At 60.2% G+C, this 57,671-nt stretch carries 48 protein-coding genes (2 of these 48 running past the window's edge); 16 read left to right on the top strand and 32 right to left on the bottom strand.

The genetic code is table 11. The annotated features are described in order from the left end of the window. From KJA79_RS03235 to KJA79_RS03160, 16 genes are all read right to left on the bottom strand, one after another. Window positions 1-1,341 carry the beginning of a PAS domain S-box protein gene (locus tag KJA79_RS03235; protein WP_213040562.1) on the bottom strand. The gene continues 1,524 nt to the left of window position 1, outside the view, so 1,341 of the gene's 2,865 nt are visible here — the first part of the coding sequence; the start codon lies at window positions 1,339-1,341; its stop codon lies beyond the left edge, outside the window. Between the two features lie 22 nt (window positions 1,342-1,363). Beyond that, the gene (locus tag KJA79_RS03230; RefSeq protein ID WP_213040561.1) at window positions 1,364-6,196 is read right to left on the bottom strand and encodes a PAS domain S-box protein; all 4,833 of its coding nucleotides are present in this window, start codon (window positions 6,194-6,196) and stop codon (window positions 1,364-1,366) included. Window positions 6,197-6,300: 104 nt separating this feature from the next. After that, window positions 6,301-6,957, bottom strand: coding sequence for a LuxR C-terminal-related transcriptional regulator (locus KJA79_RS03225; protein WP_213040560.1), 657 nt, complete (start codon window positions 6,955-6,957; stop codon window positions 6,301-6,303). Between the two features lie 244 nt (window positions 6,958-7,201). Further along, a complete protein-coding gene (locus KJA79_RS03220; protein WP_213040559.1) occupies window positions 7,202-8,527 on the bottom strand; it encodes a beta-ketoacyl-[acyl-carrier-protein] synthase family protein in 1,326 nt (441 codons plus the stop codon). Between the two features lie 41 nt (window positions 8,528-8,568). Then, the gene (locus KJA79_RS03215; RefSeq protein WP_213040558.1) at window positions 8,569-9,840 is read right to left on the bottom strand and encodes a hypothetical protein; all 1,272 of its coding nucleotides are present in this window, start codon (window positions 9,838-9,840) and stop codon (window positions 8,569-8,571) included. A 217-nt stretch (window positions 9,841-10,057) separates the two neighbouring features. Continuing rightward, window positions 10,058-10,855, bottom strand: coding sequence for a LuxR C-terminal-related transcriptional regulator (locus KJA79_RS03210; protein WP_213040557.1), 798 nt, complete (start codon window positions 10,853-10,855; stop codon window positions 10,058-10,060). 250 nt (window positions 10,856-11,105) lie between these two features. Further along, window positions 11,106-12,086, bottom strand: a complete 981-nt coding sequence (locus KJA79_RS03205; protein ID WP_213040556.1) for a hypothetical protein — start codon at window positions 12,084-12,086, stop codon at window positions 11,106-11,108. A 130-nt stretch (window positions 12,087-12,216) separates the two neighbouring features. Next, the gene (locus tag KJA79_RS03200) at window positions 12,217-12,987 is read right to left on the bottom strand and encodes a hypothetical protein (RefSeq protein ID WP_213040555.1); all 771 of its coding nucleotides are present in this window, start codon (window positions 12,985-12,987) and stop codon (window positions 12,217-12,219) included. A 20-nt stretch (window positions 12,988-13,007) separates the two neighbouring features. Further along, window positions 13,008-13,529, bottom strand: a complete 522-nt coding sequence (locus KJA79_RS03195) for a hypothetical protein (RefSeq protein WP_213040554.1) — start codon at window positions 13,527-13,529, stop codon at window positions 13,008-13,010. An 11-nt stretch (window positions 13,530-13,540) separates the two neighbouring features. Then, window positions 13,541-14,251, bottom strand: a complete 711-nt coding sequence (locus tag KJA79_RS03190; RefSeq protein ID WP_213040553.1) for a hypothetical protein — start codon at window positions 14,249-14,251, stop codon at window positions 13,541-13,543. 35 nt (window positions 14,252-14,286) lie between these two features. Continuing rightward, a complete protein-coding gene (locus KJA79_RS03185) occupies window positions 14,287-14,919 on the bottom strand; it encodes a hypothetical protein (protein ID WP_213040552.1) in 633 nt (210 codons plus the stop codon). Window positions 14,920-15,150: 231 nt separating this feature from the next. After that, window positions 15,151-16,965, bottom strand: a complete 1,815-nt coding sequence (uvrC, locus tag KJA79_RS03180) for an excinuclease ABC subunit UvrC (RefSeq protein WP_213040551.1) — start codon at window positions 16,963-16,965, stop codon at window positions 15,151-15,153. Window positions 16,966-17,089: 124 nt separating this feature from the next. Beyond that, on the bottom strand, window positions 17,090-17,959 hold the full coding sequence (gene dapF / locus KJA79_RS03175) for a diaminopimelate epimerase (RefSeq protein ID WP_213040550.1): 870 nt from the start codon (window positions 17,957-17,959) through the stop codon (window positions 17,090-17,092). A 186-nt stretch (window positions 17,960-18,145) separates the two neighbouring features. Next, entirely contained in the window at window positions 18,146-18,544 is a 399-nt protein-coding gene (locus KJA79_RS03170) for a VOC family protein (protein ID WP_213040549.1), read from the bottom strand. 91 nt (window positions 18,545-18,635) lie between these two features. Further along, complete coding sequence (locus KJA79_RS03165; RefSeq protein ID WP_213040548.1) at window positions 18,636-19,127, bottom strand: GNAT family N-acetyltransferase; 492 nt, start codon at window positions 19,125-19,127, stop codon at window positions 18,636-18,638. Further along, on the bottom strand, window positions 19,094-19,816 hold the full coding sequence (locus KJA79_RS03160) for a polysaccharide deacetylase family protein (RefSeq protein ID WP_213040547.1): 723 nt from the start codon (window positions 19,814-19,816) through the stop codon (window positions 19,094-19,096). The genes KJA79_RS03165 and KJA79_RS03160 overlap by 34 nt, the downstream gene beginning before the upstream one ends. 73 nt (window positions 19,817-19,889) lie before the next feature. Here KJA79_RS03160 and KJA79_RS03155 point away from each other — a divergent pair, with 73 nt between their 5' ends. Beyond that, window positions 19,890-21,062, top strand: a complete 1,173-nt coding sequence (locus KJA79_RS03155) for a site-2 protease family protein (protein ID WP_213040546.1) — start codon at window positions 19,890-19,892, stop codon at window positions 21,060-21,062. A 90-nt stretch (window positions 21,063-21,152) separates the two neighbouring features. Here the strand turns inward: KJA79_RS03155 and KJA79_RS03150 are convergent, their stop codons facing one another. The 15 genes from KJA79_RS03150 to KJA79_RS03080 all read right to left on the bottom strand — a co-directional run bounded on the left by KJA79_RS03150 (window position 21,153) and on the right by KJA79_RS03080 (window position 38,786). After that, on the bottom strand, window positions 21,153-22,004 hold the full coding sequence (locus KJA79_RS03150) for a YihY/virulence factor BrkB family protein (protein ID WP_213040545.1): 852 nt from the start codon (window positions 22,002-22,004) through the stop codon (window positions 21,153-21,155). Between the two features lie 135 nt (window positions 22,005-22,139). Next, window positions 22,140-23,615, bottom strand: a complete 1,476-nt coding sequence (locus KJA79_RS03145) for an NADH-quinone oxidoreductase subunit N (RefSeq protein WP_213040544.1) — start codon at window positions 23,613-23,615, stop codon at window positions 22,140-22,142. After that, the gene (locus KJA79_RS03140; protein WP_213040543.1) at window positions 23,612-25,186 is read right to left on the bottom strand and encodes an NADH-quinone oxidoreductase subunit M; all 1,575 of its coding nucleotides are present in this window, start codon (window positions 25,184-25,186) and stop codon (window positions 23,612-23,614) included. The genes KJA79_RS03145 and KJA79_RS03140 overlap by 4 nt, the downstream gene beginning before the upstream one ends. A gap of 100 nt (window positions 25,187-25,286) precedes the next feature. Beyond that, complete coding sequence (gene nuoL / locus KJA79_RS03135; RefSeq protein WP_213040542.1) at window positions 25,287-27,185, bottom strand: NADH-quinone oxidoreductase subunit L; 1,899 nt, start codon at window positions 27,183-27,185, stop codon at window positions 25,287-25,289. A gap of 11 nt (window positions 27,186-27,196) precedes the next feature. After that, window positions 27,197-27,502: an NADH-quinone oxidoreductase subunit NuoK gene (gene nuoK / locus KJA79_RS03130; protein ID WP_213040541.1), complete on the bottom strand. Its 306-nt coding sequence runs from the start codon at window positions 27,500-27,502 to the stop codon at window positions 27,197-27,199. Between the two features lie 84 nt (window positions 27,503-27,586). Then, on the bottom strand, window positions 27,587-28,099 hold the full coding sequence (locus KJA79_RS03125) for an NADH-quinone oxidoreductase subunit J (protein WP_213040540.1): 513 nt from the start codon (window positions 28,097-28,099) through the stop codon (window positions 27,587-27,589). A gap of 131 nt (window positions 28,100-28,230) precedes the next feature. Next, complete coding sequence (nuoI, locus tag KJA79_RS03120) at window positions 28,231-28,803, bottom strand: NADH-quinone oxidoreductase subunit NuoI (protein ID WP_213040539.1); 573 nt, start codon at window positions 28,801-28,803, stop codon at window positions 28,231-28,233. A 9-nt stretch (window positions 28,804-28,812) separates the two neighbouring features. Further along, complete coding sequence (nuoH, locus tag KJA79_RS03115) at window positions 28,813-29,880, bottom strand: NADH-quinone oxidoreductase subunit NuoH (protein WP_213040538.1); 1,068 nt, start codon at window positions 29,878-29,880, stop codon at window positions 28,813-28,815. A 24-nt stretch (window positions 29,881-29,904) separates the two neighbouring features. After that, window positions 29,905-32,574, bottom strand: coding sequence for an NADH-quinone oxidoreductase subunit NuoG (nuoG, locus tag KJA79_RS03110; protein WP_213040537.1), 2,670 nt, complete (start codon window positions 32,572-32,574; stop codon window positions 29,905-29,907). Window positions 32,575-32,680: 106 nt separating this feature from the next. Then, window positions 32,681-33,988, bottom strand: coding sequence for an NADH-quinone oxidoreductase subunit NuoF (gene nuoF, locus KJA79_RS03105; RefSeq protein ID WP_213040536.1), 1,308 nt, complete (start codon window positions 33,986-33,988; stop codon window positions 32,681-32,683). 81 nt (window positions 33,989-34,069) lie between these two features. After that, entirely contained in the window at window positions 34,070-34,600 is a 531-nt protein-coding gene (gene nuoE / locus KJA79_RS03100) for an NADH-quinone oxidoreductase subunit NuoE (protein WP_213040535.1), read from the bottom strand. A gap of 122 nt (window positions 34,601-34,722) precedes the next feature. Beyond that, window positions 34,723-36,474, bottom strand: coding sequence for an NADH dehydrogenase (quinone) subunit D (gene nuoD, locus KJA79_RS03095; protein WP_213040534.1), 1,752 nt, complete (start codon window positions 36,472-36,474; stop codon window positions 34,723-34,725). 87 nt (window positions 36,475-36,561) lie between these two features. Continuing rightward, the gene (locus KJA79_RS03090; protein WP_213040533.1) at window positions 36,562-37,041 is read right to left on the bottom strand and encodes an NADH-quinone oxidoreductase subunit B; all 480 of its coding nucleotides are present in this window, start codon (window positions 37,039-37,041) and stop codon (window positions 36,562-36,564) included. Window positions 37,042-37,177: 136 nt separating this feature from the next. Next, entirely contained in the window at window positions 37,178-37,549 is a 372-nt protein-coding gene (locus KJA79_RS03085; RefSeq protein ID WP_213040532.1) for an NADH-quinone oxidoreductase subunit A, read from the bottom strand. Further along, window positions 37,542-38,786, bottom strand: coding sequence for a class I SAM-dependent methyltransferase (locus KJA79_RS03080; RefSeq protein ID WP_213040531.1), 1,245 nt, complete (start codon window positions 38,784-38,786; stop codon window positions 37,542-37,544). Before KJA79_RS03080 ends, KJA79_RS03085 begins: the two co-directional genes overlap by 8 nt. A 670-nt stretch (window positions 38,787-39,456) precedes the next feature. Here KJA79_RS03080 and KJA79_RS03075 point away from each other — a divergent pair. Beyond that, complete coding sequence (locus tag KJA79_RS03075) at window positions 39,457-41,619, top strand: zinc metalloprotease (RefSeq protein ID WP_213040530.1); 2,163 nt, start codon at window positions 39,457-39,459, stop codon at window positions 41,617-41,619. A gap of 97 nt (window positions 41,620-41,716) precedes the next feature. Continuing rightward, window positions 41,717-42,022 carry a hypothetical protein gene (locus KJA79_RS03070; RefSeq protein ID WP_213040529.1) on the top strand — a complete coding sequence of 102 codons (306 nt, stop codon included), beginning with the start codon at window positions 41,717-41,719 and terminating at the stop codon, window positions 42,020-42,022. A gap of 274 nt (window positions 42,023-42,296) precedes the next feature. Here KJA79_RS03070 and secA read toward each other — a convergent pair whose 3' ends face one another. Further along, window positions 42,297-45,002, bottom strand: a complete 2,706-nt coding sequence (gene secA, locus KJA79_RS03065; protein ID WP_213040528.1) for a preprotein translocase subunit SecA — start codon at window positions 45,000-45,002, stop codon at window positions 42,297-42,299. Between secA and KJA79_RS03060 the strand changes: the two genes are divergently transcribed. The 13 genes from KJA79_RS03060 to KJA79_RS03000 form a co-directional block, all read left to right on the top strand. After that, window positions 44,980-46,344: a tetratricopeptide repeat protein gene (locus KJA79_RS03060; RefSeq protein ID WP_343224227.1), complete on the top strand. Its 1,365-nt coding sequence runs from the start codon at window positions 44,980-44,982 to the stop codon at window positions 46,342-46,344. The two genes, secA and KJA79_RS03060, sit on opposite strands and share 23 nt — an antisense overlap. Window positions 46,345-46,981: 637 nt before the next feature. After that, complete coding sequence (locus tag KJA79_RS03055) at window positions 46,982-47,443, top strand: hypothetical protein (RefSeq protein WP_246507384.1); 462 nt, start codon at window positions 46,982-46,984, stop codon at window positions 47,441-47,443. 35 nt (window positions 47,444-47,478) lie between these two features. Further along, a complete protein-coding gene (locus KJA79_RS03050; protein WP_213040526.1) occupies window positions 47,479-48,642 on the top strand; it encodes an energy transducer TonB in 1,164 nt (387 codons plus the stop codon). Window positions 48,643-48,701: 59 nt separating this feature from the next. Next, window positions 48,702-49,244: a peroxiredoxin family protein gene (locus KJA79_RS03045; protein WP_213040525.1), complete on the top strand. Its 543-nt coding sequence runs from the start codon at window positions 48,702-48,704 to the stop codon at window positions 49,242-49,244. 2 nt (window positions 49,245-49,246) lie between these two features. Next, window positions 49,247-49,558, top strand: coding sequence for a hypothetical protein (locus KJA79_RS03040; protein ID WP_213040524.1), 312 nt, complete (start codon window positions 49,247-49,249; stop codon window positions 49,556-49,558). Between the two features lie 110 nt (window positions 49,559-49,668). After that, a complete protein-coding gene (locus KJA79_RS03035; protein ID WP_213040523.1) occupies window positions 49,669-50,706 on the top strand; it encodes a transporter family protein in 1,038 nt (345 codons plus the stop codon). Between the two features lie 51 nt (window positions 50,707-50,757). Beyond that, window positions 50,758-52,068: a sialidase family protein gene (locus tag KJA79_RS03030; protein ID WP_213040522.1), complete on the top strand. Its 1,311-nt coding sequence runs from the start codon at window positions 50,758-50,760 to the stop codon at window positions 52,066-52,068. A gap of 19 nt (window positions 52,069-52,087) precedes the next feature. Beyond that, window positions 52,088-52,618, top strand: a complete 531-nt coding sequence (locus KJA79_RS03025) for a TlpA family protein disulfide reductase (protein ID WP_213040521.1) — start codon at window positions 52,088-52,090, stop codon at window positions 52,616-52,618. After that, the gene (locus KJA79_RS03020) at window positions 52,615-52,938 is read left to right on the top strand and encodes a hypothetical protein (protein ID WP_213040520.1); all 324 of its coding nucleotides are present in this window, start codon (window positions 52,615-52,617) and stop codon (window positions 52,936-52,938) included. The genes KJA79_RS03025 and KJA79_RS03020 overlap by 4 nt, the downstream gene beginning before the upstream one ends. A 109-nt stretch (window positions 52,939-53,047) precedes the next feature. Continuing rightward, entirely contained in the window at window positions 53,048-55,414 is a 2,367-nt protein-coding gene (locus tag KJA79_RS03015) for a TonB-dependent receptor family protein (RefSeq protein WP_213040519.1), read from the top strand. Window positions 55,415-55,478: 64 nt separating this feature from the next. Next, window positions 55,479-55,673 carry a helix-turn-helix domain-containing protein gene (locus KJA79_RS03010; protein ID WP_213040518.1) on the top strand — a complete coding sequence of 65 codons (195 nt, stop codon included), beginning with the start codon at window positions 55,479-55,481 and terminating at the stop codon, window positions 55,671-55,673. Continuing rightward, complete coding sequence (locus tag KJA79_RS03005) at window positions 55,670-57,130, top strand: amidohydrolase family protein (protein ID WP_213040517.1); 1,461 nt, start codon at window positions 55,670-55,672, stop codon at window positions 57,128-57,130. The genes KJA79_RS03010 and KJA79_RS03005 overlap by 4 nt, the downstream gene beginning before the upstream one ends. Before the next feature lie 74 nt (window positions 57,131-57,204). Next, on the top strand, window positions 57,205-57,671 hold the beginning of the coding sequence (locus KJA79_RS03000; RefSeq protein ID WP_213040516.1) for a TonB-dependent receptor family protein. It continues 1,792 nt past the right edge of the window; the window shows 467 of its 2,259 coding nt (coding positions 1-467); the start codon lies at window positions 57,205-57,207; its stop codon lies beyond the right edge, outside the window.

Below are 57,671 nucleotides of genomic sequence, written 5' to 3'. Positions count from 1 at the left end.
GTCGAGCAAGAGAGTCGTCATGCCGATCACCCCGTTCATCGGGGTACGGATTTCGTGGCTCATGGTCGCCAGGAAGTCGGTCTTGGCTTGGCCGGCGCGTACGGCCTGGTCACGGGCTTCGGACAATTCCCAGTTCTTCCACTCCAGATCCTGTGTCGCTTTGGAGAGCGCATGTTCGGAACGTTTGCGCGTGGAGATATCGACGATGGAGGCCAGCGCAAGTTTCCCGGCGGGCGTATCGATCGGATTGAGGCCGAGTTCGACGGGAAACTCATGTCCGTTTTTATGCAGCCCGAACAACTCTCGTCCTGCTCCCATGACCCGTGAGGTCGGGGCGGCAAAATAGCCGGAGCGCAGGGTGGGATGGGCGGCGCGAAACCGCTCGGGGATCAAGATCTCGACCGGCTTCCCCAGCATTTCCTCACGCGTGTAACCAAACATCTGTTCGACCTGTTTGTTGACCAACGTGATCTTGCCCTGGGGGTTGATCATCAACATCCCGTTCGGTGCCGATTCCACGACTTGCTGGAACTGCGCCTCGGCCTGTTTGCGGGACGAGATATCGCGGACAATCCCGGTGAATTTCTGGGCGCCATCGACGAGCATCTCACTCACGGCCAGTTCGATGGGGAACGAGACGCCATCGCTACGAAGGCCGAGGACCTCGCGGCCGATGCCGATCACTTTCTTCTGGCCTGACGACAAGTAATTGTGCAGGTACTGGTCGTGTTCCGTGTGGTAGGGGTCGGGCATGAGCAGTTTGACGTTCTGGCCGAGCAGTTGCTCGGGGCGGTAGCCGAACATGCGGGTAACCGCCGGATTGACGGATTCGATGATGCCCCGGTTGTTGATCACGACGATGCCGTCCACGGCCGTCTCAACGATCGCACGCAATCTCGCTTCGCTGCGGTGCATGGCGGCTTCGGCCTGTTTTAAATCCGAGACGTTGATATGCATGACCACGGCACCGTAGCTCCGGTGTCCCTGCATCGGAGTCACGATCAGGCGGAACCAGCGGCGGAGGAAGGGGCTCGAGCTTTCGTATTCATAAGAGAAGGCGCGGATGGTGCCGTCCAGGATATGCCGGATGCCTTGCGCGACATGCGCGGCGTCTTCACTTGATGTAGCCGCGTCACAGATGTGCAGATAATTCAGTCCCACGCCGTAGGAATCGTCGACGAAGCCGTTGGCCGCAGCAAACCGTTCCCAGGCTTCATTGACCGCGAGAATCGTGCCTTTCGCATCCAGCACGGCGATGTTGGCCGGCAACACATGCAGGATGTTCGGGTCCAGCGCGAGATCCGGCGGTCGTGGCCTGGGACGAAGTGGGTGGACGGACATGGTGGATCTTCCTTCTCTATCTCTATCCCGTGGTGCCGGTCCTGGTCGCGCGATTTCCGAGCCAGGTTTCCAATACCGTTTGGAGTTCTTTGGAACGGATCGGTTTCGCCACATAGTCGTCCATACCGGCAGCCAAACAACGTTCACGGTCTCCCTGCATGGCATTGGCGGTCATGGCGACAATGGGCGTGTGGGCGGACTTTCCTTCCATCTTGCGGATGAGGGCCGTGGCCTCGAACCCGTCCACTTCCGGCATTTGGCAGTCCATGAAAATCAGCGGGTACGGGGCGCGTTCGTGGGCGGCCACGGCTTCCTGGCCGTTGCTGGCCACGTCGACCCGGTAGCCGAGTTTCTCCAACATTTTGCACGCCACCTTTTGGTTCACGGGATTGTCTTCTGCGAGGAGGAGTCGAGGAACCGTTGCCGCCTGGGTTTCGGTGAGTGTATGCCGGGTGATCAAGGGGGATGCGGCGGATGCAGATGCGTCCGGAGGCGAAGCGGGTACGCCCCCGCATAGCAGGTGACAGAAACATTCGAGCAACTGTGACTGTCGGATCGGTTTGGTGAGGTAGGCGTCGATGCCGAGCGCCTGGGCTGTGCTGCCGTCGCCTCGCCGTCCGACCGTGGTGAGAATGACCAATCGCATGCCCGCGGTGCGGGGATCCTGTTTGAGGGTGGATGCTGTCTCGAACCCGTCCATATCAGTCAGGTGAAGCTCGATCAGCGCCAAGTCGAAGGGTTTCTGCATGGCGGCGGCGGTCTGCGCCAGTTCCACAGCTGCCTGGCCGGTCTCGGCGCCCAGGCACTCGAGGCCCTGTGCGGAAAGTTCTTGTTGCAGCGCCTTGCGGACGGTCTTGTTCGGGTCCACGAGCAAGATACGCCGCCCGCGAAGTCGGCTCCATGAGATGCCTGCAGGCGCGGCCGCCAGAGCGGTCTCAGGGAATCGTGCGGTGAACCAGAAGGTGCTGCCTTCCCCTGGACGGCTCTCGACACCGATGTGTCCTTTCATCTGGGTAACCAGGCGCTGGCAAATGGCGAGGCCCAGCCCCGTGCCTCCGAATCGACGGGTGGTAGAACTGTCGGCCTGCATGAAGGCCTGGAACAACTTGGCTTGTGCGTCCTTCGGGATGCCGATGCCTGTATCGGTGATCGCAAACCGCAGCAGATCCGGTCCGGCTTCTGGGGCACGAGTGACCTGGAGAAAGACTTCCCCGGTGGACGTAAACTTGATGGCATTGCTGACGAGATTGACCAGGATCTGGCGGAGCCGGCCGGGATCTCCCAGGACGCCGACCGGGACCGAGGCATCGACTAGGGTGATCAGTTCCAGCCCCTTGCTCTGCGCCGGTTCTGCGAGCAACTCGACAGTGTCCTCGACGGCCAGTCGGAGATCAAAGGTCAATTCTTCAAAATGGAGCTTGCCGGCTTCGATCTTCGAGAAGTCGAGAATGTCGTTCACGATCGTCAGCAGGGCATCGCTGGATCGGCGCACCGTATCGGCAAAGTCGTGCTGCTCCGGCGTGAGGGCCGTATCCAGGAGCAGTCCGGTCATACCGATGATCGCGTTCATCGGGGTGCGGATTTCGTGGCTCATCGTGGCGAGGAAGTCGGCTTTGATCTGAGCCGTTTGCAGGGCCGTATCGCGCGCCTGGGCCAGTTCTACGTTCTTCCGTTCCAGCTCCAGCGCGGCCTGCGTGAGCGCGGCTTCGGCTCGTTTTCGTTCCGTGATGTCTTTCCCGATGGCAAGAAAGCCAGTCAACTGACCGCTATCGTTGCGGAGGCCGGTGATGGTGACGAGAACGGTCAGCTGTGCCCCGTCTTTCCTGGTGTACGTCCATTCGCGTTCGTCGAATCCGCCTTGGCGAGCCCGTTCGGTCAACACCTCGAAGGCGTGGGAGGGGTTTGCGGCGTCGCGATGCAGTTCGCCGGCCAGTCGGTCGAGTTCTTCCTGCAGGTGAAGTGCGGTGAGTGTCTGTTGACCAATCATCTCGGTCTCGGCATAGCCCAGCATCCCCACCGCTCCCGTATTGAAGGTCGTGATGACGCCGGCATGATCGGTGGCGATGATGGAGACGTTGGTGGCGCTGGCCAAAATGGCTTCCAGCTGCATGTTCGTGGCCAGGAGCGTCCGCTCCAACTGTTTTCGTGCACGAATGTCGGTCAGGATGACTTGAATGGCCGACTTCCCTTCGAAGCGGATGGCGGCAGCGGACACTTCCACCTCGATGCGTCTACCGTCGAGTGCGACGAACTGTTCTTCGGTCGGGGGGGCCGTGCCGTTCGTGGCACGTATGTGGGTCATTCTCCGTCGTGCGATGGCGTGGGAGTCAGGGTGGATGAAGTCCATCACCGGCTTCCCGAGGAGTTGTGACGAGCCGATCGCGCCGAACAGTTTCACGCAGGCTTGATTGGCAAAGGCAATCTTATCCTCGCAATTGACGTAGACGGCGTGAGGGGACAACTCCACCAGGGCGCGGTACCGCTGTTCGCTGGTACGCAGTTTGGACTCCAGTTCTTTTGCGACGGTGATGTCCTCCGCAATGCCGGCGATGCGATAGGTCTGTCCCTCGGCATTGTGAATGGAAAAACTGCGATCTCTGATCCAGCGGATCCGTCCGCTTGGCGTGACGATCCGATACTCTTCGTCATACGGCAGGTGCGCCTGGCAGGCGGCTGCGACGGATACCCGCTTGTGGTCCTCCGGGTGAATGTGATCGAGCCAGAATTGGGGATTTGAATAGAGCACTTCTCTGGGAGATTCCCAGATCGTCTCGAAAGCGGGACTGACGTAGAGAACCTGGTGTTTGTCCGGGGTGGTGAGCCAAAAAACCGCGTCGATCGATTCGGCCAATTGGCGAAATCGCTCCTCACTCTCCCGAACGGTTTCCTCCATGCGTTTCCGCTCGGAGATGTCGCGAATCATGCCGGTATATTTCCTCGAGGTGCCGAGGTGCATCTCGCTGACGGATACGTGGATGTCGATGTGGGAACCGTCCTTCCGCACAGCCAGTACATCGCGGCCCTTCCCGATGATCGCCCATTTCCCGGTGACCCAATAGTTCGAGAGGCATTCGTGGTGATGCTCGCGGTAGGGCGACGGCATGATCAGGGCAATGTTCTTTCCGATCAATTCATGCGCCTCGTAGCCCAGTAGTTTGAGCAATGCGGCGTTGACGGTTTCGATTTGCCCCCGTTCGTCGGTCACGACGATGCCTACGATCGTGCTCTCGAAGATCGACCGCATGCGGGTTTCGCTGTCCCGCCAGGCGGATTCGGCGCGTTTGTATTCGGTGATATCCTGCACGGTCCCGGCCATGCTGGCCGGTGACCCATCGGCCTGTCGGCGTACGATTCCGCGACAGTGGATGTACCGCAGTTCTCCGTTCGGTCGAATGATGCGGCATTCGATGTTGTAACGGGTGTCGTATTTGAGCGTCTTGGCGACGGCCTGTTCCACCCGCTCGCGATCGTCGGGGTGGAGCGCCGTCAGGAATGTGGCACGGGTCGGCTTGGTGTGTGCCGGATCAAGGCCGAATATGCGGTATTGCTCGTCCGACCATCGCTCCACGCCGGTGGCGATTTCCCAGTCCCAGGACCCCAGGTGCGCGAGGGCCTGGGCTTCATCCAGCGCGTCCTGTTTCGCCTGAAGGGCACGTTGTGCGCGGGCTTGCCCCGCTTCCAGCTCTTTTCGGTCGGAGATGTCGAGGTGCACGCCCGTGGCGCGCACTGGCGCCCCCTGGGCATCCCGTTCCACGACCTGGCCGCTGTCGAAGACCCAACACCAGGCGCCGGACTTTGATCGGAGACGGTGCTCGCTGGAATAGGCCGGAGTCTCTCCACGAAGATGGGCGGTGACGGCCGCCATGACTGCGGGCAGATCGTCGGGGTGCACGAGCCGTTCCCAGGTTCGCACGTGTGGTTCCAGCTCGTCGAGGTGATACCCGAGCATTGAGGCCCAGCGTTCGTTGAACGTGACGCCTCCGCTGGGCACGTGCCAATCCCAGGTGCCGATCTGGGAGCCTTGTACGATCAGTTCGAGGCGGTCCGCTTGTGCCTTCACGCTCTGTTCGTGCACGGCAAGCAATCGTTCAAGGTCGGCGGCCTCCGATTGCATCGAGACGACGGTCTGTTCGGGGCCCGCAATCGGTTTTGTATAGGGAGCGAGCGCGATCTGCGCGCACAGGGCCAGCGGCTTGAACAGCTGCGCGGTCTCCTCGGAAATGAAGTCCTTGCTGAACAGAATGATGGAAAACAGGTCGCCGTTGGGCAAGGGGGCACCGAACCCGAGTACCGAGCGGATGCCGTACTTGCGGACGAATTCCTCCTGCTCTGGGACGTGCGGGCTATCGAGCGCCTCCGGCACGTGGAACACGTTGAAGCCATGCTCGCTGGGGTCCAGCAGGAGGTCTTGAGCAGAGGCGGTGATCTGGGGCAGCGTGAATCCCAGTTGCTGGAAGAGCTGTTTGAACATCGGGAGGCGTTCGAGCGCGTCGGGCCCGTTCAGCGGGAGGACACGGAAGCCGCTGGACAAGGCGGGATCGTTCCATCCCTGGTGGATGCCTGCGCTGGCAAGCAGGGTCAGGCAGGTGAGGGAAGGGCTCGGTTGTTGCGGCTGGAGTTTGCGGTCGGCCAGCGATTGCAAGTCCGGCGTGAGGAGGCCGTACGGTGTCGTCTTAAACAGGCGAATCAGGACGCAGGCCGGGTCTCCGGTCTGGGCCATGGTGAAGGAGGTATAGAGGTGGCGAACCAGACGGTCGGCGACCTCCCGGAGGTCGACCGCGCCGGCGCCGAGTCGACGGAGCGCCGCTGCACAGGCGGTCATGTCCCGGAGATGGAAAGATCGCAGATGATACATGCTCGAACGAATTCCGCAAAGGCGACGGAGTGTGTCGGTACTCTGTCGGACTCCGTACGGGGGAACTTGAGCATGCGGTCACCGCGTCGGCGGCGAAGCGTTCCCTACGGGATTGTCTTGAGGTAAAACGCGGCGGCTTGAGACCTCCTGGTGAGATGCAGTTTGGAATACACATTGGCCAGATAGTTCTTGACGGTCTTGTCGCTGAGTCCCAATTCAGCTGCGATTTCCTTATTCGTCTTGCCCTGCGCGATGAGGGGAAGGAGGCGTCGCTCCTGTGGCGATAACAGGTGCCGGCCTCGTTCGGGTTCCCGATCCGCCACTTTACGGAGATAGGCAAAGGTGTGGCGGGTGACGCCCGGATCAAGGTAGGCCTGCCCCTTGGTGATGCTGCGCAACGCATGCATGAGGGTTTCTGCGCCGGCGTCCTGCAGAACGTACCCATGGGCTCCGGTGGAAACGGCAGAGAGGAGGATGGTGTCGTTGAGGGTGTCGGCCAGGAACAACAGCCGCGTGGCCGGCAGATGAGACAGAATTTCCTTCGCGGTCTCGATGCCTGTGCCGTCCTGCACGCGGAGATCCACGATGACGATGTCCGGTTTGTGTTGAATCACCAGCGGGAGCGCCTCGGTTCTCGAAGGGGCTTCTCCGACGATGCGAAAATCGGGGACGGAGTTCAGGAGGGTCCGCATACCGACTCTGACAAGTTCCTGCGGGTTGATGATAAACACCCGGGTCGGGGTGTGCTCTAGTTCGTTCATGATCGATTCTCTCATTAAAGTGGATGGATGCCTTGTGAGTGTATGTTATGTCTGTCCCGATGCGTCGGGTCACCTTCGATAATGGTGACCCGACGCACGATGGTCGGTGTCCACCCTGCTCGCGCCGATCGGTGCACGTCACTGAACGGTCCAGACGCGGCCCCGCCCGAGAGGGGCGGTGTCGCATCGGTCGACGGGTTGGTCATGCCCATAACCCTGTGAGGACGGTCACACATCATGTCAGCTACGACACTCCTACGAGCTGGGACCTGCTGTATCCCGGGGTGGCCCTTGTCGAATGGGTGTCACCCATGCCGACATTCACGCGGGACAGCGCCAGGACGATATTCTTGCCCCCGAATCCGAAACTGTTGATCAACGCACGATTCACGTGCACCGCGCGCCCGGTTCCTGAGACATAGTCCAGATCGCAGCTTGGATCCGGGGTGGTCAGATTCAGGGTAGGAGGGATGAATTGGTGCTCCATCGCTTTCGCGGTCCCGATGAGTTGGAACGCTCCGCTGGCGGCAAAGGCATGGCCCAGCGCTGCTTTGAACGAACTGACCGGCACCCGATAGGCATGATCGCCCAAAACCTGTTTCACCGTCTGGGTCTCGATCGCGTCTAATTCCATGGTGCCGAGCCCGCAGGCGTTCACATAGTCCACCTCCTCAGGAAACCAGTGGGCTGTCGAGAGCGCCAGCCTGGCGGCCCGTTGTTGTTCATGCCCGGTGCAGGCAGCTTTAACCATCGAATGGGCATCGCAGGTGAACCCCCAGCCTTCCAGTTCGGCGTACATCCTGGCGCCCCGGGCTCGGGCATGCTCATAGTCTTCCAAGATGAAACACCCGGCTCCTTCGCCCAGCACCATACCGCACCGGGTCTTGTCGAAGGGGCGGGGAAGGTCCCGGATTGTGCCGTGCTCATCCGGTGCCAGGGCCCGCCCGGCGTTCATGGCGGCATAGACGCTCGGGTGTAGGGGGGCTTCCGTCCCACCCGCCACGACCAGCGAAGACTGTCCCGACTTGATCCATTCATAGGCGCGGCCGATGGCATTCGCCGTTGAGGAGCATCCGATGGAGTAGGTCTCGCATGGCCCGTGCAGCCCCAGCACGATGGCCACTTCCGAGGAAATCGCATTCGGGAAGGTCATGCCCATGGTAAAGGGATTGACCCGCTCGTAGGCATTCAGTCTTGCCGCGTCGTGGAATTCAAACGCTTCCTTCATGCCGCCGATGGAGGTGCCGATGCTGATGCCGATGGAGCCGCGATCTTCCTGTTCGAAGTCGATCCCGGAATCGCGTGCCGCCATCATGGCGGAGGCGACGGCGAACTGGGTCGCGCGTCCCATGCGACGGGCCTGTTTCCGATGTAAAAAGTCCTCGGGATCGAAATCCCGCACCTCAGCCGCGAGACAGGCCTGAAAGGGAGAGGTGTCGAAGGACGTGATTGGCTTGACCGCGCTTTCTCCCCGGCTCAAGAGATGCCAAAAGAGGTCGACGGTGCTACCCAACGGGGAAATCACTCCCATGCCGGTGATGACGACTCGACGAGAGGTCTGTGGTGTCATGGTGCCCTCCTCTGCTCGTAAGAGCGTGAAAATGTATGTCGTCAATGCGAATGCCATGTCTGCATGTGTTCACGGTGCGCGTCCGGCAAGGCAGCGTCGGGATAGAACGTCGCATAAAAATCTTCATCCAGGTGATGGGTTTGGCACGCGACGACGGACTTACAGGCGTCGGCGTGCGCCGGGAACCGCCCGTAGGTGTCGAGGACATATTCGGTAAAGGCGATGGTCGCCTCGACGGCGCGTGTGGAATGCTCCGGAACCTGTTGTGCCGCCCCGGGTTTGACCCAGACCTGTTCGTGAGGTTTCCTGAATGTGCCGTCCGGCCCGAACTTGCTGGCAACCAGTTGAGCCACGGCCTCCTTCATTGAGGGGACGAAGGGAGGGGTCGGCCCTTCCCACAGCCCCGGAATGCCGACCGGATTGGCCCGCATCGGCTTGCCGGGCGGGACGACGAAATGGAACCCGAGACCCGGATAGATGTGCGGTTCCATGCCCAGGAGATGGCGACCGCTCCCCACGCTCTGAATGCCGCCTCCGAGCCCCAGTGCCTGCTGCATCAGCGAAATATGCTCGCAGATGATGCCTTGTTCCTGAATCGCGGTTTCGCAAATCGCGGCGTCGAGCTCGCGCAAGCTGAACATCCGGCGTGCCCGGATGTCGTCATGGAGGTGTCCACCCGCGCTCTTGCGAAAGGCCTCCAGCCCGCACCCGGCGTTGCCGTTGTCGGTATCGACGATGAAGTAGCCGGTCTCCTCGCTGAACATCATCAGGAGCAGATTCAAGTACAGCAGCGCGATGTTGGTCACGGGGAAGAAAAGGGTGGTGCCGGGCCGGTTCGTATACCACTGGTTGAACGGCAACATGAAGGGGACTTCACGGGGGATCTCCAGCCGGGAAGACTGAAGCTGTACGATGTCCAGGTCCCAGGGATGGTCAGGGCCTGCGGCATCGGCCACGAAAAAGACTCCCTCATCGTTGGTGTAAAACAACTGTGTCGTCTGTGCGGAGCAGGGACTGGGAACAGTGCGGCTCCGGAAATTCATCAGCGCGTTTCCTTGGCCCTCGCTCGATCCGGGCTGCCCGACGAAGTGCATATCGCCGAGATTCCGTCCCGATCGTCCGATCGCCGCATAAATGAGATACCGCTCTTCCTCCCGGCTTAGAGGAACCGGCTCATGGTGACTGGTGTATTGGAGGGGGCCGCCGGGCAGCGTCATGCCGCGGCCGAAGCGACGGGTCTTTCGCTGTTGCAGGAGGTCCAGCAGGGTGAATGTGGCGTCCATTGCTGCAGACTGTGTAGCGAGCTGCTTCATAGGGCCTCTCCTTCCGGTTATCCTAGGGCCGTGTGGCCCTATTCCGGTCATGTGAATAGCGGTGGTCTTGAACGCCACCAAGGGCGTCCTGTTATCTGGCTAGAATCTACGAGAGGTGTCGATTGGAGTCACCTACCCATCGGGGTAGGCGGGGTGGCAGCCTAGAGATATCTTGTAAGAATGGAGAAGGCGTTCGTCACGACGGGCGACGCACGACTTAACCCGCGCGGTTGGGATCGGAAGGTGGACGATCGTCACTGGGAGGTGAAGGAGACACGAGTCGATGTTGCTCACCGGTCTGCCAGTAGGCGATGGCGCTCCACCGGTTTTCGACTCCGATTTTCTGGAAAATATTCTTGAGGTGGAACTTCACGGTATTCAAACTGACTTTGAGAATGACCGAAATTTCCCAATTGGTCTTGCCTGCCGCGACCCAGCGGAGAATCTCCTCTTCCCGTTTGCTCAAGAGGGTGATCGGTTGCGTCGGTCGCTCGGGCTTCCATGTCGAAGTGCACCGCATGTAACTTAAGTGAAAATGCGGGGTGAGAATATCGAGCAGGAGGCGCAGTTTGTCGGTCTGTTTTGCATCGAAGTTGCTGAAGGCAAAGTAGGAGCAGGTGCCATGCTCTCCGCGCACACCGGCTGAGAGACAGGTCTTAATGCCGAAATCCAGTTTAAGCGATGTGACGTCTTTCGGCTCGGAAGAGGCCGGCTCGTCGGCGCTGGAGGTGACGGACTGGCCGGACGTGATCAACCGGTACACGGCGGGGTCTGCCGCCAATCCCTGACCCATATAGAGTTGGCAGAATTCTTTGGGATAGGTGGAATGTCCGAGCGCGGGATCAACGCCGCGGAGCAGGTCGACGCCTCCACATCCGGAAAACTCATATGGAACCACCTGCTGGAGGGCCGATACGAGTTTCCACACGCCTTCGCTTCGATTGACGGAGCGAGCGTCATGCATGATTTCGCCGAGTCGTTGGAATTCCTTTGCGGAAAATCCCGGCTGATTCATGCCACTGTGCTCCGCCGCGCGCGCCCCGCCGCCGCAGAAAGATGGGTACCGTCGCGCTCAGAAGTTCGGATCTGGTCCATGTTGAGGCAACTGTATCATTGTGGAAACGGCTGATTGTACCGTCACCGAATGATCGGGATCTAGGGCAACCTGCACCTAGTATAGAGTGCCTAGGGTATGAACAGCAACGGGGAAGAGGAGGCGTCTGAGCGATGGCGAGTAGGGGCGAGTGGGTCGGGGGGGGCAGCGATTAGCGTTGGACTTTCAAGGTCGGTCCCAGCGTCAGCCACTTCGTCGGACCAAGGGCGGCCATGTGAGGGAGATGCGCCACGTACCACACCACCACGTCCTGTTCCTGGACGCTCTGGTTATCCTCGTCATAGCCGAGTTGCCCGCGTGCTCCAAACACCCAGGGAAGGTCTTCATCAGGATCGGCGCGCCGGATGGCCACGTCATGGTCGGCGAACGCGTCCCGCTCGCCGTCGTCTTTGAGAGGAGCGTACCCGTCCCCGGGGAGAAGCCAGGCGCCGTGCCCGGTCAGTTGGTCACGGATGAACCAGGTCCGATGGGTGGCCTTAACCTTCACATCATTGCGTTCGTTTGTATACTTCTTCCATCCGGGCCCCCAGCCCCGGTCGGTGCCCCCGTCGTCATGCACAAAGACCTGGTCCATCCCGTTGCCGTCGATATCGAAGTCGAAACGCCAGTAGGGGTGGTGGATATGGTCGGTATTGCAGGAGAGGCCACGGCTTTGGACGACCGGCCGGAGTTCGCCGTCGGCGGAGAGATGCCAGGATTGGTAAATGTGGTACTCACCGATCCGGGCATAGATGCCCAGCTCCAACCATTTTGTGCCGTGCAATGTCGAGCTCTCGACGCACACCTTGTTGTTGCCGCAATTCACGATAGGGACCAGGTCCTGCCATCGCAGTCGATCTTGGAAGGGGCCGCAGCGGCCGCTGTCGGCGCGAGACCCAAACCAGGTGAAGGGATTCCACCAGATGCGCTCTTTCACGTATTTGACGCGCAGGACCGGCATGCTGGCTTTGCCGAGGACGAGTGCTCCGTCATAGGTCACGTTTCGGAGGGCCAGACCGGTATTGTCTCGAACTTCATAGTCAAAGCTCCAGCGTCCCCAGTCCATATGCTCTGCGGAGGAGTCGGCCACACCAGGAAGCGGCAACGCCAGCAAGCTACACAATAGCAGGATGCCGGTCAGAACTGCGTTCATCCGCTCTCCTTTCATCCCTTCACCCCTTGCCGGGCGGCGGCGCGAGAGGTTGCGCATTGGTGACAGTTCCAGCCCTTGTGTCCTCGCCCATCACCTGGTCGCCCGGTTTTGTTCGCATCCGTGCAGATCGTTAACGAGGCGGCTCTTCGCCCGCATCCAGGACACGGTCATCCGTGAGGTCGACCTGTGCCCAGTACTTGGGGTCTCCTCCCACACCCTGCGAGAAGGTGATCCAAATGACACGGTGCCCATAGCCCGGATCATTTCTGAAGAATCCGCGATCCGGCTGCATCAACAGCCCATGGCCACGCAGGTCTTGTACCTTGCCGGCGAGGCGTGGGTCGGCGCGCGCCAGCTCGATTCCTCGCGCCACGTCCTGCGGTCCCTCCGGCGGCAGATATTCTTCGGCTCGGGCGGCCTGTAGGACGGAACCGTCTTTCATGCGTACGTCGACCGCGACGTTATGGCTATAGCTAAAGTACATGAGTCTGGCGAATCGTGCGCTTGCCCGACAGCAACCAAACGACACCTTGCTCTTGGGCGGCGAGGGATCCGCATCGATAAATCCCCATCGCGCGCCCAGAAGGGTCTGGACGCGGGGATCGGCTTCAGCGGCTTTCTTCAGTGAGGCAATTTCGGCCGCCGATAACTGCATGATGGGGCCGGCTGATCGAATCACGGCGGCATCCGTGACGGTTCCGGCCATTTTGGGTTTCACATGCTCGGGGGATTCATCGGCCGTGAACTCCAGAATATGTCTTGTCGGGACCTGTGCGGGCAGCGGGCGTTTTGGAATGGCCGTCTCCGGATCCTCAGGTCCGAACGGGCCGCGCGACGATGCGTCAAGGCTGCAGCCGACACAGAAGAGCATCACGATGACGCCGACCGATTTCCACATCACGGGCTTTACTCCCCTTTGAGTTAGGCCATCGCCAGTTTGCTGGCCAGGCCTAGTGCCAGACGTGAAATCTGAACCCCGGCTTTGAGCACGGCGGCACGCCTCTGCCGGGATTCGGTGTCCAGGACGGCCTTTCTCATCAAGTCCTTGTAGCCATCGATCTCGTCCTGGGCAAAGGGGACGAGTTGCGAGACGGTGTCGTTGTTGAATGTGTTGGCCAATTGCAAGTACAGATTGGAAATTTCCGCCGCGTAAATGCCTCGTCGCAGCGGGTCGTTCCTGTACGTTTCAAACTTCTTCCGTAGAGCGGCGACAGCATCCAACAGTGCAGTTTGTTTGACCTTCGTCTCATCCTGCCGCCCGACACTGAACTGCACCGTACCGAGTTGATCAAGCAACGCCTGGGCTTCTTCCCGCGCGTGGTCGACTCGGGTGGCTAGTTGTCCGATCTCATGGGTGGCGGTCTCAGCCGTTTCCATCAACTGTTTCAACACACTATCGTTGTCGCGGAGGAAGGTGACCACTCCCTCGAAGCTGCGGTTCATAGCGTCCTCCGTTACTGTCCATCATCCTTCTTGAGTCGGTCGAGCAATTCCACCAGGTCGGCGGTGTATCGCTGGGCGCGATCAAGGCCTCCGATGCGCAGGATTCTAGCTCCCACCACTTCTTCCAATGCGTCATTCACCGTGCGCGAATGGTTCACCACGTCCATGATCTGCTCTGATCGATTCGGCACCTGGTTGAGAATGGCGGTGACGAATTCCGGATCGACGGACGCCAACGCCGATTTCTGGGCAAAGTGATGTATCTGGGCATGGAGTGTGGCGGTGTGTTTCCACGAATCATTGAGGGCGTTGGCCGTGTCACGCAAACCGCAGAAGTCTTGCTCAAATTGATCCCAAACCGCTTTCTCAAGTCCCCGCACATCCTCCATGTAAATGAGGCCGGTGAGGTACGCGGCCGCATAGGCGGCATCTCCCTTTCTGTTAGTCAGGTTCCGGAAGGCCGCCAGGGCGAAGCGGTGTTTCGTTTCCTGCATGTGGAGGGACTTGAAGGCTTCGTGCAGTTCCGCACGGGCCTGTTCGAGGTTCTTGATGCGCGCCTCGGTTTCTTTCTGAAAGAGATCAATATTCGTTTGCGCGGCGTCGATCTTGCTGCCTTCCAGCTGCACGAGGTCCCGAACCGAACTGCTATGAATCGAATGGCAGGCGGTCGTCATGAGCAACGAAAGAGCGATCGATAGCCGCATCACGCCTCGGCTGACCATAGAGGACTCCTTCCGGCGAGCAATCTCGATGGGTGTCATCGGTGCACCGTCCGCACTGCCTCCGCCAGGGATTGGGTCTCGGTTTGGCTCAGTGTGACGTCGATGTTCAAGTACTGCTTGATCAGGCCGTTGATACGGCGGAGCGCGTCGACATTGGTTCGATAGTGATCGAACGCAGTCAGGTCCACGGCCTGAGGCGCGTTGGCATCAGCAGCGACGCGCTGCTCAATCCGGGCGATCAACTCCGGCAGCTGCTGGACAAGGTTGCTCATCTCACCGGCCCCGGCCACAAACAGGGTTTGGCCGTTCTGCCCTTTGCGCTCAGGGAGAGACTTCAGACGGATCAGATTGATGACCCGTAGCACGTCGGGCCCAAGCTGGGCCGCATCGTCTTCGGCCATTGCAGCTTCCGGGACATCCGGTAATCGAGGATTGGTCGTCGCCCATTGCAGGGCCAAATCCAGTTTGAGGCGTGTCTGGACAAATCGATACCACTGCAGGTGCCGTGCGGTGATGTTACTCACCAGTTCACGATACTGCTGCATGAGCCGCTCATTCTCGGCATAGGCCTGGTCTTTGGCCGCGAGTGCCTGTTTGACTTCCGGCGGGGTCGCGCAGGCGGCCAGCAGCACGAACGTCAGTAGGCCGACGATGGGCAACATCCTCATCGGGATGCCTCCTGGTAAGCGTAAAAGAACGGAACTATCGTCGGGAGAGGCAATCTACGTACCTGATACGTAGGGAGTGACGAGGCCACAGCCTAGCGATGAAACGCCTGTCGTGCAAGGGGAAAAATCAGCGTGCCTCAGATCGACACACACGTGGTCAAGCCGCGTCAGCGTACCTATTCAGATACGGGTGTATCGAACCGCATACAGGGGAGCCGGCACGTGTGAGTGTTATGCGGGGGTGAGGGCGGTACGTAGTGCGGCGATGGTGGCCGGATCGAGCCCGGCGGTCTTGAGTTGTTCATCGGTGGCGGCGGCGATGTGTTGGAGGCTGCCGAATTGCTTGAGGAGCCGCCTCCTGCGGATTTTGCCGATGCCGGCGATCTGGTCAAGTTCGGACGAGAGCAGCGCTTTGCCCCGCAGATTGCGGTGATACGTGACGGCGAATCGATGGGCTTCGTCGCGAATCCGCTGCACGAGGTGGGTCGCGGGAGAGGTCGGGCGGAGGACGATCGGATTTTTTCGGCCAGGGAGAAAGATACGCTCCTCTTTCTCACCGCGAGCCTTGGCGAGGCCGATGATTGGAATCTGCTCCTGCCCGACCTGCTTCAATCCTTCGATGGCGGCGCTCAGCTGGCCGAGTCCGCCGTCGATCAAGACGAGATCCGGACGGGCGAGATCCTCCGTGGCCCCGTATCGCCGCATCACGGCCTCCTGCATGCTGGCAAAATCGTTGGCCCCCTCCACCGTCTGAATGCGAAACTTCCGGTAGTCGGCCTTCTTGGCCTGCCCGTCTTCCCAGACCACGAGTGACGCGACGGACTGATTCCCCATGATATTGGAAATGTCGAAGCCCTCGATGCGGCGGGGGGCGATGTCCAGGCGAAGCAGGCGTTTCAGTTCTGCCGTGGCCTGACGGTCCAGGGCCTCGTTGCGGAGATGGTCGGTTATGGCGGCCGCGGCGTTTTCCTCAGCGAGCAACACCAACTGGTGCTTGGTGCCTCGTTCGGGTGCGAGGAGACGAATGGCATCGCCACGCTTGTCGCTCAACCATTGTTCGATGAGGGGCGCATCGGAAAGGTCGGTCGGCACCAACAGTTCCTTCGGCGGTTGCCCTTCCTTGTTGTAGAACTGCTCGATCGCGGAGCGCACGAGTTCCTCATCGCTCGAATCGGCGGACTGGGGCCAGAAGAAATCCTTTCGCCCGATCAAGAGGCCGCCTCGCACGAAGAGCAGTTGCAGGTCAGCTGCCGTGCCTTGGCGGGCCAGCCCGACCACATCCTGGTCGGTCGTGCTGACCTGGGTAATGCGTTGCTTTTCCAGCGTGCGCTCGACGCTGAACAGTCGGTCCCGTATCCGGGCCGCCTCTTCGAATTCTTCCCGGTCTGCCGCAGATTCCATGGTCTGCCGCAGCCCGTCCAGCAGTTCGCGGTCGCGGCCTTCCAGAAACTGGCGCACTTGTTTGACGATCAGGTGATAGTCGTCTCTCGACTGATTGCCGGTGCAGGGAGCCATGCACCGTTTGATTTCAAACTCGATACAGGCTCGATCGGCCTTACCGTCGATCTCGATTTCACAGGTGGCGAGTGGAAAGGCCTTGCGGATGACCTTCAGGGTTTCGCGAAGCGCTCCGGCCGGCGTGTAGGGGCCATAGTAGAGGGCGCCATCCTTTTGTACGCGCCGGACGATGGAGAGGCGAGGGAAGGCTTCCTTGATCGGTAATCGCAGGTAGGGGTACTGCTTGTCGTCGCGCAGGACGATATTGAAGCGCGGGCGGTGGCGCTTGATCAGATTGCTTTCGAGGATCAGCGCCTCCAACTCGGAGCGGGTGACAATGGTTTCGAGGTCGGTGATTTCGCTGACGAGCAGGCTGGTCTTGGGTGTCTGGTCGCTGCCTTTCTGGAAATATGAACGCACACGGTCGGCCAGCACGGCGGCTTTGCCGACATACAAGATCTCTTTCTTCGCGTTTCGAAAGAGATAACAACCCGGTTGGTCGGGGAGATGGTCAAGCTTTGATTGGAGGGTGTCGCGGGTATCAGCCATGAGCGATCAGCTTTCAGCCGTCAGGCGAAGGACATGGGCAACCCAGATCGCACGTAATTCTAATGGCTGCTGCAAATCCTCTGCAACGTTACGTTCACGCTGCCGGCCGATCGCTGATCGCGTCTTAGCGAAGTCCTCGCACGAACGACGGACTGAGAGCCCCCCGGGCGACTTCCGCCACCGGTCCTTTCATGGTCAGGCTGAAATCGCCGGCGACTTTGATGTTGAGCGTTCCGCCAGGCATCTTGACCGTGACGGGGCCTTTGACCAGCCCGAGCTTCACGGCGGCACTGGCGGCGGCGCACGAAGAGGAACCGGACGCCTGGGTTTCTCCGGCGCCACGCTCCCAGATCAGAATGAAAATCTCTTTGGGGCCGGTGGGCACGGCCAATTGCACGTTCGTCCGCTTCGGGAACAACGGGTGATGTTCCAGCGCGGGTCCCAAGGTCAGCAGGTCCTCACGGGTCCAGGATTCGCCGGCCTCTTTGAAGACCACACAATGCGGATTGCCGACACTGACGCCGGTGAATCGGAGCGATCGGCCTGCAGCCTCGATCGGGGCCTGGATCAACTCGTCCATGGTCAAGGTGCAGGGGAGAGCCGCCGCGCGGAACGTGGCCTGGCCCATCTCGACGGTAGCGGCGGCGGCATCCCCATGGCGGTCCACATGCAGCGCGATGGAGACGAGGCCGCCTTTGGTCTCGACAGTGAATGCACGCTTCTTGGTCTTGCCGGTGGCGTGGAGGTAGCGGGCGAAGATGCGCAGCCCGTTGCCGGACTTTTCGGCCTCGCTGCCGTCCGGGTTGTAGATGCGTAGACCGAAGTCGGCCTTCTTGGAAGGAGCCAGGGCCAGAATGCCGTCGCTGCCCAGACCCCAATGGCGATCGCAGATGCCGCGGATTTTCCCGGGCGTGAGTGTGAAACTCAGCTCCTTGGGATCCATCACTACATAGTCGTTGCCGAGTCCGTGCCCGCGAAAAAACCCGTTCTTCATCTGCGCTCTCCTTATTCGTCGTTCGTCGATCGTGAAACCTGAAGCGAAGGAACAATACTTGGGCGGATTTGAATTCGTCAATGGGTCGGCATGCGTAGACAGTGCGGCGCGGAGGGGCCGGTGAGGGGGGTAGATAATTCGCTGTCGAAGGATGAGCGACGCTTCACGGGCGACGAACGATGCGCCTTACACCAGCACTGTGCCGGGCGGTCGTTCAATGAGTTCGACTTCGTACCCATCGGGAGCATCGATGAAGAGAAACCGGCTGCCGGAGGAGGTTTGCGTAGGCCCGTCGGTGATCGCCACCTGTTTCGATTGCAAACTCCGGATCGTGTCGTCCAGATTTTCGACTTCAAAGGCCAGGTGGACGAGATCTTCCTGAACCCTGACAGGTCCGCTCGCGGGGAAACTGCAGAGTTCGATGAGCTCCTCGCTATTGGGCACCTTGAGGAAGGCCAGGTGGGATCCGCGAGGAGAGACTTTCCGTTCCAGGACCTCCAGCCCCAAGACGTCCCGGTAGAAACGGATGGTCTGCTCCATGTCGCTGACCCGCAGGCGGGTGTGGAGGAGTTTGGTGACTTTCATACGGGGAGCTTATAGCAGATGGCCTATAGCTGATGGCAAGAGAAGAAATGAGAAGTGTTGCTATTGTTCTCTTACCATAGGCTACTGGCCATTAGCCCTTTCGTGCCGGACCGCTCGTTTTCCGCAGCAGAATTTCGGCGTATCCGGGAATCAGGAAATTCGGCATGGGTCCGATTTCCTTGTAGCCTTGCTTGCGATAAAAGGCGCGGGCCGTGTCATTGAAATCAGACACGCAGGCGAACAGATTGTGCGCTCGCGCGAAGGTCTGCGATTCGACATGGGACAAGAGGCGTGTGCCCAGGCCACGGCCGGTGGCGTCCGGCGAGATGCCCAGCAACTCCAAATAATCGCCGAACAGGAATTTTCTGCGGAGGATGGCGATGCCGAGCACCACCCCCTCCGCTTCCAGGACGTACGTGTCACGGCCAACGGGGAGCGGCGAAAAGATGCGTTCCCAGTCTGTGGCGGTAAAACCAAGCCGTTTCCAGGGATCGGATCGAGCCAGGATACCGATCACCGCGTCGCGATCGTCCGGCTGCATCTCGCGAATCAACGTGTCGGGTCGGTCGTCGTTTGATTGCATCGCAGGAGATCCGAGACGGTCATGGCCTGTAGGCCCTTTTTTCCCAGCAGACTCCCGGCCAGGGCTTCCGTCACTTCGCGGGTGTGTTTGCCCTTCCCGTTGGCATGCAACACGATCACGCTACCCGGCTTTAAGCGTTTCTTGACGCGGGACAGGATGGCGTCGGCGCTGAGCGTGGGATCAGGGTCGCCGGATTCGATGTTCCACAAGATAAATCGTAAGCCGAGCGCCTTCACGGCTTCTACGGTCACGTCGTTGTACTCTCCGTATGGCGGCCGAAACAGGGTTGCCGGGCGGCCGTATTGTGTTTTCAGCAGGCGCACGGGGCCCATGATTTCCTGTTGCTGTTCTTTCATCTCGTGCATCGGTAGGTGCGCATGGACCTCGCCATGGGTGCCGATCTCGAAAAAGGGGACAGCCAGGAGCTGTTTCACTTCGGCATCATGTTTGGCCATCCAACGGCCGGACATGAAGAACGTCGCCGGCACCTTGTGTTCGATGAGGAAGTCGATCAGTTCACGATCAAAGCCCGAGGCCGTTCGCACCGGGCAGAGATCATAGGTCAGCGCCACGGCGGGGCAGGAGTTCGGACCGGCTGTGATGACTTGGGCCTGTGCCTCGCCGAGATAGAGGGCACAGGCGAGCCCGAACATCGTCGACCATCCGACTACCCAAGCGTGCGTTCGCATGGGCCGCAGTATACCCGATGGCAAGGCCGCGCGATAGTTGACGCTTCCTTCGGGTGGCTGCTACGGTGATGTCATGCAGGGACCGGATTGGAAAATCGGGCATGTCTTCGGCATCCCCATCCACGTGCATGCCTCGTGGCTGTTCGTGTTTTTCTTTGTGACCTGGTCGTTGGCGACAGGCTATCTACCTGACGTATTGCCCGGTCTGTCGGAGCCGCGCTATTGGGGCATGGGCGGCGTGGCGGCGTTGTTGTTGTTCGCGTCCGTCCTGTTGCATGAGCTTGGCCATTCTTTGGTGGCGCTGCGATATCGCATTCCGATCAGTCAGATTACGCTGTTCATCTTCGGCGGGGTTGCGCAGATGCGGAAAGAACCGCCGCATCCCCTGGCCGAATTCCTCATCGCCATCGCCGGCCCGGCGGTCAGCTTCCTCTTGGCGGGGCTCTGTCTCGGCTTGGTGACGCTCTTGGAGGTGATTCCGGCTGGAGTCTCCATGCATGGGCTTGCGGCCTTGGGGACGCTGTTGGGGATGGTCAATACGCAGCTGGGTCTTTTTAATCTGCTGCCGGGTTTCCCGTTGGACGGTGGGCGCGCCTTGCGGGCCGGTTTGTGGGCCTGGAGCAAAGATTACTATCGTGCAACGAGCCAAGCGGCATTGGTGGGGCTGCTGTTCGGGGTGAGCTTTGGGCTCTTCGGCGCGCTGTTGCTCGTCGGTGGCCTGTCCGGTACCACGTCCGGTTCCCTTGCCAGCAGTGGGGGATGGATTGTGTTGTTGGGCGCCTTTCTCTTTTCGGCCGCGCGAGGGAGCCGCAAACAGGCCGCCATCCGTTCGTCGCTCGCGTCGGTTCCGGTGCGCGAGCTGATGGTCGCCAATGTGGTCGCCCTGTCTCCGGACATCACCGTGGAAGAAGCGGTGAATCAGTATTTCCTTCCGTACGGGTACGGGGGATTCCCGGTGGTCCAGGACGGCCGTCTGGTGGGGGTGGTCGGGGTGCGTGACGTACAGGCCGTCAGGAATTCGTTATGGGCCTTCCGCCGCGTATCGGATATTATGCAGACATCCGATGACGACATGGTTGTGGCGCCGGACCTGTCGGCCATGCAGGCACTAGAGCGGATGCTGGCGCTTGGGGCCGAACGTCTCGTGGTCGTGCAAGACGGGCAATTGCTAGGGTTGGTCACCCGCGCGTCGATCGGGCACTTCATCGAACAACGCCATCCTTCCGGCATGCATGCTTCTTTGTAGTCGATCCGCTCCCTTCTCCTCGTCATCTTTCCACCTGAACGAGTTGTCATACCCAGGCAGGCGTGTAAGAGCCTTCCGGCAGCGCGCTGCCTAGCCGGGGAGCGTGGCTGTATCGTCCAGTCTGCCCGGACGTCGGCATTGGCACTCATGGGTGACCACGGCTCCGAGCAGAACCAGGGCCGAAGAGTAGTAGACCCACAGCAACAGCAGCACGACTTCGAGCAGCGAACCGTACAGTTGCGTGTAGACGGCGGCATCCTCCAGATACGTGACGAAGAGGGCCTTGGCGGAGACCCACAGGAGGCTGAAGACGGCCCCGCCGATCGTCGCTTCGCGCCAGGTCGGGCGCTGGTGTGGAAGGAACCGGTAGAGGCAGGTCACCGAGGCGAAGGCCAGCAGGAACGGCAGGGAATAGGTGAGGAGGAAGTCATGGGCGGCGATCGCCACCAGGTTCATGCCCAGAAAGCGGGGCGCGTAGGCCGTCAGCAGTTCGATCGCCTGGGTGGCCACGAAGGAAATGAGGGTCAGAATGCCCAACATCCAGATCAGCGCGACGGCGACGAGTGTGGAGATCAGCGGATGGCGCTTGGCCGCTGTCCCGAAGACCGTGTTCATCGCGTAGTCTAATTCGTAAAAGACCAGTGCACTAAACCATCCGAATGCCAGAAAGACGGCCCAGCGCACTTCCTCCTGTTCGGCCACCCGTCGGATATCCTTGGCCAGCCGTTCTCCCACGCTGGGGAGAAAGCCCTTCAGGAATCCGAGCAAAAACTGGTAGCCGATCACATCCTGGCTCACGATGAAGCTGATGCCGTACAGCAGCAGGAACACCATCGGAAAAAGGGAGAGGATCGAGTAGAACGCCAACGAGGCCGCCAGGCTGGGACAGCCTCGCCGTCGAAACGTGTCGAACACGTTGGAGAGAAACGTGAGTTCAGTCATGCAGGCCCGCGCGAGTCAGGGTCGGTGCGGAGCGAAGATCCCCCGGATCATGGCAGGACGCGGTTCAGGAACGTCGGTCCGCCGGCGTCGCGGGGGTGGTGGATGTCTCTGAAAAGGTGTCCTCAGCGCAACACGTTATTTGAGGAGCGGCGCTGCATGGGTGGCCAGCGACCAGAGGCCATTCGGGAACAGACCGAGCAAGACCACGCCCGCGAGGGCGCAGGCCAGGACAAACGACAACGCCGGGGAGGTCTCCAAGCGGGATTGAGAGGCGGCGGTTCCCTCAGGTTCCCGCATGTACATGACCATCACGATCCGCAAATAATAGAAGGCAGAAATCGCGGCGAATATGACGGCCACGACCGCCAGCCAGGTCATGCCGCCGTTCACGGCGGCCATGAAAATATAGAACTTGCCGATGAAGCCCGCCGTCGGGGGAATGCCGGCGAGTGACACGAGAAAAACCAGCATGAAAAACGCCGCAAGCGGCTCCCGTTTGGCAAGGCCCGCGTAATCTTCGATGTGCTCGCTTTCCTGTCCTTCCTTGCGCAACATGCCGATCAGCGCAAAGGCGCCCAGCGTCATGAATGAATAGATCGCAATGTAGAGCAAGACGCTGGCGAATCCGCCGCCGGCCCCGTCGCCGCGATGCCCCCCTGCGACCACCACTCCGATGAGCGCATATCCGGCATGGGCGATACTGGAATAGGCGAGCATGCGCTTGATGTTGGTTTGGACGATCGCCACGAGATTGCCCAGGGCCAGGGTGGCCAGACAGATGATGGTGAACAGGATCGACCAATCGGCGCTGGCTGCTCCCAATCCTTCCACGAATACCCGGAGGAAGGCGCCGAAGCTGGCGGCTTTTGACGCCACGGCCATAAAGGCGGTGACGGAGGTCGGTGAACCCTGGTACACATCCGGCGTCCACATGTGAAACGGGACGACGGCCAATTTGAATCCAAATCCGACGGCCAGCAGGACGAGGGCGAGGGAGAGGATCGGATTGCTCGTGCCCTGCATCGTAATGGCTTCGGCAATCGCCGACAATCGCGTGCTGCCTGCCAGACCGAAGAGCAGGGAAATGCCGTACAACAAAATGCCGGAAGAAAACGCGCCCAGCACAAAATACTTGGCGGACGCTTCCAGTGAACGGGCTTCCGTCCGTTTGAGGCCGGCCATGACATAGAGCGAGAGCGACATCAACTCCGTCCCGAGGTAAATCGTGAGCAGGTCGGCTCCGGAGACCATGACCATCATGCCCGCCAGCGCCAGCAGGATGAAGCCGTAATACTCGCCGATGCTCAATCGTTCGGCCTTTAAGTAGGCGAGGGAGAGCAGGACGGTGAGACCTGTCACGATATACAGAAGGAGTTTCCAGAAGGCCGCATAGGCATCAATGATGACCATGTTGCTGAAGGCATAGGTGCGGCCGGTCATCTGCGAAGAGGTCACGCCGATACACATGGCCAGCGCGCCCAGGGTCAACCAGGCCAGCACGTCCTTTTTGGCCGTCTCCAGAATGGGGTCCAAGGCCAGTACGAGGCAGGCGGCTCCGATGACAATGAGTTCGGGGAGGATCGCCACCAGGTCTTGAAGCGAAATGCTCATCGTGTTGCTGCCTGTTCAGAAGAGGAAATGGGCTGGGCGGCTGCCATCGTCGCGGTGACCGGTAGTACGAGCGGGGCCGGTTGCGGCACAGTCGCGTAGGCCGGAGCTTTCGGTCCGTTCAGCAGCTGTGTCACGCTGGCATGCATGCGGCTCAAGAGCGGGTTCGGGAAGATCCCCAGGACGAACACCAGCACGATCAGCGGCACCAGCGTCGCCGTCTCCCTGGCATTGAGGTCGAGGAGATGGGCGCGATGGGCGGCGGCCGGGGTTCCGAACACCACGCGCTGCATGAGCCAGAGGATGTACGCGGCGGCCAGAATGACCCCCAGTGCGGCTAAAGCGGTGGCGAACTGGCTCCAGACGAAGGTGCCGGCCAGCACCAGGAATTCCCCCACGAAACTGTTGGTGCCCGGCAGCCCCAACGAGGACAGCGCAAAAATCATCAGAAACAGCGCGTATCGCGGCATGGGGCCGGCTAATCCGGTGTTGTCGGCAATCTGGCGGCTGTGTGTCCGTTCATAGATGATGCCCACGCAGAGGAAGAGGCCGCCGGTCGTGATGCCGTGATTGACCATCTGCATCACCGCACCTTCAATCCCCTGGATATTCAGGACGAAGATCCCCAACGTGACAAAGCCCATGTGACTGACGCTGGAGTAGGCGATCAGTTTCTTCATGTCCGTCTGCGCCAGGGCCATGTAGGCGCCATAGATGATGGCCACGATTGAGAGCGCGATCATCGGTTTGGTAAAGGCCACGGTGGCGTCCGGTAGCATGGGCAATGTAAAGCGCAGGAATCCGTAGGTGCCCATCTTCAGCAGGACGCTCGCGAGGATGACGCTGCCTGCGGTCGGGGCCTCGACGTGCGCGTCCGGCAACCAGGTGTGAAACGGGAACATCGGCACTTTTACGGCGAAGGCCGCGAAGAAGGCCAGGAAGAGCCACATTTGGAGCGTGGCGCCATAGGTTCCGCGGCTCAGTTCCAGAATGTCGAACGTATGGCCGCCTTGGAAGTACAGCGCGAGGATAGCGACCAGCAGCAGGACACTACCTGCCAGGGTATACAGAAAGAACTTAATGGCGGCGTACAGCCGGTTGGGACCGCCCCAGACGCCGATCAGCAGATACATCGGGATCAGCATGGCTTCCCAGAAGACGTAGAACAACACGAAGTCCAGCGCGACGAACACGCCCAGCATGGCCGTTTCCATCACCAGCAGCATCGACATGAACAGCGGTACACGTTTCTCGATGGCGGTCCAGGACACGGTGACGCAGAAGGGCATGAGAAACGTCGTCATCAGCACGAGCGGGAAGCTGATGCCGTCCATGCCCAGGCTGTACCGCACCGGCGGAGAGCTGATCCAGGAGGCCTGCTCCACAAACTGCATCTGTGCGGTCGATGAGTCGAATAACCACCAGAGCGGAAGCGAGAAGAGAAAGTTACAGACGGTGAAGCCCAGCGCCACCCACCGGGAGGACTCAGCCTTGACGAGGAAGCAGAGGACGGCGCCGATCAGCGGAAAAAAGACGATCAGGGTCAACCAGGGAAATGAGGTTGTATGATTCACGAAGCCAGGCTCCGAAACAAAAGGGTCACAGTGACTGGTTCACACCGATCGGGACGTACTGCCCGGACCATGGTTGATGAGCGATGCTTCCCCTGCCGCACTAGAGCAGCAGATACACGGTCAGGATCACCACGGCGCCCAGGGTCATGCCCAGCGCATAATGTTGTGTTTGTCCGCTCTGCGTGAGGCGAATGAACCAGCCTCCCCAGGCAATTGCCCGGGCCACTCCATTGACCGCCCCATCGATAATCGCCACATCGACGTGCGTCCACATCCCCTGTGCAGCGGACAGAGTCGGGCGCACAAACGACCGGTCATAGGCCTCATCGATGTACCACTTGTGAAGCGACAGCTCGTACGCGGCGCGCCACTGCTGCGCGAGACGGTCAGGCAGCGTCGGATTCAGCACGTACAGATAGTAGGCGGCGGCGATGCCGCTCAATCCCATCAGCGTGGCCACGGCCATGATGCCCAGGGCCGCGCCGCCTTCATGATGCGCTGCCGTTCCCTCCCCGTGGAAAACCGGCTCCAGGAAGCCCGGGATGCCGAGGTACCCGGCGACGATACTCAGCACGGCCAACACCATCAGTGGGACCGTCATGGTGGTCGACGGCTCATGGACATGAGCGGCATGGTGCGCATCCATACGGGACTTGCCCCAGAAGGTGACGAAGACCAGTCGGAAACTATAGAAGGCGGTGACTCCGGCCGTGATCAACCCGCAGATGGCCAAGACCTGACCGAGCGGGCCGGCCGACCAGGCGGAGACGAGCAGGTCGTCCTTGCTGAAGAATCCGGCCGTGAGTGGAAATCCGGCCAAGGCCAGTGAGCCCACCAGAAACGTCCAGTAGGTGACGGGGAGTGTGTCTTTCAAGCCGCCCATGTGGCGCATGTCCTGTTCATGGTGCAGGGCGATGATGACCGACCCGCAACCGAGGAACAGAAGCGCCTTAAACGCGCCGTGGGTCAGCAGATGATACATGCCCGCGCCGTACGCGCCCAAGCCGCAGGCCATCACCATGTACCCGAGTTGGCTCATGGTCGAGTAGGCCACGACGCGTTTAATGTCGGTCTGGGTCAGGGCGATGGTGGCCCCGAGCATCATCGTGATGCCGCCGATGACTGCGACGACGGTCAGCGCGGCGGGCGACAAGTCGTAGAGCGGGGAGAGCCGCGCCACCATGAACACTCCGGCCGTCACCATGGTGGCGGCATGGATCAGGGCAGAAATCGGGGTCGGTCCTTCCATCGCATCCGGAAGCCAGACATGCAGCGGGACTTGTGCGGATTTGCCGACCGCTCCGGTGAAGAGCAGGAGGCAGATCATGGTCATGACCGACACGTCCCAGGTGCCGCCGAACGGGCCGAGAAGGTTTGTGGTCTTGGTGGCCAGTTCTTGCGCGTGCGCGAAGACGGTGGCGTAATCGAGCGAGCCGAAAGAATACCAGACCAGGAAGAGCCCGAGGATAAAGCCGAAGTCTCCGACGCGATTGACCAGGAAGGCTTTGGTGGCGGCGGCGCAGGCGCTCGGCCGTTCATACCAATGCCCGATGAGCAGGTAGGAGGAGAGGCCGACCGCTTCCCAGAAGACGAACAATTGCAGGAGATTGTCCGCCATCACCAGCATGAGCATGGAGAAGGTGAACAGGGCGATGTAGGCGAAAAAGCGCGCGTAGCCCGGTTCGCCGTGCATATAGCCGATGGTGTAAATGTGCACCAGCGTGCTGACAGTCGTAACCAGGATCAGCATGACGGCCGTGAGGCGGTCGATGGAGATGCCGATGTGAATGTCCAGGTTCCCCGAGGTCAGCCAGGTATAGAGGGTGACATTGATCGATTGGCCGGTGGCCACGTCATGGAGGGCCAGCAGCGACAGCAGGAACGACCCCACCATAGCCGGAACCGCCACGAGGTGCGCGCGGTCTTTGATCCACTGTTCGCCGATCCCGACGATCAGAAACGAGAACAGGGGAAGGAATGGAATCAATGCATACAACATGGTGCGAGCAGTTACCGTTTCAACAGGTTGAGATCATCGATATAGATCGACGAGTTGGTTCGGTGCAGGGCGATGATGATGGCCAGTCCCACGGCCACTTCCGCCGCCGCCACGGTCAACGCAAAAAACACGAAGACCTGGCCGGCCACCTGATGGAAATATTCGGAAAAGGCCACGAAGTTGATGTTCGTGGCATTCAGCATCAGCTCGACCGACAGGAGAATCACAATGATGTTGCGCCGGATCAGCACCCCCACCACGCCGGTGAGAAATACAAACCCGCTCAGCACCAAATAATAGGATAAGGGAACGGTCATGCGCGCCTGCCGGTTATGGGTGACGGGTGATGCCTGATGATGTCGTTCCGATACACAGCAGGGTCCCTCTCGCCTCGAAATCGATCACTCTGTCGTCTCAATGATGTCCTTCTTGGCCAGAATGATCGCGCCGATCATCGCGACCAGTAGGATCAACGAGGCGACCTCGAAGGGAAACAAATAGGTGGAGTACAAGGCCTCGCCGATCATCTCTGTATTGCCGGTTTCCGCGGCGGCTTCTGCGGATCCTCTCGGAGCAGAAGGGGCGGTTCGGGATTGAATGAGCAGCAGCAGCACTTCCGTGCAGAGCGTCACGCCCAGGAGTCCTGCCACCGGAAGTTGGTTGTGGTAGCGCTCCTCGGACCGGATGCTCAGCAGCATGACGACAAAGAGATACAACACCAGGATGGCGCCGGCATAGACGACGATCTGCACGGCCGCCAGGAATTCTGCGTGGAGCGTGACATAGAGTCCCGCCACGTGAAAAAACATGATCAGCAGCGCCAGCGCACTGTAGACAGGGTTTCGCAAGGCGACGACCAGCACGGAGGTGCCGGCGATCACTGCAGCAAAATAAAAGAAAAAAATGTGGTCCATGCGTCCGCTATCGAGTCCGAATCAGGTCAATGGCCCTGCCCCCTGTTGCCCCGGTTGTCGGCCCGGTGGCAGCCTGTTCCGCTTCAGTCGTCTCTGTGTGGGGGGCCAGCACGGAGGACGAGGCGGGCGGCCTAGTTCTCCTTTTGCGGGAGATGCTTGAACGTGACGTTAAAAAACGCCACGTTCGGATGCTGCAGCTCAAGGCGCTTTTCCCGGACGGGAAACGCGCGGTCGCCGATGGCGAGCAGCTGTTGCTTATTGAGATGGAGTTGGCGCTTGTCGTACACGGCCCATTCGAATTCGCGGGTCATGGCCAGGGCATCCACGGGACAGGCGTCGACGCAGAGCCCGCAGAATAGGCAGCGCGTCATGTCCATATAATATTCTTTGGAATACCGCTTGGTCGGTTCTCCGGGGACTTCGCCGCTGACGACCCGGATCACCCGCGAAGGGCAGGCCGCTTCACAAAGGTCGCACCCCACGCATTTTTCCGTCCCGTCGTCGTAACGCAACAGGGAGAGCATGCCGCGGTAATTGTCCGGCAGCAGGCGTTTCTCGTGCGGATACTGCAGCGTGATCGGCTTGTAGTTGAGCAAGTGCGTGAGCGTAGCCTTCATCCCCACCAGCAGTTCATAAAACGTCAACGTCTTCAGCCACTCGCTGAACGGTTTCCGTTTGGTGTCTGTTGTGACGGCGGCGTTCATGGCACTCCCTTACCGCGGGAAGAAGTAGGCGGCGATGGCCGTCAACACGATGTTGCCGAGCGCGATGGGCAACATCACTTTCCACCCGAATCGCATCAGTTGGTCGTACCGCAGACGAGGGAGCGTGGCCCTCAGCCAGAAGAACAAGAACAGGAAGAAGTAGACTTTTGCGGCAAACCAGACGACGTTTTCAATCCAAGCCAGCGCATCCAATCCAAGGTGTCCAAGGATGGTGCCCGGGTAGGGGGCGTTCCACCCACCCAAGAAGAGGGCCGCGGCGACGCAGGAGACCAGGATCATGTTCGCGTATTCCGCGATGAAGAAAAAGGCGAACCGCATGCCGCTGTATTCCGTGAAGAACCCCGCCACCAATTCGCTTTCCGCTTCCGGAAGGTCGAAGGGCACTCGGTTCGTTTCTGCGACCGACGAGATGACATAGACCACGAACGCGAAAATCTGTGGGAAGGGCATGGCGATGACGAACCAGTTCCAGAATCCGCCGGCCTGGGCCTCGGTAATCTTCACCAGACTCAGAGAGCCGGACAGGAGGATGACGCCCACGATCGCGAGCCCAACGTTCAATTCGTAGCTGATGACCTGCGCGGCGGAACGGAGACCGCCGAGCAGCGAGTATTTGCTGTTGGACGACCAGCCGCCGAGGATGATGCCGTAGGCGCCGATCGAGGCAAAGGCCAGGATATACAGAATGCCGATATTGATGTCGCTGATCACGAACGGCTTGACCTGCATGCCGAACAGTTCGATGGTCATGCTCGGCCCGAAGGGAATCACCGCAAAGCCGATCATGGCCGGCACCAGCGCCAGAATCGGCGCCAGCGTAAAGAGGAACCGGTTGGCCCCGGCCGGGATGATGTCTTCCTTAAAAAAGAGTTTCAGCCCGTCGGCGATGGGTTGCAGCACGCCGTAAGGGCCGACTTCCATCGGACCCATGCGATCCTGCATCCAGCCGAGTACTTTTCGCTCAGCGAGGGTGAGCACCATGACGGTCAGCATCACCACTCCCATTACCGCGGCGATTTGAGCGAGGGACACCGCCAGTCGTAATCCGATTTCCATGACAACAATACTCCTCGTCCCGTCCTACGAGACCTTCGCCAGAGATACGTGCGCGAGCTTAAAATAGGGGATTTGAGTCCGGGGATCAATCGTCCATTCCGCGAGGTGTTTCGCCTCGCCGTCGAAATGCTCCGGGAACCACAACACACCGGCCGGTACCCGCTCGCGCAGCTTGACCCTGGTGGTGATCGCTCCGCGGGTATTGGACATCGTCACCGTCTCGCCGTCCGTCAGTCCCAATTGAGCGGCATCCGACGGATTGATCGACAGCACCCCGTCCTGTTGCAACTGCAGGAGCCCCTTCGATCGCGTGGACAACTTCCCTGAGTGGAACAGCGTTTGCGTAAAGACCAGCGTGAAGGGGGCGTCGGCCGGGTTCGTGATTTGGCGAACGGCGTACCGGGACGCGATGTCGGTTGCAGCACCCTCAGCGAGATAGCGGCTGAGCGTGGCCTGGTCCACCTTGGGTGATGTGGGCGTCGGTCCCAGCAGGCCGTAGCCTGGGATGACGCTCCGGATTTCTTTGAGAATTTCCCGCGCGTCACCATATTCGAGCGGGACTCCCATCAAGACCGATATGGCGGACAACATCTCCCAATCCGGGCGGCTGTCACCGATCGGATTGATCGCCTGTCGAACCGCCTGGACATGCCCTTCTGAATTGGTAAAGGTGCCGTCCTTCTCCATGTATGAACAAGCGGGGAGGACCACATGGGCCATTGCCGCTGTTTCAGTGAGAAAGAGCTCCTGACAGACCAAGAGCTCCAGTTTGGCCAGTGCGTCTTTCGCTCGGGCTGCGGCGGGCAAGCTGCCGACAGGGTTTTCGCCGATGACGAACAAGGCTTTGAGCGACCCCTTGTCGGCTGCGGCAAGCATCTCCGTGAGCGAGGCGCCCGGCGTATGTGGCAATTCTTCCCGCCACACCGAGGTGATGCGGTCACGGGCCGGTTGATCGTTGAGTGGCATCGGCCCGGGGATGAATTCGGCGACCGCGCCCATCTCGACCGCGCCCTGATCGTTATTTTCTTCCGCCAGAGGCCCGAGCCCGCAGCCGGGCTGATCAAGTTTGCCGAGGAGGATCAAGAGGTCGAGGAGATTCGTGGTCGTCGCCTCCGCGCCCGCCTGACGCAAGACCCCGTTACCGACCAGCACGACCAGGCGCTTAGCCTTCGCCAAGAGCTGGGCGGTCTCCGCCCACCTGGCGCGAGTCTGACCGGTGGCGGCTTCCAAGACGTCCCAGGAGGTGCCGTTCAGGGCCGTGGTGACACGTTGAACAAAGGCCGGCGACTGTTGGGCCAGGGTAGCGTCCACCAGATTGCCTTCCACGACCGCCTTGAGCAGCCCGAGGACGGTGTTGCCGAATTGCTCGGGATGGGTCGGGAAATGTTGGGTGGCCAGGTTGACGATGTTGCTCAGCGTATCGACCGCCGGTTGCAGTGTTTCGATTGTGACGAGCGCCGCCTGCCGCTTTTTGACGGCTTCTTTGACCTTCAGTCCTGTGATCGGACTGGTTTCGGTGACATTGGTGCCGACCAGCAGCAGGGCGTTCGCGGCGACGATGTCTTCAAAGGCGATGGTCCAGCGATGGGTACCTTGGACGCGCCGCAAGGCCTGGATGCCGTTGAGATGCCCGTAGCGCGCGCTGCTGTCGACCCGATTGGTGCCGATCACCTGGCGCATGAATTTCTGGAAGACATACAGGTCTTCGTTCGTGCAGCGGGAGGCGATCAGTCCGCCGAATGCGTCCGGGCCGTGCGCCAACTTCAAGCGGAGCGCCTGTGCCGCAACAAATTCCAGCGCCTCTTCCCACGTGGTTTGAACCAAGACGCCGTCGCGGCGGATTAATGGGTGGGTGAGGCGGTCGGCGTGGCTGCTGGCATGGAAGCCGAAAAACCCGCGCGCACAGAGATCGCCGTTGTTCCGCCCGGCGCCGTGAGCGGAATTCACCTCGATGAGTTCGTTGTCCTTGGTTTGCACGGTGATCCGGCAGCCGTCGCCGCAAAACGTGCAAATCGTGTCGGCGCGCTTGAGCATCCAGGGGCGGTATTCGTACATCGATAACCGGCTGGTAATGGCGCCGACGGGACAGATTTGAATACACCCGCCGCAGAATTCGCAGTCCAGTTCATGTGGGCCGAAGTGTTTGATTTCCGTCATCGTGCCGCGGCCTACCGGAGCGAGCGCTTTGACGTCCATGATCTCGTCGCAGTACCGCACGCACCGCAAGCATTGGACGCAGCGATTCATCTGCGTTTCAATGAGCGGGCTGAAGTACTCTTTCTGGAAGATGCGCTTGGTTTCGGTAAACCGGCTGGTGGTCGGGGTGTACTGATGCGAGAAATCCTGGAGGTCGCACTTTCCGCCTTGGTCACAGACCGGGCAATCGAGTGGATGGTTCGCCAGGATGAATTCCAGCACGGACTTGTGTGCATCGTCAACGGTGGTGGTGGCGGTACGGACGGCCATGCCTTCCGCGACGGGCGTGCTGCAGGCCGTCTGCAGCTTCGGCATTTTCTCGACTTCCACCAGACACATCCGGCAATTCGCGTCCGGCTTCAGCTTGGGGTGATAACAGAAATGCGGGATCATGACGCCGACGCGCCGGGCGGCCTCGATTACGAGGGTACCCTTGGGAACCGCGACCGTGGTGCCGTCGATGGTCAGGCGGACTGTTTCTGGCTTTTGATCAGGCATCGTGTGAACAGCTCTTACTGTTCGATTTTCAATGGTGAATGTTTAATCGAACACTGAGAATTGAGCATGGAACATTCCTGAGTACTGTTGTGCGTCATGGGAGACGTCAATGTTTCGTCCCTACCGGTTCCGGCCGGATCAAATTGGCGGCCTCAGCCGCCTGAATCAGGTCGACATATTCCTGGCGCCAATGTTTGAGCGTGCTTAAAATCGGAGACACCTCGGCGTCGCCGAACGCGCAGACCGTTCGACCGGCGATGTTCTTACACAGGTCGGTCAGCGTTTCAAGGTCTTCAATGCGGCCGCGTTTGTTGACGATGCGGCGCATGATCTGGACGAGCCAGGAGCTACCCTCCCGGCAGGGGCTGCACTTGCCGCAGGACTCATGATAGAAAAATTCCATCAGGCGCAACGCGGCCCAGACCATGTCGGTGCCCTCTTCCATGACGGTGACGCCGCCGGACCCCAGCATGGAGCCCGCCAAGGCCACGGATTCGAAATCCAGCTTCACGTCCAGGTGCTCCGGCGTCAGGAACGGCGCGGAGGCCCCTCCGGGAATGAATGCCTTGAGCGGCTTGTCTCCCCGCATGCCACCGGCGTGTTCGTAGATCAACTCGCGGAACGTGATGCCCATCGGCACTTCGTAATTGCCAGGTTGTTTCACGTGTCCGCTGACGCAGAAAACCCGGGTGCCCGTGCTCTTGGGGGGCGAGCCGATCGAGGCGAACCATTCGGCGCCGCGATTCACGATGTGCGGCAAGTTGGCGAGGGTTTCGACGTTGTTCACCACGGTCGGTTTGTTGTACAGACCGTGCGTGGCCGGGAACGGCGGCTTGACCCGGGGGAGGCCGCGTTTCCCTTCGAGCGATTCCAGCAGGGCCGTTTCTTCCCCGCAGATATAGGCACCCGCTCCGCGATGGACCCAGATATCGATCGAGGTGTTGGAGCCGAAGATGTTCTTTCCGACATAACCGGCGGCGCGTGCTTCCTTGATGGCCGCTTCCAGAATCTTGGCGCCTAGGACGAATTCCCCGCGGATGTAAATGTAGGAACTGGCCGCTCCGATCGCGTAGCACGCGATCAACATCCCTTCCAACAATTGATGCGGGTCGCGCTCGATGAGCTGGCGATCTTTGAACGTGCCCGGTTCGCTCTCGTCGGCATTGCAGCAGAGGTAGCGGGGGCCCTGGTAGTCCTTCGGCAAAAATCCCCATTTCACGCCGGTCGGAAACCCGGCGCCGCCGCGCCCGCGCAACCCCGATTTCATGACGATCCCGGTGACTTCCGCCGGGCTGAGTTGTCCGAGCACTTTTCGCACGGCCTGGTACCCGCCCGCGCGTTCATATTCCGCCAACGAACCGGCATAGCCGGGCTGGAGCATGTTTTTCAACAGAATGGGTTCGTACTTGGGCATCTTAACTCCAGAGCGTATGGCTTCCCGCTGATAGCGCGGACATGCGTCCTTGATTCCCGCCATGCCATAAGCTATCGGCCATTAGCTCTTTACCCCGCTCGGTTCCGGCCACATGAACGGACCAGTCTTCAGCGACGATGTGCCGGTCTGTCGCAGGTCCGCGAGAATGCGATCCAGTTTTTCTTCCGTCAGGCGCTCATAGTAGTCGTCATTCACTTGCATCATCGGACCGGTTCCGCAGGCGGCGAGACATTCCACGATGCTGAGCGTAAAGAGCTTGTCCGGCGTCGTTTCTCCAGGCTTGATACCGAGCTTCGCGCCGACCCAGCTGATGACCGTGTCCGATCCCACGAGAGCGCACATCAATGATTTACAGACCTGCAGGTGGAATTTCCCCACCGGCTTGAGGTTCAGCATCGTATAAAACGTGGCCGTCTCATACACCTGCGGAGGGGTCAGCTTCAAGATCCCGGCGATTTCCTGCATAGCGGCTTCCGTGACATACCCCTCTTCGCGCTGTGCCAGATACAACAGCGGCAACAGCGCCGAACGCTTCACCGGATATCGGGAGAGGATCTCGTCGATTTCTGCCTGATGCTTGTCTTTCAGCATAGTCCCTATTGCCTCAAAACGATGAGGGCTTGAGCCAGGGTGTCCCTACGTGCGCGCGTGGGACGAGGTCCTTCCGAGGGCGCGCGTTCCGCGAGCACTGCGGACATCATGGCTCATGACCCTCATCGATCACATTCCCCCATCACGATATCGTAGGTGCCGAAAATCGTGATGATGTCTGAAATCAGGTACCCGCGCGCCATGTGGTCGAACGCGCCCATGTGAATGAAGGATGGGGCGCGAATCTTGAGCCGATAGGGGCGAGGGCTGCCGTCGCTGACGACGAAAAACCCGAGTTCGCCCTTCGGGGCTTCGGTTCCGCAATAGGTTTCACCCTTGGGTGGCTTGAAGCCTTGCGTAAAGATAATAAAGTGGTGAATCAAGCTTTCCATGTCGCGCATGACCTTGGCCTTCGGCGGTGGGATCACGTGCGGCACATCCGCCATGATCGGCCCTTCCGGCATCTGGTCGAGGCATTGCGCGATGATGCGCGCGCTCTGCCGCATTTCCTCCATGCGCACCCAATAGCGGTCGTAGGTATCGCCGCGTTTGCCGACAGGTACTTCCCATTCCACCTTGTCGTACACGCCATAGGGCTCGTATTTGCGTATGTCGTAGTCGACCCCCGACCCGCGAAGCGTCGGGCCGGTCAGGCCGAAGTTGATCGCGTCTTCGGCCGAAATCACCGCGATGTCTTTGGTTCGCCCCACCCAGATCCGGTTGGACATGAGCAGTTGGTTGTATTCGTTGACCTTCTCCGGGAAGGTGTGGAGGAACGCCTTCAGCTTGGCCACCAGATCGGGCGTGAAGTCGCTGTCGACGCCGCCGATGCGGTAGTAGTTCAACGTCAGGCGCGCGCCGCATAATTTTTCGAACATGTCGAGCAGGATTTCGCGCTCCCGAAACGTCCAGAAGAAGACCGTCATGGCCCCGATATCAAGGGCCTGGGTGCCCAGCCAGAACAGATGGCCGATGATGCGCTGCATTTCGGCGACGATCGTGCGGACATACTCCGCCCGTTCCGGCACCGTGATGTCGAGCAGTTTTTCGACCGCGCGCACGTAGGCATAGTTATTGGTCATCGCGCAGACATAGTCGAGCCGGTCGGTGTGGGGGATGACCTGCATGTAGTGGAGGCCTTCCGCCAACTTTTCGACGCCGCGATGGAGATAGCCGAGATCGGGGGTCGCCTTGACGATCCGCTCGCCGTCCAATTCCAGCACCACCCGAAGCACGCCATGGGTGCTGGGATGTTGCGGGCCCATGTTCAAGAGCAGTTCTTCGCGCCGTCTCGTCCCGCCTTGCGGTTCGGCTGCCCGATAGACCTGTTTTTCCTCCTCGGGAATTTCACCCTCGGTCTGTTCCTCAGGGGCTTCGTCCAGGCGGGGAATGAACGGAAACGAGCTGCGCCAGCCTCGCCCTTCGGCCGGAAAGTCTTTTCGCAGGGGATGGCCTTCTTCATAGTCTTCCGGCAGCAGAATGCGACGAAGGTCCGGATGCCCGGTAAAGGTGATCCCCATCAGGTCGTACACTTCGCGCTCCATGAACTCGGCGCCCTTCCAGATGCCGGTGACGGACGCGATCTCCGGTGACTCTTCCGTGATCCGAGCTTTGAGTCTGATCCGCCGCCGGTGCGGGATCGAGAGCAGCTGATAGATCACTTCGAACCGCTCGGTGTCGTTGGGGTAGTCGACGGAGCAAATATCGGTAATGTGATCGAAGGCCGCCTCCGGCGTGTCGTGCAGCCAGCGCGCCACGTCGACGATCCGTGCCGCCGCCACCCGGGCCGTCACTTCGTTGCGCGCGGCATCCACCTCCACGCCGCGGATGGCGTCGGGAAAGGCGGTCATGAGTCGTTCAAGCAGTGGTTGCATCGTTACGAAACACCGATGAGTGTGATCCGGTGAGGCAGGTGGAAGACGGGGATCTTCAACGCCGCGAGGTCACCATTCACGTTCCCGTTACCGGACAAAAATCTTTTCGCGCTGAATCTTTTCCTGCAGTTTCAACAGCCCGTCCAACAGCGCTTCGGGACGGGGCGGGCAACCGGCGATATAGACGTCCACCGGAACGATCTGGTCGACTCCCTGCACGACGGCATAGCTGTTGTAGTGATTGCCGGACGTGGCGCAGGAGCCCATCGAAATGACGTAGCGCGGCTCGGCCATCTGGTCGTAAATGCGGCGGATGACGGGCGCCATTTTGCGTGAGACGGTGCCGGCCACGATCATCAAGTCGGATTGGCGGGGCGAGGCGCGGAACACACCGGCGCCGAACCGATCGATGTCATACCGCGACGAGACGCTGGCGATCATTTCGATGGCGCAACAGGCCAATCCGAAGGTCATTGGCCACAAGGAGGATTTGCGCGCCCAGCCGACGAAGGCATCGAGATTCGTCGTCAACACATTGGCATCGAGCTGTCTTTCCAGAAAACTCATCTTTCACTCACTCCCAGATCTGAAATGGGATTGATCGGGTGGCATCGACCAGGGCGCCCATCCGCCCGCAACGAAAGGGACCCACTGGGGGATGGGTGGAGTGAGGACGGATGGGCTGGTCGATGACAGGACCCGATCAATCCCATTCCAACGCTCCTTTTTTCCATGCGTACCAGAACCCGACAATCAGGATGGCGATGAACACCACCATTTCGGCCAATCCCACCAGGCCGAGTTTCTTGAACGCGACCGCCCATGGAAACATGAAGACGATTTCGATGTCGAAGATCACAAACAACATGGCGATGATGTAGTACCGGATCGGGAACTGCACCTTGGCGTCTGAAAACAACGGGCTGCCGCTTTCATACGGCGCCAGTTTGGCGCGATAGGGGCGGCTGGGCCTGACGATCCGCCCCAACAGAATCTGCACGGCGCCGAATGCAAACGCGATCACGATAAAAATCAGGATCGGGATGTAATTCAGCGGAGCCGCTTCGCTACCCATGACAGACCTGTGAATCGTGAAGCATCGTTCGTGAAGCGCCGGCTGACGTCTGACGATTGACTGGTGAGTCCCCGTTCGTATTCAAAATCGATCCGAAGAACGGCTTGAACTTCAATCCGTCCAACTCCGGTGTGGCCATCCCCTTGTGTTGCACCAGGACCTTGAAGGTCCGACCCATGCCGTCCGGCCGCAGCAGATGAATGGCCGCGTAAAACTCCGGGGATTCCGGCTCCAGGGATTCCAGGAACTGCTCGGCGCCCAGGCCGATCAGGAAACTCATTTGATTCGTGAATCCAGTCACGTCCAACCCGGCCTGCTGTCCTGCTCTCGCAAGGGCGGTGAAGTCTACATGCGCGGTCATGTCCTGCTCGCCGACCCGGTCGTACGCGTCTTCCGAGGTCATCTGGCTGTAATAGCAGAGGAACGTGCCGTTTTTGCGCTCCGGTCCATAGAGGTCTTCGGCGGTGTGACCATAGTCGATCGTCAGGACCGCGCCGCGGCGCATCACCTGCGCCACCTGTTGCATCCACTGGACTGCGCCGAGATTGATCTCCGTCCGGTATCCATCTGGGAGGCTGATGGCGCCTTCCCGCAAATAGGCCGCGAGGGCTTCGGAAAGCGGGCGGTACACCTCTGTGAAGCGGTCGTCGCGAATATCGACGAACACTTCCTGCGGGCGACCGTCGATCACCGCGAGGCGATGCACAGGAAACGCGTCGACTAGTTCGTTGGAGAAGAAGAGGCCGGTGACACTGTCCGACGGCAGATCCTCTAGCCGATCCAGCCATGTGACGCAACCTGTCTGGTCGAGCCACGGCGCTAAAGCTTGTTGCTGGAGTGTACGCATCGACGCGCTGCGCTCGATGAGGATGTACCGAAGGCGCTTACCAAAATGGGCGGGAGCGTTCCGGCAGGCGGCGAGAAAATCGCGCGCTAGTAAGCCCTTGCCCGCTCCCATCTCCACCACGGTAAAGGCATCCGGATGGCCAAGGCAGGCATCAAGTTGCTGGGCCTGTTTGGCCAGGGCCTGCCCCAGAATGGGATGCACATCGGAACTCGTATAGAAATCACCCGACCATCCGATACGTTCCTGAGTCGGGTGATCAACGGGTCGCACGTAATAACCGTATTGCGGATGATAGAGGGCCAACTCCATGAAACGCACGAACGGAATCGGACCTGTCGCAGCAATTTCAGCTTTGATATTCGCCAGGAGTTGAGGATGTCCAGTGCTCAAAGTGACACCACCCTTGTCGGTAGTCGATTCCTGTTTCACGCGCCATCGCAGAACACAGGTCTTCTACCGGATTCTCTAGGGAAAAGAGTGGGTTAGATTAGCCGTTGGCTCTGCGGCAAGTCAAGGTGAAAAGACCCGGCAGGCGCGGCGGCGAGCCCAGTCTCGGTGCTCGCAGACCGCGCGCGATCGGATTGTGCTCGGTCGATGCGCGCAGTAGAGACCATCTCGCAGGTCGCTTCACAGGAGTGACGAGGTACAAGGCCGCCTCCGTTCGCTACGTGCGCACCCACAGGGAACCTAAGAAGATTGGCTGAAGCCAGCTGGTTCTGTGGGACACTCGAACGAAGAAGCCCTCGCCGCGCGGCAGGCTCATACGCAGTTGTGCGGTCCTCGCCCTTCGTATCGGTTCCGATACAACCTGCCAGACGATGAGATACGTCGCGCCGCGCGAATCCCGAGCACAGGGTCAAACACGTCCATTCGCATGTTCGTGAAATCACGATCAGTGCGTGGTGCCATTTCTATCGGCATGTCGTTTGCTTTTTTCGTCTTGCGTGCGTGAACACCGGTTGCTCCATTGCCCGACACCGTGCCGAGGACATTCCCTGTAGTCGCACACGGCCTTACGCGGGCGAGTGACCTCATGACTCACAAACCAAGGAGGGTTCCCATGAACGCACCGCGCGCCGATCTCATTCCCAACCCCGTAGGCCCGTTCCCCCCGCTCCCTCAGCCGCTTCCGGAAGTACCCATCCCGCAACCACAGCCTATTCCTCAACCGGGCCTCGAGCCGCTGCAACCGTTCCCAGTTCCTTTCCCTTGGCCGCCATTGAAGTTTCGGAGTGTGCGTTGCGGCTGCTATCTGCTCAATTACAAGCCGTCGGGGAGTCCCTTGGTGACCTATGACGGCACGTTGCGCGTGGAGTGCCATGGCAGCGGCCGAACAGCGAGCGGCGACCTGTACCAACGCCCGCTCATTTGGTTGCCGTGGAAACCGGGGTTCCCGCCGATTCCCTCTTCCCCTTTACTTCTCCCAGGCCCCAGCCCGAGCGCCGGGATTCCTATTTTGTCCCGAGGTCGGTATCGGTACTACCTCCGGGTTACTCAGATTCTCGAATATTTTACGATCGGGACCAGCTTCACGCTCGGCTTTGAGATGTGGCGTTTCACGAAGAGCGCCGGAGCGTGGAGTACGGGCGGTACCTGGACGAACGAGGGCACCTTCACCGCGTTGATGTCGTGGCAGGCGGCCCCGGCCGGCTACCCTTCGAGCAGCGATTACCTGGCAGGCGACGTCAAGAACAGCAGCGGCACGGTCGTCGGTCGGCTGACCATGGGGTGGATTTCGGCCTACCTGCGGAAGGCGACGGTTGAGATCGACCGGGTAAGCCAGTCCGAATCGCCGCTGCACAACGGTGCGGGCGTGGATTGGAAGGCGATCGGTGACGGCATCGGGTGGGACATCACCGTCGACCAGAGTGACAGCAACCTGGTCGAGCCGAGCGGCGAGTCCTGGTCGGATGCGGAATGCCATGCGGCCATGCTGGCCAGGCGGGATGCCTCCAACCTGGACGCCGAATGGCGCTATCATATCCTGTGTGTGCGGCGGTTGGATTCCACCTCCCGCGGCATCATGTACGACGCATATGGCGGTGATTCCAACAACGTCCCTCGGGAGGGTTGCGCCATCGCTTCGCACTGGACGGTTCCTACCAGTGCGGAATGGGGTTTGGTCAAGGGGGTGCGCTTCGGTACGGCGACCTCCCCGTATTTTCGAACGGCGGTCCACGAAACGGGCCACGCCATGGGTCTGTACCACAACACGGGTGACAATGGCTTTATGAACACGACCGACGTCATTGCCAACAACTCCTTGTCTCCGGGGAGCGCTGTGTTTCCAAACAACGTGCAATGGTCATATCATGCGGACGACGCCAAAAGGTTGCGGCACATCCCGGATATTTATGTCCGTCCGGGTGGGACGCCGTTCGGCACCTCCTATGCCACGACACCGATCAGCCCGACTGATATGGAATTGTCCGCGGAGGGCCTCTTGCTGACGGTCACGCCGGTGCATGCTTCCGCGCCGCTCGGCGCCCCGATCCGGCTCAACCTCGAATTGACGAACACGACCGACGAGCCGGTGCCCGCTCCGGCCACCCTCTCCATGAAGAGTGGATTCGTCCGAGGTCACGTGACCGACCCGGCGGGGACGGTGCGTACGTTTTCGCCGATCATTCTCTGCGTGGAAGACCATCCGATGGTCCGCCTCAAGCCCCGACAGGGTGTTCGGAATTCGATGACGCTCCTGCGAGGCTCCCAAGGCGCGCTGTTTCCGATGCCGGGAGCCTATCGCGTGCAGGTGGAGGTCCATTGGGACCAAGGCGGGGTCGAGGTCGTCACGACTGGCTCGGCCGACGTGATGGTGTCGTCGGCTAGCGACGATGCGCACGCGCAGGCGGCACTGAAAGTGCTTTCCACACCCGACACGCTCCTGACTCTCGTTGTTGGGGGCGACCACTTGGTCGACGGGATCGAGGCAATTCACACGGCCTTGAAGAACCCGGTGCTCCGGCCGCATTATGCCTATATCGAAGCCAAGCGTCTCGGCGAGCGCTTCGGCACGCGCAAGGCGAACTTGAAGGCCGTGGCGGATTTGCTGGACGAGGCCGTCGTCATGAGCCCGGCGGAAATTCGCCGAGCGGCCGAATTGGCGAAGCACGAGGCCGGCGACGGCGCCGCGAAAAAGGTGATCGCCAAGAAGCTCAAGCACAAGGCGGCGGGGCTGAAAGGTGACGAGGAAGTCAAAGCGGTGGTGGAGTCGATCCAGTAACGTGCCCCTACCGACCGCCTGGATGGCGGCCATCGTATGGATGTGTGTCCCCGGCGTGGTCTTCTCGGTCGCGCCGGGGATGCCTATGGAGGACCGTATGCCAGAATCATTGGCTCCCCACGTGTTGCTCGGTCGGTGGGAAAAGCTGCCGCATCCTCTTTGCGCGCATCGTTACCCCGACATGCTGCAGTTTCAGGAAGGCGGCCTGTACGTCGGCCGCTCCGATCCGCCGGGCACGTTTACTCTGTGGGACGCAGGCACGTTCGAGCTAGTTGATCCCCACCACATTCGACTCTCAACGGCCAATGACGCGCTCATCACCTATGACGTGTCCTGGCAACAGGACCGGCTGAGCTTTGTCGATGCCGAGGGATGCGCGTTCGCATACCGCAAGATGACCTAAGGGGTGGCCGCTTCACAATCAAGTCACGGACTAGAGCAGGGGGCGACTAGTTCACTCGTATCAAGACGGGGCGAGCTGGCCTGGTGGCGCGAGTGGCGGAAGTTCGAAAACCGGCAGAGCGAAAGTGCGACGTTTTGCGATGCAGACCGCGAGCACTGTCCGAAGTGTCGCTGGAGCCATGTTTCCAGCGACACGGGTGGTGCAGATGAAAGGATCGAGGCTGCAGACGGTTGCGGGGTAGCGTTCAGCGATGGGGGCCGTTTGGCCTCATCTCTCACGCCCCGTGGCACTTCTTAAATTTTTTCCCACTTCCGCAGGGGCAGGGATCGTTGCGACCGGTCTTGTCCGCCTGACTTTGGGCCGGTTGCGGTGTCGGTTCGTCGCTGCGGTTGAGCACCATGCGTGGCGGCGGCGTCGGCTCGGGAGCCGGCGGTGGCGGCTGTTCGCCTCGCACGGCCTGCACACGGAACATGCGCTCCAGCACATCGGACTTGATGCGCTCCATCATGGAGCTGAACATGTCGAACCCTTCGCGCTTGTATTCGATCAGCGGATCTTTTTGTCCGTACCCGCGCAGGCCGATGCCGTCCCGCAGGTGGTCCATGCCAAGCAGGTGATCTTTCCAATGGTGGTCGATCACTTGAAGCAATAGCATTTTTTCCAGATACCGCATGAGTTCAGGACTGAGTTCCTGTTCTTTCTGATCGTAGGCGCGGCGGACCTGGGTCTGGATCTCCTCGATCAGGGCATCCCGGCCGACATCCTTGAAATGGTCGGCGACGCTCCCCTTGCCCTGGGTAATGTCGAGGGCGAACTGGCCCTGGAGGGCTTCCCCGAGGCCGTTGTAGTCCCACTCTTCTTGGTATTGATCGGCCGGGCAATAGGTGTCGACGAAGCCGTTGACGAGATCCTTCATCATGTCGTGAATATCTTGCTGGATGTGCTCGCCGGCCAACACCGCGTGACGGTGTTGGTAGATCACTTCCCGCTGCTTATTCATGACGTCGTCATACTCGAGGAGCTGCTTGCGGACTTCGAAGTTGTGCGCCTCGACTTTCTTCTGCGCGTTCGCGATGGCGCGCGTGACCATGCCGTGTTCGATCGGCACGCCTTCTTCCATGCCCAGTTTCAACATCATCTGGGATACGCGCTCGGAGGCGAAGATGCGCATCAAATCGTCTTCAAGGGAGAGGTAGAAACGCGAAGACCCGGGATCGCCTTGTCGGCCGGCGCGGCCGCGGAGCTGGTTGTCGATCCGGCGGCTTTCATGGCGTTCCGTGCCGAGGATATGCAGCCCGCCCAACGCGACCACTTCCTGCTTGTCCTTTTCGCACTCGGCTTTGATTTGTTCCAGGATCTGCTGCTTCCGTTCCTCCGTCAGGGTGTCGTCCTGATAGAGCACGCGCTTGAAGAGGAAATCCGCGTTGCCGCCCAGGAGAATGTCGGTGCCGCGGCCGGCCATGTTGGTGGCGATGGTCACAGCGCCTTTGCGTCCGGCCTGGGCGATGATTTCCGCTTCCTTCTCATGGAACTTAGCGTTCAGCACGTTGTGCTTGATGCCGTTGCGGCTTAAGTATCCGGCCAGGCGCTCGGACTTTTCGATGGAGATGGTGCCGACGAGAACCGGCTGTCCCCGCTCGTGACAGTCCTTGATCTCCTCGACGATGGCGGTGAATTTTTCTTTTTCCGTGCGGAAGACCACGTCGGCGTAGTCTTTGCGGATCATGGCCCGGTTGGTCGGGACGACGTTGACGTCCAGGTTATAAATCTTGGCGAACTCGCCCGCTTCCGTGTCGGCGGTCCCGGTCATGCCCGCCAACTTTTTATACATGCGGAAATAGTTCTGGAAGGTCACCGAGGCCAGGGTCTGGTTCTCGTTGGCGATTTTGACGCCTTCTTTGGCTTCCACGGCTTGATGGAGTCCATCGCTCCAGCGGCGGCCCGGCATCAATCGGCCGGTAAATTCGTCGACGATAATGACTTCGCCGTCCTTCACCACATAGTCCACGTCGCGTTTATAGAGCGCATAGGCCTGCAGCGCTTTCACGACATGGTGCACCAGATCCATGTGCTGCAAGTCGTAGAGGTTGTCCACGCCCAGCAGTTTTTCGACGCGGACGTTGCCTTCTTCCGTGAGCGAGGCGGTCTTGGTCTTTTCTTCGATCGTATAGTCATGCTCCGGTTTGAGCTGCGGAATGATGGCATTGATGCGGTAATACAGGTCGGTGGTCTGATCGGTCGGGCCGGAAATGATCAACGGGGTCCGCGCTTCGTCGATCAAGATGCTGTCGACTTCGTCCACAATGGCAAAGTGGAGCGGGCGTTGCACGCATTGGCTGAGGTCGCTCACGATCAGGTTGTCGCGGAGGTAATCGAAGCCATATTCGTTGTTCGTGCCGTAGGTAATGTCCGCGCGATAGGCTTCGTGCCTGCTGCAGGGCCTCAAGTGTTGGAGCCGTTTGTCGGCGGCATCGTAGGTCGGGTCGTACCAGAAAGAGGCATCGTGCTGAATGATTCCGACGGAGAGGCCGAGCGCATGGTAGAGCTGGGCCATCCAGGCGGCGTCTCGTTTGGCCAGGTAATCGTTGACGGTGACAAGATGGGCGCCTTTGCCTTCCAAGGCATTGAGATAGAGCGGGAGGGTGGCGACCAGGGTTTTCCCCTCACCGGTCTTCATTTCGGCGATCCGGCCCTTATTGAGGATCATGCCGCCGATCAGCTGCACGTCGAAGTGCCGCATGTTGAGTCGGCGGCGGGACATTTCGCGGCAGACCGCAAACGCTTCGGGCAGAATGTCGTCCAGGGTTTCGCCGTCTTCGAGACGCTTTTTAAATTCTTGCGTCTTCTCGGCCAGCGCCTGGTCCGACAAGGGCGTGAGGCTTGATTCGAGTCCGTTGATCCGTTCGACGATCGGGCGCAACGCCTTGATCTCGCGGTCGTTTTTACTGCCGAAGATAATGTTCAGGACTTGGGTCAGCATGCAGGCGTACCTTTGTTCTCGCGAGCCGGCCTACGGACGAGGCTCTCCTCGTGCCGCATGGGCTCGGCGGCGGAGTATACAGGAATCGAACAGGGAATCCTACCGAAACAGCGTCAAGGGTCTCAACCCTCTCCTCATCGAACGTGAGGAAGACGGCGCGGTGACGTCGTTGCTTTCGACTGCGCTGCTCTCTATAGTGGGCGCACCACTTCGTCGACTCTCTCGCCGAAGTCACCCACGGATTCCACTGCGGATCGTGATGCGGCAAGGGCCCAGCTGTTCGCGTCATTTCCTCACGAGCCTGCTGCTCGGTTGCCTGCTCGCGCTCACGCCCTCTTCCCCTGAAGCATGGTCGGCCTCATCTCCCTCGCCGGATGCAGCTCGCCGCAGCTACGAGCGAGGCGTGGCACTCTTTCGGGAGGGCAATGCGGACGGCGCGATCGAGGCGCTGAAAAAAGCCCTGGCGCAGAACCCCCGACTGGCCGAGGCCCACCATGTCCTGGGGCTGGTCTATTTTCAGAGCAAGCGCAACCCTGACGAAGCCATTCAGGCCTACAAGCAGTCGTTGAAATATGGCCCTCCCTCGGCCGAGATTTTGAACGATCTGGCCGACGTATATCTCGCGCAAGGGCGAGGCGAGGAGGCGGAGCAGGTGCTGCGCCAGGTACTGGATATTGCGCCGGGAAACGAAGAGGCCCACCTGGATCTGGCTCGACTCTATGAGGAGCGGCACGATCGCCCCAATGCCGTGAAGATGTATCAGGCGCTCCTCCGGGTACGACCGGACCACGCCGAGGCCATGTACCATTTGGCCAGTTTGTACGAGAGTCAGGGCGATCTCAAACAGGCGCGCGACTATCTGTCCCGTCTGACGCAGGCGAATCCCAGGCATGCCGACGCCTGGTATATGCTCGGGCGCCTGGCGGAACGGGGGAACGACCTGCATGCCGCGGCCGCCGCGCTGAAAGAAGCCATTGCGGTCAAGGCCGATTTGGTCGATGCCCATTACAACCTGGCCTTCGTCTACCGAAGCCAAGGGCTACTCGCGGATGCCGAGCGAGAGTTTTTAGAGGTCATCCGGTATCGCCCGGAATATGCCGAAGCCCACCTGAATCTCGGAATGGTCTACACGAGCTTGAATCGCTTGGAAGAAGCCGAGCGGGAGTATGAACGGGCCGTGGCGCTGAAGCCGAACTCAGCCGAGGCCCATTATAATCTCGGGGTCTTTTACGAGCTCCATCGCAAGGACATGGGGCGGGCATTGGCCCAGTACCGTCGCTATCGAGATCTCGGCGGGCGAGATGAACGTGTGGAACGCATCATCGGTCTGGGTGGAATGTAACAGGCCCCGGCCGAATGGCCCTCCGGAGGCCAAAAGTTGCGTTGACGCTTCCTCGACGAGTTTGTTAGCATGCCAGCCAGGTTTTGGTCTTTGTTATATGCGAAGTTCCCACTTCAAAGGCATCGTCTGGATTGTCGCCTTCGCCGTCATCGCGTTATTGGCGGTGACAACCGGCAGCGCCGTCGCACACGAACTCCAGCATGCGGCCCACCACGATGCCGCCATGCATGGATCAGGCATCTGCGCTTGGATGTGCGCCACCGCTGGGGTTCACGTTGCGACCCCCCTTCACGCGGCTCATCTGTTTTCCTTATCCGGTGATGTCGGGTGTCGTTCCAATCGATTACTCTCTTCCCAACCTCGTTCCTTCAGTCATTCTCGCGCACCACCTGTCTTTGCCTGATCTTCGTTCCCGTTGTACCGAATTCCGGCTCCGCGTGGCAGAGCCGTAGTGAACAGTCAGGCGAGGTGTCTCGCATGCTGTGGGTGCAGTCCTTTTTCACCGTGTCGTTTGGCCAGGGGAGTGATGTTCCGGGCAGGGTGTTTCCTGTTCACGGGACGCGGGGTGTCAGTTTCTGATGCCGGTGTCAGGTAGGGGGATGATGTCGGGCCATGTCTTGTTCGAGGGAGTGAAGGAATGATGAAGAACCTGATCAATCAGTGGATGGTGCGGATGGCGGTATACGGGCTCGCGGGGTTGGTGGTCTTGATTTCGGCGCCCAGCGGCTTTGCGGCGGACGCGAAAGCTGAAAAGACGTTCACGATGGCGGTGACCGACCAGCAGGGGGTCGAGACCGAGTTGAAGAACGGCATTTTTTATTGGGAAGAGAAGATGAGTGAAACCTCTTTTGTCCCGCATGAGTTGCGGCATCTGCCGGCTAAGCGTGGCACGGCGACGGTCAATATCAAATTCGACCAGATCAAGCAGATCGAGGTCAAGCCCGGTGCCGACAAGAGTGCCCCGGCCATGACCGTGACCTTGACCAACGGCAAGAACGGAGAATTCACGCCGGCCGTCAGCGGCAGTTTCAAGGGCGAATCCGATTTCGGTCAGGTTGAAGTACCGATCGGGTCGGTCTCGAAAGTCGTCTTCAAGTAGAGACGGGGCGTATCGTGTCGAAAGGGGCTATTCCCATGGAGAACCTGTTCGTGGCGCAATCGGGAGATTCGAAACAGGCGGTGACCGGGTGGGGGGCCTCGTTGGCGTTGCATGCCTGTCTGGCACTGGTGGCCTTTGGCCTGTTGCCGAAGATGTCCGTGATGGTGGAAAAAGAACCGTTCAAGTGGGATGTCGCCCTCGTCGAGCCGGCGCGTGAAGTGGTGCGTCAAGAGGAACCGGCCCCGGCTCCCGTTCCCCAAGTTCAGCCCACTGCGCCCACTCCGGTGAAGCCACGAGCGCAACCGGTTCGGGCGGTGGTGCCACCTCCTCCTCAGCCGGTGGAGCGGCAGGTGGAAACCAGAGTGCTCCCGCAAGCCGTTCAGCGGGAAGTGCAGCCGGTGGTCGAAGCAGTTCGTCCACAAGAGCAGACGCAGCCGAAGCAGGAAATCGTTCAGATGCAGGCGAAGCCCATCGAACCGCAGCAGATTCACAAGACGGAGCCGGTCGTGCAGGCCGCGGCACCGGCCGAAGTGCAGCGGGACGTGGCATCGGTGGTTGAACAGCAGGTGATGGAAGTAGCTCCTGCCACGGCCCAGACCTATCAGGCCCAGCCGGCCGTCAGTGCACCGGCGGTGGTGGAAACGGTTCAGGAACCCGTGGTGACGGCCAGTGCACCGGTGGTGCGTAGCGCTCCGGCGGTCGAGGCGCCTCCGGCCCCGGCACCCTCCGCGCCTGCGGCCGCGCCGGTAGCCGCTGCGGTCAGTGAGCCCGTCTCCGCGCCCCCCGCTCCGGTCGAGGCCGTGGTGGTACCCACCGCGCCGACGGCGGCGGTGTCCGAGCCGGATCCGGCCACATTGCGGGAACACCAGGTCGTGGCCCAGGCCGCCGTCGCGAGGTCTGCCGCCAAGGCCGATTACGGGTGGTTGGCCGAATCACTGCATCGCCGCATCATCGAGTTGAGACATTACCCCAGTACGGCACGGCTGAATGGATGGGAAGGCAAAGTGGTCCTCAAGGTCTCCATCCGCAACGATGGTCAACTCAAGGACGTGGAAGTCGTGAAAAGTTCCGGTCATGAGTCCTTGGATCAGGCGGCGATGGAGGCGGTTCGGCGGGCCTGTCCTCTTCATATGAAACATGAGTTGACGGCGCCGATGGTCGTGTTGCATCTGCCGGTCAGTTACAGCCTGAACCGGTAGGGCGAGCGGGAGCACTCAGTATGGAGACGCCATCACAGGCCTGTTGGAGATCGACGAACATGGGACAAGCGCTTACGCGGAAGCTCATGGTGACGGCTCTGTTTCTGTCGACGCTGGTCGGTTCGGCCATGGCCATGGGCTCACGGCCTCCGGCTGCCGGCATGCCCGCCAGTAGCTTTTCGCTGACGGATCTGCACGGCCAGGCGCATAGTCTGGAGCAATACCGAGGAAAAATTGTCTTGGTCAATTTTTGGGCGACCTGGTGCAAGCCCTGCACCTCCGAGATGCCCGCGATGCAGACCGTCTATGACCAGCTCCGCGACAAAGACTTTGTGGTGCTGGCCGTCAATGAATTGGAGGACGAGGCCAAGGTGCGCGAGCACATTCAACAGTACAAACACACCTTCCCCGTGTTGCTGGATCGCGAAAATCAGGTGGCGAACCAGTACGGCGTGTTCGGCCTGCCGGTCAGCGTGTTTATCGACCAGCAAGGGGTGGTGCAGGAGTACATCAAAGGCGGGTTGCTGACGGAGGAAAAAATCCAGGAGATCGTCAGTCGGATTCAGCACGCCACCCCAGTGAAGGCGGCTTTCTTGCACTAATCATGATGACCCGTTTGCGACATACCGCGATGCCGCTCCTGCTGGCCTGTGTCTTCCTGGCGCTTCAGGGGGTGGTGTATCCGCACATGCTGGAGCACCTGTCGCAACATGCCCATCACGAGTCCGGCGTGCACGGGACCGTGGTGTGTTCCTGGATGTGCGCGGCCGGACAAGATCTTGAATCAGTGCCGGAGTGGGTTCCTATCATAATCCACTTCGTCACTCTGATTGATGACATCCAGTTCGATTCGTTGTCGATCGAATCCCGTGCGCTGCGGACCTCACGGGGCCCTCCCGATTTCTCCCGGTCCTAACTCGTTTCCCTCGTTCATCGTGTTCATTCATCAACCGTGGTGTCTCAGCCGGAGGTTTCTTCGGGCGCGACCCGTCCCATCATCCGTGATGGAAGAAAGGATTGTGCGTGATGTGGGCTCTCAGTAGAAGATTGTTGGTGGCAGGGCTTGGAATCGTGACAGTGGCTGTCGGGACGGTGGCTCCGCTCCCCTCCGCCCACGCCGCCTGCGGTGCCGTCAGTTGCTTCGTGACGATCGGTTCTCAGCAGCAGGTACCCCAAGCCGGCCTGCTGACCATGAATTTTATCTACAGTTATACGCCCATGAATCTGCCCAGCGGATCGACCGGCCTGATTGCCGAGGCCGACCAGATCGGGCGGCGCATCATTCCCAACCACCACAACGAGCGTTCGACCTATACGAATTCATTCGCGTTGGATTTCAACTATGGCGTGACTGATCGGTTCGGATTGCAGGTCACCTTGCCCTATATGACGCGCCGGCATGAGCATTACCATTTTCACCAGGGACAGAATGAGGACCTGAGCCGGTTTTCCGACAAGGGCATCGGCGATATCCGGCTGATGGCGAAATACAATGTGCTGGCCTCGCTGAAGAGCATGCTGGTCTTCGGGGTCGGCACGGAGCTGCCAACCGGCGACTATCGACAGACGGACAACCTGGGTGGAGTGTTGGAGCCGGCCGGTCAGCTGGGACGCGGGCAATTCGGGCTGGTGGGAACGATGTACCAATCCTACGAGATTCTGCCTCACCGGTTGAATCAATTCGTGTTCGCGAGCTATCGGCATACGTTCAAGAACAACGACGGCTATCAGTTCGGCGACGAATACATCGTGAACGGCGGGTTCAATCTGGTGACGTTGCCCTGGCTGGTGTTCACGGCGCAGGTGAACTATCGCTATATGACGCACGACAGTCTGAGTGCGAGCATCGGGTCGGGACCGATCCTGGACCACGGCATTCCCAACACCGGCTCGTCCTGGTTCGGCGCGGCACCCGGTGTGTTGTTCAACATCGGAGACACGTGGCAAGCCTATTTTTATGCGCAGGTGCCGCTGTATCGGGATGCCAACAACAATCTTGCGCAGGCGACCAGCTACACATTCGGCGTGACCAAGTATTTCCAATTGTTCACGCCCGGGGCCTGAGGGACCCGGCGGGTTGTGCGGTCTCTATTCACGCTTCAACGGGGGAGCAACATGATCCAGAGCATGCGCGGTCGACGAATGATGCCGAGGCCAAGACGAAACAAGCAGGTCTTGGTCGCAGGGCTGTTGATCGGTCTGTTGCCGATCATGTCGCCGGCTTCCGCGGAGACGGCTCTGCCCGGAGAGCTTGGCCCCAAGGTCATCACCGAACATAAGGTGAAAAGCCTGGTGGGTCCGTCGATACAGATCGACGACGCCGGGACCTTGTCGCTGGCCTGGATGGAGGAAGACAAGGATGTCCGGTCGGTCCTGTACGCGCGCAGTACGGAGCCGGGCGGGCCGATGGGCGCGCCGGTGCGCATCAATCGTCCGGAGGACGTGCCGTACTGGAGGCAGGAAGCGCCCGCGTTGGTGGTCCAGGGTGACGAGGTGTTCGTGAGCTGGGGATTAGCTCATCCGAACGCCACTCCGCAACAACCGTTTGCGACCGAGCTGCGCCTCAGCCGATCCACGGACGGAGGGCGGACATTCCAGCCCTCGACCGTGGTCAATGACGACCCCGGAGTCATTCAACATACGTTCGATGCGCTCCATCGCGATGCGGATGGCCGCCTGCACCTCTCCTGGATCGACGGGCGTGAAGGGAAGAAAGAGCCGGGCACCTATGTGGCGCGGTCGTTGGATCGTGGCGAAACCATCACCAAGAATCTCAAGGTGGACGAGGGGACCTGCGTCTGCTGCCGCACGGCGTTGGCCAGCGGTCCCGACGGCATGGTCTACGTGGCCTGGCGAAAAATTTTCGAGGGCAATGTGCGGGAGACCGTCGTGGCACGATCCGTCGATCACGGCGAGACGTTCGAAGGCCCGGTGATCGTGGGGCATGACAAGTGGGTGTTTCCGGCCTGCCCGCACCGGCCCGCCTCCATGGGCGTGGACCGGCAAGGACGCTTGTACGTCGTGTGGTACACGGAAGGGACTGATGAAATTCCCGCAGTGTATGTGGCCTACTCCGATGATCGAGGTCGTACGTTTTCGCCGAAGCGGCAGTTGAATGTCTCCAAGAACACCTTCCCTGACCATCCGCAGATTGCGGTCGATCCGGAGGGGCGGCTGGTCGTGATCTGGGAGGAGCAGGGGCCAGTGAAGCGCGATGTGGTGATGAGTGTTTCGACCGACCGGGGGACCGCGTTCACGACTCCGCGCAAGCTGAATGAACGAAAGAGTCAGACGCCGGTGGTAGCGGTCAACCGACAGGGTGTCTTTGCCATGGCCTGGATGGAACATGGCATGCCCGGACATAAAATTGTGACCCAGACGTTGCGGCTGTCACCGGCCACCGTGGCGGCCGAAACGACGAGGTAAATCGGTGTGAGTGCTCACGATGAGCGGTAACGTAACACGCGGTCTGCTGCTGGTCCTCGTCCTTTGGCTAGCGGCAGGTTCTGCGTCGGCGGAGGATCCCCTGGCAGTACTGAAAATCGGACGAGTTGGGACCGGCACGGTGGCGACGCCGTTCGCGCTGACCGCTCTGGATGGATCGCCGGTGCAACTGGCTGACTTGAAGGGGAAGGTCGTGGTGATCAATTTCTGGGCGACCTGGTGCGGACCCTGCAAGGAAGAGATGCCGGCGCTCGGGCGCCTGCGTCAGCAGTTGGACCCCGATCGGTTCGCCCTCCTGACGATTACGACCGATCTACAGCGGGAAGGGATCGCACAGTTTCTCGCGAACATGAAGGTGCAGGTGCCGGTGTTGTTTGACGAAGATCAGGACGTGTCCCATGCGTACCTGGTGCGGGCGCTTCCGACGACCGTGTTTATCGATCCTCAAGGCACCCTGATCGGGCGGGCCGTCGGGCCGCGCGACTGGGATGCCCCTCAGGCGGTTCGTGCTGTGCAGAGTTTGATGCCATGATGCGGGGACTACAGACACCGTTTTCTGGATGTGCGGCCGCGTTGGCAGGACTCTACCTGATCTTGGCGCTCTTCTCTGTTGCCTGCGTCGTCGATCATGCCGACCCGAAACCGGCCGCCCATCATCATGGCGGAACAGTGTCGCACTCCGGCTTTTGTGCCTGGGCTTGTCAGGCCAATCCGACATCGGATGCCGGTCCTGTGGCCCTTCTCCTGCAGCCTGTTTTCGTGGCCGCGCTGTTTGTGGAGCGCGACCATAGCGTGACCGCAGGCGGTGGCGGTTTCCATGCCGCCTCTCGCGCACCCCCCGTTCAGTCGTAACTCCCTTTCATATCGCTAGGTCGGCTAGCTTCTCTTCTCGTCCGTTCAGACAGGGGCGCGAGGGGATTCTCTCTTCTGTCGTGTGCACCGTTGTGCCAGGAGGATCTGTATGTGGGCCCGTCAGGATTTATTCAGACTTCATGCCTTTGTAGGTTGTGCCTTGCTGGTGGCTGCGCCGGTCACGAGTGCTACCTCGTTTGCGCAAGAGGAGTCGGCGGCCGGAGCCGTCGTGGAGAAAAGCGCGCGGGAACGCGATCTCAGAGATCAGCTCCAGAAAATTCTTCATGAATTGGAGGAAATCCAGCAGCAACCGGCCGAGGGCGCGGTGGTGTCCCCGGTGACACCGGTTCAACCGGCGGCGGAGGTGTCGGGATCGCCCGCGGCGGCCGCGGCAGAACCGATCCCGCAGTATGAGTTGTCCGATGTGAGTATCGTCAGCAATCGGATCCAGCGGCGGCCGGAAGGCATCACGCTCTCCTCCACCGAACAGTCGGAAACGGACTCGCAGCCGACCAGGACGATGAAAGAGTCGATGGAATCGCTGCCCGGGGTGGTCATGCGGCAGGCGAACGGCCCGCGCGACTTCAGCATGATGATCCGCGGCCAGGGCGCGAAAACCGCCTTCGCCGTGCGGGACATCAAAATGTACGAAGACGGATTCATCCAGACGCAATCGGACGGCTTGTCGCGCCTGGATATTCACGATCCCTGGTTCATGCGCAGCGTGGAAGTGACGCGAGGCGCCTCGTCGTCACTCTATGACAATTACGCGCTCGGCGGCATGGTGCACTTCCGCACCAGGCGTGGCAGCGACATCAACGGCTTCGAAACGTTTCTCTCGGGCGGTTCCTACGGGTACCACAAGCAGGCCTTTGCGATCGGCAAACAGTACGAGAATCTCGACATCTCGCTGTTCGCCAGCAACGTGGCGGAAGACGGGTATATCCGGAACAGCAACTACAGCACCCAGACGATCAACCTGAACATGCGGTTCAAGATCGACGATAAGCAAAATTTCTATTTCAAAGCCATTACGAATTTCCTGGACGCCCGGGTTCCGACCCGGTTGACGCAGAGTCAGTTCCATACGGATGACCGGCAAGCCGGCGGGACCGGCGCCTGTGTGTTCAATAACCAGTCGAGCGGATGTAATCACTCCGAGCGGTTGGCTCAGCGGCGGTTGGATCGACGGACGATCGTCGGCGGCATCTACGAACGGCAGATCGATGCCAATACGGTGCTCACCATCGAAGGCGACTATGACGTGAAGGACATCAATCAAACCTTTACGACGATCAGCGACAATATCAATCCGAACTTCAAAAGTTATGCCGATTTGCGGCACGACGGCCGGTTGTTCGATCGTCCGCTGCGCAGTTATGTGGGCTTCTTTGCGAACAACATGGAGCAGGAAGGGAACAGCTTTCAAAATCTCGCGGATGGATTCGGGACGCGAGGGCTGCTGCTACAGAACAGCCGCGCGACGATTCGCAATATCGGCGGTCGGGTGCGCGAAGAGCTTGAAGTAATTCCCAAATGGACCTTGGCCGGCGGTCTCGGCATGGAACAGTCGTTGTTGAGCATTCAGGCGGCCAACCATTCGTACGGCGTGGGCAATGTGGCCTCGACGTCACGGACCGGCGCCGAGCGGTCGTTCTGGAATTGGGCGCCTGAAATGTCGCTCTCGTGGCGTCCGTCCGACGCGACGCGGCATTGGGTTCGCGCGTCGACCGGATACGGGATTCCTCAGTTGAGCCAGTTGACGACCGGGATCGACGGCAACCCGGGGACGAACTTCAATCTGAAACCGCAGAAGAACGTCAATTTCGAAATCGGAACCGAAGGCAAGATCACCAAGACCTTCTTCATGCAATTGGTCGGGTTCTGGACCTTCTATCGAGACGAAATCATCTCCGTCACCAATCAGTCGACTCAGCGCGCATTTTCATCCAACGCCGATTCGTCGGAGTATCGCGGGGTCGAAGTGTTTTACGACTGGCGACCGCTCTCAGGACTGCGGCTCTCAGGTGCCTATACGCACATCGATGCGCGGTACATCAACTTCAACGATGTCACGGCAACGTCGACGTTGGTGCGCGACGGGAAAAAGGTGCCCAATGTGCCGACCGACGTGCTGAACTCGAAGATCGCCTACGATCACGAGGCGACAGGGTGGGGCGCCTGGGTCGAGGGGAGTTACTACAACAGCTATTTTCTGAACAACAGCAACACCTTCGGCATTCCTTCCTATGTGATTGCCAATGTGAATGTGCACAAGAATTTCGAGCTGTCGAACAACAAATGGTTTCGGTTCGCCAAGTTCTACCTCGAAGTCGATAACATCGCGGACAAAAAGTATGCGGCCTCCGGTCAAGTGTTGAGCGGGGAGACGTATGGACAGGCGGCGAATCAAGCGGCCTTCTTTGCCGGCTATGGTCGCGCGATTTACGGCGGTGTGACCTTAGGATTGTTTTAACCATGTGGCGTGAGTGGCAGCGCCGATGGCTGCCGCTCGCGCACGAACTTCAAAGGAGATTGCCATGAACAAGCAACTCTTGCGTGTCGGGGAAGCGGCGGATGTGTTGGCGGTGAGCCGGTGGACGATTTATCGCTGGGTGGAAGACGGCCGATTGGAAGGCACGAAAATCGGCCGCGGCAGCCTGCGGGTGTTTCGCGCCTCGCTGGACCGGCTGGTCCAGAGCAACAAGACGCACGAAATGAATCTCAGCCTATGACGAACATAGGGGCGGGGTCGCGGATCGCCGTCAGCGGATGGTCGGTCCTCATCGGGCGCAACCTAGGCGTCATGAGGTGTCTGCTCGCGTTGGTGCTGCTGGCGCAAGCGTCCGGTTGCGCGGGCGGAGCAGTGACTCCGGCTGCGTCGTCGGCCAAGCCATATGCCTTCATCAACGGCCGTTGGTTCGATGGGGAGGGATTCCAACCCGATACCTGGTATGCGGTCCAGGGACGGCTGACTCGACAACTCCCGCCGGGGCCAGTTGAGACCGTGGATCTCTCCGGCCTCTACATGGTCCCACCCTTTGGAGAGGCGCACAACCACAACGTCGAGGGGCCGTGGAATGTGCAGGCCGTCGCGCAGCGGTATCTGCAGGACGGGGTGTTCTACGTGAAGAATCCCAATGACGTGCGGGACTTCGCCCTGCAGATCCGGCCCATCGTCAATGTGCCGACGAGCATCGACGCCACGTTTGCCCATGCCGGCCTCACGGGACGCGGCGGGCATCCTGTGGCCTTGTATGAGGACGTGCTGCGGGTCGGGCGGTATGAGCCGGCGGTCGGGCCGATCGAACGGGGCTGGTTCGAAAACCGGTCGTACGTGGTGGTCGACACCGAGGCCGATGTGGCGGCCAAGTGGCCGGTGATTATGAGCGGTCGCCCTGATTTCCTCAAAGTGTATCTGGTCCATTCCGAGGACGATGGTGGATCGGCAAAGCCCAGGTCCGTCCATCATCGACAGGGGCTTCATCCTGCGTTGGTGCCGGGCATTGTGGCGAGGGCGCATGCGGTCGGGCTTCAGGTCACGGCGCATGTCGAGACCGCCGCCGATTTCCGCCATGCCGTTCGAGCCGGAGTTGATGAACTGGCGCATGTGCCGGGTTGGTTACTGCAGGGGCCGCACGATGTGGAGCGTGCCCGATTGACCGAGGAGGATGCGCGCCTGGCCGCGGATCACAAGGTCCGAGTGGTCACCACGGCGGTGGCGGGACAGGCCATGCCGTCTCTCGGTGGCCATCACCAGCACGGTCAGCAGGCGGGGCATGGGCCAGGGCCGGACGCGAAGCACAACTCGTCGCCGGTTGATCCCGCGTCTCCTGTGTTGAGGGACAATCTCCAGTTGCTGCAGCGCGCGGGGGTGTCACTGTTGATCGGCAGCGACCATGCGGAGACGTCGCTGGCCGAGGTGCAGCATCTGCGCACGTTACATCTGTTCGATAATCGCACCTTGCTCAAGATGTGGTGCGTGGCGACCCCGGTCGCCATATTCCCCGAACGGCACATTGCAAAATTTGCCGAGGGATACGAGGCCAGTTTTCTCGCGCTGGCAGGGAATCCCCTTGAGGATTTTGAACAAGTGCGGGCCATTCGTCGTAGATTCAAGCAGGGGATGCCGCTGGACGGTGCCTTGATGAAAGACGCTGCTTGGTCGGCAGCGTCTCAACGGGGTCAGTAGTACGTGGTGCACTCAACCGGCATCCCGTCATTATTCATGGTCATGAATGGTCTGGGCAGATCGGAAGCGAGGGAATGAAGTGCCGTGATCGCATCAGTAGCATCGGAATTGGATTCTTGGCCGTCGTTGTGTTGGGAGGTGCGCAGCCACTTGCGGCCCGCGCGGCGGAGGAGCCGCAAGATCAGGAGGCGCCGGTCATCGCGGTCGAACCGGTAGAAGTCAGCGGCAAACGGATTGAGAACGTCGAGGACGTGAAGAAGGAATTTGCGCGTCGTCCCGGCAGCAACATTCTCATACAGGAAAAGGAGATTACCGAGTCGCGCGCGTTAAATTTGCAGGACGTCTTGCAGTTCGCGCCGGGGGTGCGGTTTCAGTCCCGTTTCGGGGCCGATGAAGGCCAGTTTCAGATCCGTGGTACATCCTTGCGCAATAATTTCCATCATCGGGGCATCAATATTTTGATCAACGGCATTTTCTTCGGCGACGCCGATGGATTTTCCGACTTTGAATCGATCGACCTGCTGGCCTACGAGCGTATCGA

This window comes from Nitrospira defluvii, assembly GCF_905220995.1.
In the GTDB taxonomy this organism is placed as follows: domain Bacteria; phylum Nitrospirota; class Nitrospiria; order Nitrospirales; family Nitrospiraceae; genus Nitrospira_A; species Nitrospira_A defluvii_C.
Note: the sequence above shows the minus strand (reverse complement) of the source record. Positions and strands in the feature narration are given on the sequence as shown.

Excerpts from the sequence above, each read along its gene's own strand:
- KJA79_RS03230 (WP_213040561.1), bottom strand. The coding sequence starts at position 6,196 with ATGTATCATCTGCGATCTTTCCATCTCCGGGACATGACCGCCTGTGCA.
- KJA79_RS03225 (WP_213040560.1), bottom strand. The coding sequence starts at position 6,957 with ATGAACGAACTAGAGCACACCCCGACCCGGGTGTTTATCATCAACCCG.
- KJA79_RS03220 (WP_213040559.1), bottom strand. The coding sequence starts at position 8,527 with ATGACACCACAGACCTCTCGTCGAGTCGTCATCACCGGCATGGGAGTG.
- KJA79_RS03215 (WP_213040558.1), bottom strand. The coding sequence starts at position 9,840 with ATGAAGCAGCTCGCTACACAGTCTGCAGCAATGGACGCCACATTCACC.
- KJA79_RS03210 (WP_213040557.1), bottom strand. The coding sequence starts at position 10,855 with ATGAATCAGCCGGGATTTTCCGCAAAGGAATTCCAACGACTCGGCGAA.
- KJA79_RS03205 (WP_213040556.1), bottom strand. The coding sequence starts at position 12,086 with ATGAACGCAGTTCTGACCGGCATCCTGCTATTGTGTAGCTTGCTGGCG.
- KJA79_RS03195 (WP_213040554.1), bottom strand. The coding sequence starts at position 13,529 with ATGAACCGCAGCTTCGAGGGAGTGGTCACCTTCCTCCGCGACAACGAT.
- KJA79_RS03190 (WP_213040553.1), bottom strand. The coding sequence starts at position 14,251 with ATGGTCAGCCGAGGCGTGATGCGGCTATCGATCGCTCTTTCGTTGCTC.
- KJA79_RS03185 (WP_213040552.1), bottom strand. The coding sequence starts at position 14,919 with ATGAGGATGTTGCCCATCGTCGGCCTACTGACGTTCGTGCTGCTGGCC.
- uvrC (WP_213040551.1), bottom strand. The coding sequence starts at position 16,965 with ATGGCTGATACCCGCGACACCCTCCAATCAAAGCTTGACCATCTCCCC.
- dapF (WP_213040550.1), bottom strand. The coding sequence starts at position 17,959 with ATGAAGAACGGGTTTTTTCGCGGGCACGGACTCGGCAACGACTATGTA.
- KJA79_RS03170 (WP_213040549.1), bottom strand. The coding sequence starts at position 18,544 with ATGAAAGTCACCAAACTCCTCCACACCCGCCTGCGGGTCAGCGACATG.
- KJA79_RS03165 (WP_213040548.1), bottom strand. The coding sequence starts at position 19,127 with ATGCAATCAAACGACGACCGACCCGACACGTTGATTCGCGAGATGCAG.
- KJA79_RS03160 (WP_213040547.1), bottom strand. The coding sequence starts at position 19,816 with ATGCGAACGCACGCTTGGGTAGTCGGATGGTCGACGATGTTCGGGCTC.
- KJA79_RS03155 (WP_213040546.1), top strand. The coding sequence starts at position 19,890 with ATGCAGGGACCGGATTGGAAAATCGGGCATGTCTTCGGCATCCCCATC.
- KJA79_RS03150 (WP_213040545.1), bottom strand. The coding sequence starts at position 22,004 with ATGACTGAACTCACGTTTCTCTCCAACGTGTTCGACACGTTTCGACGG.
- KJA79_RS03145 (WP_213040544.1), bottom strand. The coding sequence starts at position 23,615 with ATGAGCATTTCGCTTCAAGACCTGGTGGCGATCCTCCCCGAACTCATT.
- nuoL (WP_213040542.1), bottom strand. The coding sequence starts at position 27,185 with ATGTTGTATGCATTGATTCCATTCCTTCCCCTGTTCTCGTTTCTGATC.
- nuoK (WP_213040541.1), bottom strand. The coding sequence starts at position 27,502 with ATGACCGTTCCCTTATCCTATTATTTGGTGCTGAGCGGGTTTGTATTT.
- KJA79_RS03125 (WP_213040540.1), bottom strand. The coding sequence starts at position 28,099 with ATGGACCACATTTTTTTCTTTTATTTTGCTGCAGTGATCGCCGGCACC.
- nuoI (WP_213040539.1), bottom strand. The coding sequence starts at position 28,803 with ATGAACGCCGCCGTCACAACAGACACCAAACGGAAACCGTTCAGCGAG.
- nuoH (WP_213040538.1), bottom strand. The coding sequence starts at position 29,880 with ATGGAAATCGGATTACGACTGGCGGTGTCCCTCGCTCAAATCGCCGCG.
- nuoG (WP_213040537.1), bottom strand. The coding sequence starts at position 32,574 with ATGCCTGATCAAAAGCCAGAAACAGTCCGCCTGACCATCGACGGCACC.
- nuoF (WP_213040536.1), bottom strand. The coding sequence starts at position 33,988 with ATGCCCAAGTACGAACCCATTCTGTTGAAAAACATGCTCCAGCCCGGC.
- nuoE (WP_213040535.1), bottom strand. The coding sequence starts at position 34,600 with ATGCTGAAAGACAAGCATCAGGCAGAAATCGACGAGATCCTCTCCCGA.
- nuoD (WP_213040534.1), bottom strand. The coding sequence starts at position 36,474 with ATGCAACCACTGCTTGAACGACTCATGACCGCCTTTCCCGACGCCATC.
- KJA79_RS03090 (WP_213040533.1), bottom strand. The coding sequence starts at position 37,041 with ATGAGTTTTCTGGAAAGACAGCTCGATGCCAATGTGTTGACGACGAAT.
- KJA79_RS03085 (WP_213040532.1), bottom strand. The coding sequence starts at position 37,549 with ATGGGTAGCGAAGCGGCTCCGCTGAATTACATCCCGATCCTGATTTTT.
- KJA79_RS03075 (WP_213040530.1), top strand. The coding sequence starts at position 39,457 with ATGAACGCACCGCGCGCCGATCTCATTCCCAACCCCGTAGGCCCGTTC.
- KJA79_RS03070 (WP_213040529.1), top strand. The coding sequence starts at position 41,717 with ATGCCAGAATCATTGGCTCCCCACGTGTTGCTCGGTCGGTGGGAAAAG.
- KJA79_RS03060 (WP_343224227.1), top strand. The coding sequence starts at position 44,980 with ATGTTCAGGACTTGGGTCAGCATGCAGGCGTACCTTTGTTCTCGCGAG.
- secA (WP_213040528.1), bottom strand. The coding sequence starts at position 45,002 with ATGCTGACCCAAGTCCTGAACATTATCTTCGGCAGTAAAAACGACCGC.
- KJA79_RS03055 (WP_246507384.1), top strand. The coding sequence starts at position 46,982 with ATGATGAAGAACCTGATCAATCAGTGGATGGTGCGGATGGCGGTATAC.
- KJA79_RS03050 (WP_213040526.1), top strand. The coding sequence starts at position 47,479 with ATGGAGAACCTGTTCGTGGCGCAATCGGGAGATTCGAAACAGGCGGTG.
- KJA79_RS03045 (WP_213040525.1), top strand. The coding sequence starts at position 48,702 with ATGGGACAAGCGCTTACGCGGAAGCTCATGGTGACGGCTCTGTTTCTG.
- KJA79_RS03040 (WP_213040524.1), top strand. The coding sequence starts at position 49,247 with ATGATGACCCGTTTGCGACATACCGCGATGCCGCTCCTGCTGGCCTGT.
- KJA79_RS03035 (WP_213040523.1), top strand. The coding sequence starts at position 49,669 with ATGTGGGCTCTCAGTAGAAGATTGTTGGTGGCAGGGCTTGGAATCGTG.
- KJA79_RS03030 (WP_213040522.1), top strand. The coding sequence starts at position 50,758 with ATGATCCAGAGCATGCGCGGTCGACGAATGATGCCGAGGCCAAGACGA.
- KJA79_RS03025 (WP_213040521.1), top strand. The coding sequence starts at position 52,088 with ATGAGCGGTAACGTAACACGCGGTCTGCTGCTGGTCCTCGTCCTTTGG.
- KJA79_RS03020 (WP_213040520.1), top strand. The coding sequence starts at position 52,615 with ATGATGCGGGGACTACAGACACCGTTTTCTGGATGTGCGGCCGCGTTG.
- KJA79_RS03015 (WP_213040519.1), top strand. The coding sequence starts at position 53,048 with ATGTGGGCCCGTCAGGATTTATTCAGACTTCATGCCTTTGTAGGTTGT.
- KJA79_RS03010 (WP_213040518.1), top strand. The coding sequence starts at position 55,479 with ATGAACAAGCAACTCTTGCGTGTCGGGGAAGCGGCGGATGTGTTGGCG.
- KJA79_RS03005 (WP_213040517.1), top strand. The coding sequence starts at position 55,670 with ATGACGAACATAGGGGCGGGGTCGCGGATCGCCGTCAGCGGATGGTCG.